General features: G+C 50.2%; 55 protein-coding genes. 1 reads left to right on the top strand and 54 read right to left on the bottom strand.

The window, feature by feature from the left end; all coding sequences use genetic code 11:
• Positions 1-222 (top strand): hypothetical protein (locus OYT88_RS19530; protein ID WP_274402042.1); only part of this gene is annotated, 222 nt, incomplete at its 5' end.
• Positions 223-276: 54 nt separating this feature from the next.
• Here OYT88_RS19530 and OYT88_RS19525 read toward each other — a convergent pair.
• From OYT88_RS19525 to OYT88_RS19260, 54 genes are all read right to left on the bottom strand, one after another.
• On the bottom strand, positions 277-585 hold the full coding sequence (locus tag OYT88_RS19525) for a hypothetical protein (RefSeq protein ID WP_274402041.1): 309 nt from the start codon (positions 583-585) through the stop codon (positions 277-279).
• A gap of 69 nt (positions 586-654) precedes the next feature.
• The gene (lysS, locus tag OYT88_RS19520; RefSeq protein WP_274402040.1) at positions 655-2,151 is read right to left on the bottom strand and encodes a lysine--tRNA ligase; all 1,497 of its coding nucleotides are present in this window, start codon (positions 2,149-2,151) and stop codon (positions 655-657) included.
• Between the two features lie 143 nt (positions 2,152-2,294).
• Entirely contained in the window at positions 2,295-3,293 is a 999-nt protein-coding gene (dusB, locus tag OYT88_RS19515; protein WP_274402039.1) for a tRNA dihydrouridine synthase DusB, read from the bottom strand.
• Positions 3,294-3,321: 28 nt separating this feature from the next.
• Entirely contained in the window at positions 3,322-3,525 is a 204-nt protein-coding gene (locus OYT88_RS19510) for a helix-turn-helix domain-containing protein (protein WP_274402038.1), read from the bottom strand.
• The gene (gene folK, locus OYT88_RS19505) at positions 3,477-4,358 is read right to left on the bottom strand and encodes a 2-amino-4-hydroxy-6-hydroxymethyldihydropteridine diphosphokinase (RefSeq protein ID WP_274402037.1); all 882 of its coding nucleotides are present in this window, start codon (positions 4,356-4,358) and stop codon (positions 3,477-3,479) included. Before folK ends, OYT88_RS19510 begins: the two co-directional genes overlap by 49 nt.
• On the bottom strand, positions 4,351-5,121 hold the full coding sequence (gene folP / locus OYT88_RS19500; RefSeq protein WP_274402045.1) for a dihydropteroate synthase: 771 nt from the start codon (positions 5,119-5,121) through the stop codon (positions 4,351-4,353). Before folP ends, folK begins: the two co-directional genes overlap by 8 nt.
• 332 nt (positions 5,122-5,453) lie before the next feature.
• The gene (cysK, locus tag OYT88_RS19495) at positions 5,454-6,374 is read right to left on the bottom strand and encodes a cysteine synthase A (RefSeq protein ID WP_274402036.1); all 921 of its coding nucleotides are present in this window, start codon (positions 6,372-6,374) and stop codon (positions 5,454-5,456) included.
• A 159-nt stretch (positions 6,375-6,533) separates the two neighbouring features.
• Positions 6,534-7,409: an Hsp33 family molecular chaperone HslO gene (gene hslO / locus OYT88_RS19490; RefSeq protein ID WP_274402035.1), complete on the bottom strand. Its 876-nt coding sequence runs from the start codon at positions 7,407-7,409 to the stop codon at positions 6,534-6,536.
• Positions 7,410-7,427: 18 nt separating this feature from the next.
• Positions 7,428-8,198 carry a type III pantothenate kinase gene (locus tag OYT88_RS19485; RefSeq protein WP_274402044.1) on the bottom strand — a complete coding sequence of 257 codons (771 nt, stop codon included), beginning with the start codon at positions 8,196-8,198 and terminating at the stop codon, positions 7,428-7,430.
• 99 nt (positions 8,199-8,297) lie between these two features.
• Positions 8,298-10,337 carry an ATP-dependent zinc metalloprotease FtsH gene (gene ftsH / locus OYT88_RS19480; RefSeq protein ID WP_274402034.1) on the bottom strand — a complete coding sequence of 680 codons (2,040 nt, stop codon included), beginning with the start codon at positions 10,335-10,337 and terminating at the stop codon, positions 8,298-8,300.
• 174 nt (positions 10,338-10,511) lie between these two features.
• Positions 10,512-11,051: a hypoxanthine phosphoribosyltransferase gene (gene hpt / locus OYT88_RS19475; RefSeq protein WP_274402033.1), complete on the bottom strand. Its 540-nt coding sequence runs from the start codon at positions 11,049-11,051 to the stop codon at positions 10,512-10,514.
• The gene (gene tilS, locus OYT88_RS19470; RefSeq protein ID WP_274402032.1) at positions 11,048-12,487 is read right to left on the bottom strand and encodes a tRNA lysidine(34) synthetase TilS; all 1,440 of its coding nucleotides are present in this window, start codon (positions 12,485-12,487) and stop codon (positions 11,048-11,050) included. Before tilS ends, hpt begins: the two co-directional genes overlap by 4 nt.
• A 76-nt stretch (positions 12,488-12,563) precedes the next feature.
• On the bottom strand, positions 12,564-13,514 hold the full coding sequence (gene prkT, locus OYT88_RS19465) for a serine/threonine protein kinase PrkT (RefSeq protein WP_274402031.1): 951 nt from the start codon (positions 13,512-13,514) through the stop codon (positions 12,564-12,566).
• A complete protein-coding gene (locus OYT88_RS19460; protein WP_274402030.1) occupies positions 13,483-14,217 on the bottom strand; it encodes a vWA domain-containing protein in 735 nt (244 codons plus the stop codon). The genes prkT and OYT88_RS19460 overlap by 32 nt, the downstream gene beginning before the upstream one ends.
• Before the next feature lie 96 nt (positions 14,218-14,313).
• The gene (gene spoIIE, locus OYT88_RS19455) at positions 14,314-16,797 is read right to left on the bottom strand and encodes a stage II sporulation protein E (RefSeq protein WP_274402029.1); all 2,484 of its coding nucleotides are present in this window, start codon (positions 16,795-16,797) and stop codon (positions 14,314-14,316) included.
• A 270-nt stretch (positions 16,798-17,067) separates the two neighbouring features.
• Complete coding sequence (locus tag OYT88_RS19450; protein ID WP_274402028.1) at positions 17,068-17,472, bottom strand: S1 domain-containing RNA-binding protein; 405 nt, start codon at positions 17,470-17,472, stop codon at positions 17,068-17,070.
• Positions 17,473-17,539: 67 nt separating this feature from the next.
• On the bottom strand, positions 17,540-17,920 hold the full coding sequence (locus tag OYT88_RS19445) for an FtsB family cell division protein (protein WP_274402027.1): 381 nt from the start codon (positions 17,918-17,920) through the stop codon (positions 17,540-17,542).
• 10 nt (positions 17,921-17,930) lie between these two features.
• Positions 17,931-18,509: a spore cortex biosynthesis protein YabQ gene (gene yabQ / locus OYT88_RS19440; RefSeq protein ID WP_274402026.1), complete on the bottom strand. Its 579-nt coding sequence runs from the start codon at positions 18,507-18,509 to the stop codon at positions 17,931-17,933.
• On the bottom strand, positions 18,506-18,811 hold the full coding sequence (yabP, locus tag OYT88_RS19435) for a sporulation protein YabP (RefSeq protein ID WP_274402025.1): 306 nt from the start codon (positions 18,809-18,811) through the stop codon (positions 18,506-18,508). Before yabP ends, yabQ begins: the two co-directional genes overlap by 4 nt.
• A 79-nt stretch (positions 18,812-18,890) precedes the next feature.
• The gene (locus tag OYT88_RS19430) at positions 18,891-19,145 is read right to left on the bottom strand and encodes an RNA-binding S4 domain-containing protein (RefSeq protein WP_274402024.1); all 255 of its coding nucleotides are present in this window, start codon (positions 19,143-19,145) and stop codon (positions 18,891-18,893) included.
• A complete protein-coding gene (gene hbs / locus OYT88_RS19425) occupies positions 19,142-19,417 on the bottom strand; it encodes a non-specific DNA-binding protein Hbs (protein WP_274402023.1) in 276 nt (91 codons plus the stop codon). The genes OYT88_RS19430 and hbs overlap by 4 nt, the downstream gene beginning before the upstream one ends.
• 137 nt (positions 19,418-19,554) lie before the next feature.
• Entirely contained in the window at positions 19,555-21,177 is a 1,623-nt protein-coding gene (locus OYT88_RS19420) for a putative polysaccharide biosynthesis protein (protein WP_274402022.1), read from the bottom strand.
• A 157-nt stretch (positions 21,178-21,334) separates the two neighbouring features.
• Positions 21,335-21,871, bottom strand: coding sequence for a stage V sporulation protein T (spoVT, locus tag OYT88_RS19415; protein WP_274402021.1), 537 nt, complete (start codon positions 21,869-21,871; stop codon positions 21,335-21,337).
• A gap of 91 nt (positions 21,872-21,962) precedes the next feature.
• On the bottom strand, positions 21,963-25,508 hold the full coding sequence (gene mfd, locus OYT88_RS19410) for a transcription-repair coupling factor (protein WP_274402020.1): 3,546 nt from the start codon (positions 25,506-25,508) through the stop codon (positions 21,963-21,965).
• Between the two features lie 121 nt (positions 25,509-25,629).
• Positions 25,630-26,199: an aminoacyl-tRNA hydrolase gene (gene pth / locus OYT88_RS19405; protein ID WP_274402019.1), complete on the bottom strand. Its 570-nt coding sequence runs from the start codon at positions 26,197-26,199 to the stop codon at positions 25,630-25,632.
• Between the two features lie 170 nt (positions 26,200-26,369).
• Positions 26,370-26,993, bottom strand: coding sequence for a 50S ribosomal protein L25 (locus OYT88_RS19400; RefSeq protein WP_274402018.1), 624 nt, complete (start codon positions 26,991-26,993; stop codon positions 26,370-26,372).
• 95 nt (positions 26,994-27,088) lie between these two features.
• The gene (locus OYT88_RS19395) at positions 27,089-28,039 is read right to left on the bottom strand and encodes a ribose-phosphate diphosphokinase (RefSeq protein WP_274402017.1); all 951 of its coding nucleotides are present in this window, start codon (positions 28,037-28,039) and stop codon (positions 27,089-27,091) included.
• 18 nt (positions 28,040-28,057) lie between these two features.
• Entirely contained in the window at positions 28,058-29,437 is a 1,380-nt protein-coding gene (gene glmU / locus OYT88_RS19390; protein WP_274402016.1) for a bifunctional UDP-N-acetylglucosamine diphosphorylase/glucosamine-1-phosphate N-acetyltransferase GlmU, read from the bottom strand.
• Between the two features lie 180 nt (positions 29,438-29,617).
• Complete coding sequence (spoVG, locus tag OYT88_RS19385) at positions 29,618-29,908, bottom strand: septation regulator SpoVG (protein WP_274402015.1); 291 nt, start codon at positions 29,906-29,908, stop codon at positions 29,618-29,620.
• Positions 29,909-30,166: 258 nt separating this feature from the next.
• On the bottom strand, positions 30,167-31,000 hold the full coding sequence (purR, locus tag OYT88_RS19380; RefSeq protein ID WP_274402014.1) for a pur operon repressor: 834 nt from the start codon (positions 30,998-31,000) through the stop codon (positions 30,167-30,169).
• 53 nt (positions 31,001-31,053) lie between these two features.
• A complete protein-coding gene (gene ispE, locus OYT88_RS19375) occupies positions 31,054-31,926 on the bottom strand; it encodes a 4-(cytidine 5'-diphospho)-2-C-methyl-D-erythritol kinase (RefSeq protein WP_274402013.1) in 873 nt (290 codons plus the stop codon).
• A gap of 115 nt (positions 31,927-32,041) precedes the next feature.
• Positions 32,042-32,221: a small, acid-soluble spore protein, alpha/beta type gene (locus OYT88_RS19370; protein ID WP_274402012.1), complete on the bottom strand. Its 180-nt coding sequence runs from the start codon at positions 32,219-32,221 to the stop codon at positions 32,042-32,044.
• 204 nt (positions 32,222-32,425) lie between these two features.
• Positions 32,426-32,680 carry a Veg family protein gene (locus tag OYT88_RS19365; RefSeq protein WP_274402011.1) on the bottom strand — a complete coding sequence of 85 codons (255 nt, stop codon included), beginning with the start codon at positions 32,678-32,680 and terminating at the stop codon, positions 32,426-32,428.
• A 220-nt stretch (positions 32,681-32,900) separates the two neighbouring features.
• On the bottom strand, positions 32,901-33,764 hold the full coding sequence (yabG, locus tag OYT88_RS19360; RefSeq protein ID WP_274402010.1) for a sporulation peptidase YabG: 864 nt from the start codon (positions 33,762-33,764) through the stop codon (positions 32,901-32,903).
• Positions 33,765-33,984: 220 nt separating this feature from the next.
• Entirely contained in the window at positions 33,985-34,860 is an 876-nt protein-coding gene (gene rsmA / locus OYT88_RS19355) for a 16S rRNA (adenine(1518)-N(6)/adenine(1519)-N(6))-dimethyltransferase RsmA (protein ID WP_274402009.1), read from the bottom strand.
• A complete protein-coding gene (rnmV, locus tag OYT88_RS19350) occupies positions 34,853-35,416 on the bottom strand; it encodes a ribonuclease M5 (protein ID WP_274402008.1) in 564 nt (187 codons plus the stop codon). Before rnmV ends, rsmA begins: the two co-directional genes overlap by 8 nt.
• A 30-nt stretch (positions 35,417-35,446) precedes the next feature.
• Complete coding sequence (locus tag OYT88_RS19345) at positions 35,447-36,232, bottom strand: TatD family hydrolase (RefSeq protein ID WP_274402007.1); 786 nt, start codon at positions 36,230-36,232, stop codon at positions 35,447-35,449.
• A 132-nt stretch (positions 36,233-36,364) separates the two neighbouring features.
• Entirely contained in the window at positions 36,365-38,356 is a 1,992-nt protein-coding gene (gene metG, locus OYT88_RS19340; protein ID WP_274402006.1) for a methionine--tRNA ligase, read from the bottom strand.
• A gap of 144 nt (positions 38,357-38,500) precedes the next feature.
• Complete coding sequence (gene rsmI, locus OYT88_RS19335) at positions 38,501-39,388, bottom strand: 16S rRNA (cytidine(1402)-2'-O)-methyltransferase (protein ID WP_274402005.1); 888 nt, start codon at positions 39,386-39,388, stop codon at positions 38,501-38,503.
• Entirely contained in the window at positions 39,354-39,641 is a 288-nt protein-coding gene (locus OYT88_RS19330) for a GIY-YIG nuclease family protein (protein ID WP_274402004.1), read from the bottom strand. Before OYT88_RS19330 ends, rsmI begins: the two co-directional genes overlap by 35 nt.
• Entirely contained in the window at positions 39,638-40,369 is a 732-nt protein-coding gene (locus OYT88_RS19325) for a tRNA1(Val) (adenine(37)-N6)-methyltransferase (RefSeq protein WP_274402043.1), read from the bottom strand. The genes OYT88_RS19330 and OYT88_RS19325 overlap by 4 nt, the downstream gene beginning before the upstream one ends.
• Positions 40,370-40,470: 101 nt before the next feature.
• On the bottom strand, positions 40,471-40,824 hold the full coding sequence (gene yabA, locus OYT88_RS19320) for a DNA replication initiation control protein YabA (protein WP_274402003.1): 354 nt from the start codon (positions 40,822-40,824) through the stop codon (positions 40,471-40,473).
• Between the two features lie 13 nt (positions 40,825-40,837).
• On the bottom strand, positions 40,838-41,668 hold the full coding sequence (locus OYT88_RS19315; RefSeq protein WP_274402002.1) for a PSP1 domain-containing protein: 831 nt from the start codon (positions 41,666-41,668) through the stop codon (positions 40,838-40,840).
• A gap of 2 nt (positions 41,669-41,670) precedes the next feature.
• The gene (gene holB, locus OYT88_RS19310) at positions 41,671-42,675 is read right to left on the bottom strand and encodes a DNA polymerase III subunit delta' (protein WP_274402001.1); all 1,005 of its coding nucleotides are present in this window, start codon (positions 42,673-42,675) and stop codon (positions 41,671-41,673) included.
• Between the two features lie 48 nt (positions 42,676-42,723).
• Positions 42,724-43,161: a YaaR family protein gene (locus OYT88_RS19305; RefSeq protein ID WP_274402000.1), complete on the bottom strand. Its 438-nt coding sequence runs from the start codon at positions 43,159-43,161 to the stop codon at positions 42,724-42,726.
• A 30-nt stretch (positions 43,162-43,191) separates the two neighbouring features.
• Positions 43,192-43,521 (bottom strand): cyclic di-AMP receptor DarA, encoded by a 330-nt coding sequence (gene darA, locus OYT88_RS19300; protein WP_274401999.1) that lies wholly within the window; start codon positions 43,519-43,521, stop codon positions 43,192-43,194.
• A 14-nt stretch (positions 43,522-43,535) separates the two neighbouring features.
• Positions 43,536-44,216 (bottom strand): dTMP kinase, encoded by a 681-nt coding sequence (gene tmk, locus OYT88_RS19295; RefSeq protein WP_274401998.1) that lies wholly within the window; start codon positions 44,214-44,216, stop codon positions 43,536-43,538.
• A gap of 4 nt (positions 44,217-44,220) precedes the next feature.
• Complete coding sequence (locus OYT88_RS19290) at positions 44,221-45,660, bottom strand: aminotransferase class I/II-fold pyridoxal phosphate-dependent enzyme (RefSeq protein ID WP_274401997.1); 1,440 nt, start codon at positions 45,658-45,660, stop codon at positions 44,221-44,223.
• Between the two features lie 356 nt (positions 45,661-46,016).
• The gene (locus OYT88_RS19285) at positions 46,017-46,232 is read right to left on the bottom strand and encodes a sigma factor G inhibitor Gin (protein ID WP_274401996.1); all 216 of its coding nucleotides are present in this window, start codon (positions 46,230-46,232) and stop codon (positions 46,017-46,019) included.
• 474 nt (positions 46,233-46,706) lie between these two features.
• On the bottom strand, positions 46,707-47,768 hold the full coding sequence (gene murG / locus OYT88_RS19280; RefSeq protein WP_274401995.1) for an undecaprenyldiphospho-muramoylpentapeptide beta-N-acetylglucosaminyltransferase: 1,062 nt from the start codon (positions 47,766-47,768) through the stop codon (positions 46,707-46,709).
• Positions 47,769-47,950: 182 nt separating this feature from the next.
• Positions 47,951-49,822 (bottom strand): ABC transporter ATP-binding protein, encoded by a 1,872-nt coding sequence (locus tag OYT88_RS19275; RefSeq protein WP_274401994.1) that lies wholly within the window; start codon positions 49,820-49,822, stop codon positions 47,951-47,953.
• Positions 49,819-51,546, bottom strand: a complete 1,728-nt coding sequence (locus OYT88_RS19270) for an ABC transporter ATP-binding protein (protein WP_274401993.1) — start codon at positions 51,544-51,546, stop codon at positions 49,819-49,821. The genes OYT88_RS19275 and OYT88_RS19270 overlap by 4 nt, the downstream gene beginning before the upstream one ends.
• Positions 51,547-52,312: 766 nt before the next feature.
• Complete coding sequence (locus OYT88_RS19265; RefSeq protein ID WP_274401992.1) at positions 52,313-52,873, bottom strand: MarR family winged helix-turn-helix transcriptional regulator; 561 nt, start codon at positions 52,871-52,873, stop codon at positions 52,313-52,315.
• Positions 52,874-53,225: 352 nt separating this feature from the next.
• Positions 53,226-53,510 carry a toxin-antitoxin system YwqK family antitoxin gene (locus OYT88_RS19260; RefSeq protein ID WP_274401991.1) on the bottom strand — a complete coding sequence of 95 codons (285 nt, stop codon included), beginning with the start codon at positions 53,508-53,510 and terminating at the stop codon, positions 53,226-53,228.
• Between the last annotated feature and the right edge of the window lie 692 nt (positions 53,511-54,202).

Below are 54,202 nucleotides of genomic sequence, written 5' to 3'. Positions count from 1 at the left end.
TTCGGATCCGCAGATCCGTTGTTTCCGTGTTTGATTCCTCAGCTGTTTGAATTGATTGAAGGGTGGGCCCCTTCTCAATTGCGCTTGGCTTTTGTTCAGTTTTCAAGGAACATTCGCTTCGTCGCTTCTATGGGCGACTTATCTATTTTATCAACAAAAATCATTGATGTCAATAAAAATTTTACTGAAACATCTCGATTGATAACGATAAAAAAGATATAACTAACTGCCGCATCAAAACGACCTTTTCAATTATAAATAGATTGTCGAAAAAAGTCAACGGCCTTTTTTATTTGAAAAGCGATTTCTCAACAATATAAAAATACTACCAACATTCCCCTTCTTTGTCAATGAAACATGAAATAACGACACTGTTAATTTAACAGACGCCGAATTCTTTGTCATAGTATGGAAAATCTGCCCCTGTTCTTTATGTTCACCAGAGCCGGCCTGCCTAAAGGGGCTTCTCCCTTTCGTCCGGCCGGCTCGACCTTTGTTAAGGCAGATCGGCGCATCGATCCGGCCCAATACATTCGTCGCTTTTTCATTGCTTTCCCGGGGAGCTGCTTGAAATAAAAAATCCACCTTTCTCCAAAAACTGCAGTTTGGGGATAGGTGAACTGCCGGTCATTCAAAAGAGGCCGGTATCGCCGGTTAATTGTCCTCTCTTGTCCGCATCTGCGGAAAAAGGAGAACATCGCGAATAGAAGCTGAATCGGTCAGAAGCATAATCAGACGATCAACGCCGATGCCCAGTCCTCCGGTCGGCGGCATGCCGTACTCCATGGCTTCCAGAAAATCTTCGTCAATCACCTGAGCCTCATCGTTTCCTGCTTCTCTTTCTTTCATTTGTTCCACAAAGCGTTCGCGCTGATCGATCGGATCATTGAGTTCACTGAATGCGTTGGCGTATTCTCTGCCGACAATGAACAGCTCGAAACGGTCGCTGAAGCGCGGATCTTTGGGATCCTTTTTTGCAAGCGGAGAGATAACAATCGGATGTCCATATACAAAAACCGGCCCAATCAGCGTCTCTTCAACCTTTTGTTCAAAAAATTCATTGACCACATGTCCATAAGTCATATCGCCCTTTACTTCTACCCCGTTTTCGGCGGCCAGCTTTCGTGCGTCTTCATCGGACATTTGCGGCCAGAAATCGACTCCCGTGGCTTCTTTAATGGCGTCAACCATGTGCACGCGTTTCCACTGCGGTTTCAGATCCACCTGAACATCGCCGTACGTGATTTTTGTCGTTCCCAGCACATGTTCGGCAACGCCGGAAATCAGATTTTCGGTCAGCTGCATGATATCGCGCAGATCATCATACGCCGCGTAGAGTTCGAGCATCGTAAATTCGGGATTATGTTTCGTGTCAATGCCCTCATTCCGGTAGACACGGCCGATTTCATAGACCTTATCGAAACCCCCGATAATCAGCCGTTTCAGGTGCAGTTCAATGGCTATTCGCATATAAAGATCCATATTCAACGCATTGTGGTGGGTAATAAACGGCCGTGCGGCCGCGCCCCCGGGAATGGAATGCATCGTCGGCGTCTCCACTTCAAGGTAATCCAGACGATCCAGATAATCGCGAATCGCCTTGATAATCCTGCTGCGCAAAACAAATGTTTTTTTGACTTCAGGGTTCATGATCAAGTCAAGATAGCGTTGCCGATAGCGCTGTTCAACATCCTTCAGCCCGTGAAACTTATCAGGAAGAGGCCGCATCGCTTTCGATAAAACAGCGAATTTCGTAACTTTTATAGAAAGTTCGCCGACATGTGTCTTAAATACCGTACCTTCCACGCCGACGAAATCACCGATATCGATGTGTTTGAAGATTTCATACTGATCATCTCCGACGCTGTCCTTGCGCACATAAAGCTGGATTCTTCCGCTGAAATCCTGCATATCGGCAAAACCTGCTTTGCCTTTTCGCCGTTTGGCCATCAGACGGCCGGCCATCGTAACGGAAACAGCCTTCGCTTCCAGTTCTTCCGCCGCCATTGAACCGTACAAGGTACGTATCTTTTTCGTATCATGCGAGCGATCAAAATGACCGCCAAACGGATTTATGCCCTTTTCAATCAAAATTCTCAGCTTCTCATGCCTTGCCTGAAGCTGATCGGTCAGATCTACTTCCTGACTCATTTTCTTCCAACCTCCAGTCATTATCGTGTCACGCCAATGCTTGTCCGCATGCGGAAGATCATCTGTAAATACAAAGAAAACTGCCAGCAATACCACCGGCAGTCTGATATCTATCCGAATTATAGAGAATTTAAGAAATACTGTCAACCATACACGACTGCATCAGCCGCTTCCTCCGCTTTGCGGGCAAACGCGTGCAGCAGCAAACGAAGTTCATCCGCAGTTTCGCAGAGATTGATTTTCTTTCTGACGTCATTCCCGCCGCGCAGCCCTTTAACGTACCAGGCCGCATGTTTTCTCATTTCCAGAACCGCAATATGTTCCCCTTTCAACTTGATCAGCTGGTCCAGATGAAGCAGGCAGACGTCGATCTTCTCTTTTGCCGTCGGCTCGTCAGGCAATTCGCCGTCTTCCAGATATTTCACCGTTCGGTACAGCATCCACGGATTCCCGAGCGCCCCGCGGCCGATCATGACCCCGTCCGCCCCCGTCGTCTCCAGCATGCGCCGCGCATCCTGGGGCGTCCGCACATCACCGTTGCCGATAACCGGGATACTGACAGATTCTTTGACCTGCCGAATGATCTCCCAATCGGCGCTGCCCTCGTACATCTGGACCCGCGTTCGGCCGTGCAGCGCTACAGCCTGTCCGCCGGCACGTTCAACGGCCTGCGCATTCCGGACTGCATAGATGTGACCGTCGTCCCATCCTTTGCGCATCTTCACGGTCACCGGTTTATTGACCGCATCGACAACGGCGGATACCATTTCATATATTTTATCCGGATCCAGCAGCCACTTGGAACCGGCATCGCATTTAGTAACTTTGGGCACAGGGCAGCCCATGTTAATGTCGATGATGTCCGCATTTGTCTGCTGATCCACATACTTTGCCGCCTGAACAAGCGTTTCTTTCGATCCTCCGAAAATCTGCAGACTAAGCGGCCTCTCCCGGTCGTCAACATAGAGCATATCCAGCGTTTTTTTATTGTGATGGATAATCCCGCGGTCGGCGACCATTTCCGCACAGACCAGTCCCGCACCGAAACGCTTGGCAATCAGCCGGAAAGCCGAATTGCAGACCCCGGCCATCGGTGCCAGAACAACCTGGTTTTTCAACGTGATCGGTCCTATTTTCAGCATCCCGTCACCTCTCCTTTTCTTGAATCTTTTATAATCTTTTCATTTCATCAACAGATATATCCAGCTGGCCGCAGACCCGCTCAATAAACTCCGCCGTCGGTTTACGGCTGTCTCTCTCAACCTCTCCCAACAGGGATAAAGATATTCCCAGTTCCTTAGCCAGTTGAACCTGTGTGTACCCCTTTAATTTACGAAAAGCCCGAATTCTCCTTCCCCATTGTTCGCTTTCCATAACCGCACGCCCCCTTTTTGATCGAGATTCTGCCACAGGTCGGTCACTGAGCGGTTGACTCCCGGCACAACCAGATGCGGAGCAATCTCAAACAGCGGTCGGAGGACAAAGGCGCGGCGCGCCATTTCCGGGTGAGGCACGGACAGCTTTTCCATGTCAATCGCGTCCTGATTATAAAGCAGAATATCAAGATCGATCGTTCTCGGTCCCCAGTGGATCTCCCGCTTCCTCTGAAGTTCCGCTTCAATCTGCTGAATCTCCATAAGCAGCGCCATGGGAGGCAACAATGTTTCAACCAGGACCGCCATATTTAAAAAATCGTCCTGCTGTACGGGGCCGTACGGATCCGTTTCATAAATGGATGAACAGCGGACCACGGTTATGTTTGCTGCTACATCCATTTTTTCCAGCGCCCGCTTTAGAAAAAGCGCCCGGTCGCCGACATTTGATCCGAGCCCGATATAAACGGAGGATCGGCGTCTTTCGATCTCGACGGACACCGAATCATAGTGCCCGGCAATCGGCGGATCCGGCTTGACAACCCTTACATGGCAAACCTCCGCTCGCGGGAAAGCGTTCAGCAAAACCTTTGCGACCTTTTCCGCCACGGCCTCAATAAGCTTAAAACTGGGCCCCTCCACAACGTCCCTGACGAGTCCGTAGATTTTCGCATAATTAATCGTCTGGCTCAGACTGTCGCTTGTTCCGGCACCGTAAAGATCAACAGACAGCCAGACGTCTACAAAAAAACGCTGGCCGATTTTCTTTTCTTCCGGCAATGCGCCGTGATAACCATAAAAGCGCATCCCGGTCACGGCGATTTTATCAACCACGATGACCCCCCCGCAGCATGGTGTCCATCATTTTCGCCATGCGCACCATGGGCAGCACGTCGTGGATACGCATAATCTGGCAGCCTTTGGCAATGCCAAGGCAAACCGTCGCTCCCGTTCCTTCCACGCGATGGTCAACCGTGACATTCAGGGTTTTGCCAATAAAGCCCTTTCTCGAAGTACCCAGTAAAATCGGATAGCCGAGTTCATGAAAATCCTCCAAGTGGTTCATAACAATCAGATTCTGTTCATAATCTTTGGCGAATCCGATTCCCGGATCGAGAATGATCTTTTCCGGTGCAACTCCCGCATCGAGCGCCAGGCGAATACTGACGCGCAGATCTTCTTTCATATCTTCTATAATATTGTCATACTGAGTATTGTGACGATTGTGCATGAGAACAATCGGAGCCCCGTATTCGGCCGCCACCTTTGCCATATCCGGATCGGCCTTGGCACCCCAGACATCATTGATAATATCCGCACCCGCGTCAAGTGCCCGGCGTGCGGTCTCCGCCTTGTAAGTATCGATTGATATCGGAATATCCGTGCGCATTCGAATGGCCCGAATCATCGGAACCACGCGTCCGGCTTCTTCTTCAACAGATATCGGCGTATAACCGGGCCGCGTTGACTCGCCGCCGACATCGACAATATCTGCTCCGTCGCGTTCCATTTCCGCGACATGCTCCACGGCTCTGCCGATCCGATTAAACCTGCCTCCGTCTGAAAATGAGTCCGGTGTAACATTTAAAATTCCCATAATGACTGTTTTTTCACGATAATCCAGAACTTTGTCTCTTACTTTAAGCAGATGGTAGGGTGAAACACGCAACGTATCAACAGACAACCCGATACCCCCCTGAAAAGATCGACTTTTGAATCTATTATTTAACATAAACATAAATAAGTATAGCACAGATGCCCCTTACCTTCTGAAACGAGCAGTCAAGACCCGGCTTAATGGCCGATCCGGATACGTTTCACAGAACGTTCAGCTCCGGCCGCATCTAAAAAAAGAGGACCCGGTTGCCCGTGATCCTCCCGCTTTTTTAATTGTGTCCTGACACCGTACGGAAAACCTTCCGTCTCCGCTCAGTCTTCGGTCTGATAAAGAGATGTGCTGAGATATCTTTCCCCGTTATCCGGAACGATAACAACGACTTTCTTTCCCTTGCCCAGCTCCTTGGCCACCTGAACGCCGGCGTAAATTGCCGCACCGCCGGATATACCGGCGAGAACGCCTTCTTTTTTGCCGGCAAGGCGGGCATATTCAAAAGCCTGTTCATTGGTGACGTCGATCACTTCATCGTAAATCTCAGTATCCAGAGTGTCGGGGATAAATCCGGTCCCGATACCCTGAATCTTATGCGGACCGCCCTTGCCGCCGTTAAGTACCGGAGAGTCCTTCGGCTCGACAGCCACAACTTTGATATTTTCGAACCGTTCTTTCAGCGCTTTTCCGCTGCCGCTCAGCGTTCCGCCCGTACCGACCCCGGCAACGAAGGCATCAAGCGAGTCAAAAGCATCAGCGATTTCCTTGCCCGTCGTCAAATAGTGAATCTGCGGATTGGCAGGATTCTTAAATTGCTGAGGAAGAAAATAGCCCTTCTCTTTGGCCAGTTCCTGGGCTTTCGCAATGGAACCCTTGATAGCCTGAGAGCCCGGAGTCAGGATCACTTCCGCACCGTAGGCTTTGAATAATTTGCGCCGTTCAATACTCATCGTTTCCGGCATGACGAGAATGGCTTTATAGCCCTTGACGGCCGCAACAAGCGCCAGCCCGATACCCGTATTTCCGCTTGTCGGTTCAATAATCGTGTCATTCGGCTTCAGCTTGCCTTCCTTTTCAGCTGTTTCGATCATCGCCAGAGCGATTCGGTCCTTCACACTGCTTCCCGGATTAAAGTATTCCAGTTTGGCGTAAAGTTCCGCATCGTCCTCCCCCGTCAGATGATTCAGCCGGACAACCGGCGTTTTTCCAATCAATTCGGTCACTGAGTTTGCAACTGTCATGACTTGTCTCCCCTTTGTTTGTAAAATCGGAGTCAGCATCTCTGTTTTTGATTCCATAGTAACAACGTTCTATTCCTACGTCAATTTTTCCGGCCGGCCGCCGACCCGCGGCGCTCTGTTTCATCTAGTGATGATTAGTAAAACGGAGGTTGCCGGCATTTATTTATCGATAAGCATCGCTTTCAATTCATCCTCAGTGAAATGGTACACCGTCTCGCAAAAGTGACAGACAGCATCCGCTCCGTGATCCTCTTCAATCATCGATCGGACCTGCGCACGGCCGAGGCCGGCAAGCGTACGGCCGAATTTCTCCTTTGAACAGGTGCAGTGAAAATGTACCGGTACTTTCTCAAGCACCCGATAATCAGCGTCCGGGAACAGATCGGCAAGCAGATCGGCCGGCGTGCGGCCGGCATCAATTAATCGCGAGATCGGCGGAATCTCCTTGATCCGCTGCTCGATTTTTTCGATGACGGCGTCTTCCGTATCCGGAAGCACCTGAATCAGGAAACCGCCCGACGCTTTGACCGTATGATCGGGATTGACCAGCACGCCGACGCCGACGGCAGAAGGAATCTGTTCGGAGCGGGCAAAGTAATACGTGAAATCATCACCGATTTCACCGGAGACCAGCGGAACACGGCCCGTAAAATTGTCTCTCAGTCCCAGATCCCTGACCACGCTCAGAAAGCCGTCCGAGCCGACGGCGCGCGCAACATCCAGTTTTCCGTATTCATTCAGGTCGAAGTGCACCTCGGGATTGGTCACATAGCCGCGAACGTTACCCTTTGTGTCCGCATCGGCGACGATCGCGCCGATCGGGCCGCCGCCCTGAATCGTGACCGTGATTTTTTCATCCTCCTTCATCTGTGCGCCCATCATCATCGTCGCCGTCATTGTCCGGCCCAGTGCCGCCGAAGCGGTCGGCCACGTCTGATGGCGACGCTGAGCCTCACGGATTGTTTCGGTGGTCACCGTCGTCATCACTCTGAGACGATCACGGCAGGCCAGCGCTTTGATTAAATAATCGCTCACCGTTATGCCCCTCCTCCTTTATTCCCGCACATTGCGACGATAAATCAGATAGAGTCCCTTCAACGTTAAAAGGGGATCGACGTGATCGATCACATCTGTTTCATTTGAAATCAGAGAACAGAGCCCTCCGGTCGCGACAACAATGGGCGTCAATGCAGACCGTTTTTTCATGCGTGTTACGATCCCTTCCACCTGACCGACATACCCGAAAAGGACGCCGGACTGCATCGCGTGAATCGTGTTGCGGCCGACGATATGGGGCGGCTTGGCAATTTCGATTCTCGGCAGTTTGGAGGCCTTTTCGTAAAGCGCTTCCGTCGAGATGTTGATGCCCGGGGCAATGGCACCGCCGATATAATCGGCTTTCTCATCAATATAAGAGTAGGTCGTCGCCGTCCCGAAATCGATAACAATGATCGGCACCTGATAATCGTGAACAGCGGCAACCGCATTGACAATGAGATCGGCCCCGATTTCTTTGGGATTATCGTACTTCAGGTTCAGTCCGGTCCGGATGCCCGGGCCGACAATCAGGGGCTTCACATGAAAATACTTCTCGCACATTCTTTCAAGTGCGAACATGATCGACGGGACAACCGACGAGATCGCCACACCGTTGAAATCCGCAAAAGACAGCCCGCTGTACTGAAATAGGTTGTTTATGAGCATGGCGAACTCATCTTCCGTCTTTTCCCGGTCCGTTGAAATCCGCCAGTGATGAACAAGCCGGCCGTCGTCAAAAGCGCCTGTTACAATGTTCGTATTCCCGACATCGCATACAAAAATCATGTTTATCATCACCAAACCATCATTTTCTAATCATTTAAAAAAAAGAGGCACCTCCCGTTGCGGAAACGCCTCCTCTATTGTGCCATGGTCACGGACCGGTCAGATTTTCCTGTCATCCGGATGATCCGCGTCGGAAATCTGCGGATTGGCTTTGTCCGCTTTAATATCCGGATGAATATCGTCCTTGGGATGTATATTCACCTTAAGATTCACCGAATCATCGCCGGAACGTCCGTCTGTCGTTTCTCCGGACGGCTGCCCATGGTTCGCATCCCTGTCATCTTCCTGATAGCCATAGCGGTTCTTGCTCGGTTCAATGTATTTACCTGTTTCATAGAGCGATTTAATCTGTTCTTTATCCAGAGTCTCGACTTTCAGCAGGGTCCGTGCAAGCAGTTCAAGTTTATCGCGCTGTTCCAGCAGAATCTGCTTGCATCGTGCGTACTGTTCTTTTACAATCCGCTGGACTTCGGAATCAATTTCAAAGGCAATTGTATCGCTGTAATTTTGATCATTCTGCAAATCGCGGCCAAGAAAAACCTGCCCGTTGTCGTTGTTGCCAAACTGCATCGGACCCAGTTTCTCGCTCATGCCGAACTCGGTGACCATGCGGCGGGCCAGATTCGTCACCCGCTGCAGATCATTGCTGGCGCCCGTCGATATCTCGCCGAATATAACTTCCTCGGCAACACGTCCGCCAAGCAGCCCGACGATTTTCTCAAGCAATTCCGGTTTTGTCATGAAATAGCGGTCTTCCTTCGGCAGAGAAACCGTATATCCCCCGGCCTGCCCGCGCGGAATGACCGTTACTTTATGCACCTCATCCGCCCCTTCAAGCGCCAGGCCGATGATCGTATGACCGGATTCATGGTAAGCAACAATTTCCTGCTCCTTTTTGGAAATCACCCGTGACTTTTTGGCTACACCGGCAATGACCCGTTCAACCGCTTCATCAATATCTTCCATGTTGATCACTTTTTTATTGGCGCGGGCGGCAACCAGAGCCGCCTCATTAAGCAGATTCTCCAAATCGGCGCCTGAAAAACCCGGCGTCAGCTTAGCGACCGTCTTCAGATCAATATCTTTTGCCAGCGGTTTATTGCGTGCGTGGACGCGCAGAACGGCTTCACGCCCCCGGAGATCAGGACGGCCGACAGGAATCTGGCGGTCGAACCGGCCGGGACGCAGAAGCGCCGGGTCCAGAATATCCGGACGGTTTGTCGCCGCAATGATGATAATCCCTTCATTTGCACCAAACCCGTCCATCTCGACAAGCAGCTGATTCAGCGTCTGTTCACGCTCATCATGGCCGCCGCCCAGTCCGGCCCCTCTCTGACGGCCGACGGCATCAATTTCATCAATAAAAATAATACATGGTGAATTTTTTTTAGCTTGATCAAACAGGTCACGAACACGAGAAGCACCGACACCGACGAACATTTCCACAAAATCCGAGCCGCTGATAGAGAAGAAGGGAACGCCCGCCTCTCCCGCAACAGCACGGGCCAGCAATGTTTTACCGGTACCGGGAGGGCCCTCCAGCAAAACGCCTTTTGGAATACGGGCACCCAGTGCGACAAATTTTCTCGGGTCTTTTAGAAAATCAACAATCTCGATCAATTCCTGCTTTTCTTCATCCGCACCGGCGACATCCTTGAACGTCACTTTCTTTTTATCCTCGGAATAAAGCCTTGCCTTGCTTTTCCCAAAGTTCATGACGCGGCCGCCGCCGCCCTGTGCCTGATTCAGCAAGAAAAAAATCAGAAAAAATATAATCGCAAACGGAATCAGCGTCGTTGCAAAATTAACCCACCCGTTTGTCGACTGAGCCGGTTTAACATCCACATTATATTTATTTGCCAAATCGGTAATCTGTCCGACCGCTTTTTCACTGGCGGGGATATAGGCCTTAAACGTCGTGTTTGCGTCATAATTTTTCAAACGCCCCGTTACGGAATAAACGCTGCCTTCGGGTTGGAGGGTCATGTCTTTAACGTTGCCGCTCACCAGATTTTGCTGAAAAGCGCTGTATGTCATCGGCCGCACACTTCGGTTCGTGTCCGTCAGCCAGCTGACGATGCCGATAATAACAAGAAAAATAAATAAATATATGATGATATTCTTAAAAAGTCGATTCATCCCTTACCTCCTCCCGCTCTAAACGAAACCTTACTTAATAGTATCATACACAGGTGAAAAGCCTCAAGCAATTTGTTACAGGGGGCAGTGAAACCAGCCGTCTCACAGACCGGCAGCGGCTTCCCGCGTCTGTACTGCCGCGCAATCCTTGTCCCCGTTATATATGTAACTCCTCTATCCATTGTATATTTCCGGCTTCAGAATCCCGATAAAGGGAAGATTGCGGTATTTTTCCGCGTAATCCAGCCCGTAGCCGACAAGAAAAGCATCCGGTACTGTGAATCCGCATAAATCCGGTTTGATCGCCGTTTTTCTTCCCGACGGCTTGTTCAGCAGCGTCACAATTTTGATTGATTTCGCTTTTCGGGTTTTGAACAAATCCACTAAATAGCTCAACGTCAAACCGCTGTCAATGATATCTTCAACAATCAGGATCTCGCGGTTCTCAACGGAAGTATCCAGATCCTTGAGAATCTTCACTTCCCCTGAAGAAACCGTCGAATTTCCATAGCTGGAAACATCCATGAAATCAATTTCAACGGGAACGGTGATCTGCTTAATCAGATCGGCCATAAACGGAAGGGCTCCCTTCAGCACGCCGATGACGAGCGGAAAGCGTCCGCGATACTCTTCAGAAAGTATTTTCCCGAATTCACGGACCTTTCCCTGAATGGCCGCCTCCGTTATTAATATTTCCCTGAGGTCTTCCTTCATGCCTTTATCCTCCCAAAATCAGCAATCGGTGTAAATGTCAGTTTCAGATAGCTTGCTTCCTTTTTCTGTACGTCCGGTGAAGACCTCCATCCTTTCCTAAGAAGCGGCAGCCAGAGAACGGAATTTTCTCCGTCAACGACAAGCGGCCAGACGATACGTTTCTCCCGATCAATCTTCTCATTAATAAAAATACGCTGTATCTTTTGCGTACCTGTCATACCTTTCGGCATCATCCGGTCCCCCCGGCGCCATGTTCTCACTCTGAGGGGCCCGATTACTTGACGGTAATCAGTAATCAGGCAATCCGGACCTGAAACCGCTGTTCCGAGGCAAAATCCGTTCGGCAAAAATTCCGCATCGATGGTGCCGGCAGAGAAGGAAGTCCTGCCCGGCACTTGAAGGACAAGATCATAACTCTTGTCCTTCACCCGGGATGGGAAGCCAATCAGACAGGCCCTGTATGATTTTCTCGCCAAAAGCCCCTCCGGGAAAACAACACGACCGGAAGGCCGGTTTGAACGCAGCAGCTGCAGTAAATTTTCGATATGTATAGATTGATGCATTGGCTGTATCTTTCGGTTAGTGTAAAGATAATTTAATATTAGATGAATTATTCTCCTTTGTAAAGAATATGGAATGACTAATAAGTCCGGAATCGATATCTTTATCCAATCCGCGTTTTTCTCCAAAATAACGGTCTCCAGCCGCTGCCTGGCCAGCTCGATCAGAAACGTTTCATCTTCGGCAATCGTCTCGCTTTCATATTGAAATTTTAAATGAACGGACGGATTCTCCTTTTTCAGAAACGGGAGCACTTGTTTTCTGAACCGGTTGCGGGTATGCCTGTCCGATTCATTGCTTGCGTCGTGCCGCGGCGTAATGCCCTGCGCTGTGCAGTATGCCGCGAGTGCGGCTTTCGTCTGAGAAAGAAAAGGACGAATCAGTTCTTTGCCGGCAAAGGGACGCTTTACAGGGATCCCCGCCCTCGCAATCCCGATGCGCCCCCTGACTTCGCGCATCAGCATCGTTTCGATCTGGTCATCTCCGTGATGCGCAAGAACCAGTGCATCGGCTCTGAACTCATGAAGCGCCTCCTCATACGCCTGATAGCGCAATGCGCGGGCCGCAGCCTCAATACCCAGATTTTGTTCCTTACAGTAAGCCTGTACATCGACAGTTTTTCCTAGAAAAGCAACATGCTCTTTTCGACAAAAAGAAGCTACAAAAGCCAGGTCTTCTTCTCCTGCCGTGTCTCTCAGCCCGTGATCGACGGAGCACACGGCCAGTTCCAGCTCCCACCTTTTCCTTTTGGTCAGAAGATACAGCAGCAGTGCCATCGAATCGGCCCCGCCGCTCACGCCTGCAACGAGCCGCATGCGCGGCTGAATCAGCCCGTGCTTCCTGATAAATTGTGTCACACTTTCCTCAAAAGTCATTCTATCTTTCTCCCGCCCGGCTGTTTCGTTATTTTACTCAGTTCCTGCACCATTTATGTCTACCATACAACAAAGATTACATGACGTAAACGATAACAAAGAGAACATAGGCAGTCAAGATAAAAGAAGCCGCAAGCCAGGCCCTGTACCATCCTCCTCCGGATCCGGCACCCGCACGCCTTTTATTCCGCCGTTTTCCGGCAGCAGGAGCCTTTTGTTTCTCCATCATTCGATACAAAAGATCGCGGCGCATCTGATCGGCTGAATCATACTGTCCCTTCAGCGCCCTGGCAAGAACCGGCCGATAGGGAACAAGGAGGGGCTCTGTACGAATAATCTGAAATAGCCGTCCTTCTCCCTGCCCCTTTTTTTCAAGGCGGTGTCCGAGGGCCGCATAGATCAGGATCATCCCGCATGCAAATAAATCGTACCCCGGTTCTGCTTTACGGGTGCCGAGCCCCCAATAACCGCGATCAAAAAACGCCGTGTACTCCCTGATCGACCGCCCGATCTTCGTCGCTCCGCCAAAGTCAAGAAAACGGACAGAATACCCCGGATTCATAAGCATTAAATTTTCAGGCTTCAGGTCCCCGAATACGCAGCCGGCCTCGTGCAGTCTCTGAAGATGTTTCAGAAGCTGCACGAGATACACGGTCGCCCAGTCAAAAGATTTTTGCTTCAGCGCCTCTTGCAGCGGCATGCCTTTCAAATATTCCATGGCACAAAAGCTGATCGGGCGGCCGTTGACGATCCAGTCATCGCTGTCAAATAAAGAAGGCCCCAAAGGTTCCCCCCGGAGCGTTTCAAGTTTTTTAAGAACATTCACTTCCGAAATAAGCGAAGCACGGTCTTTCGCCATTTTAACGGCTATTTCCCGGCCGCCCGAGTATGCCAGATAGACTACTCCCTGGGCCCCGCTGCCGAGCCGCCTGACAATTTGATAGCGATGTCCGTGCCATTTCCCGGTCAGCACGGTTCCCGGGGCTAACCTTAAATCACCGCGGTCTGTCATCATAGGCTTCGTCATGGGAAAGCAGGTTTCTTTTAGCCAGCTGGGAAAAACTCTTCACTGCTTCCTTTAACGCGGGCCCCGTCGGCGTGACACCATGAGTGCCGATTTTATCAAACGCCCGTTCGATGTTTTCCATGTCGGCCGTCCAGGCAGTAATCTTCTGGATTGCTTTTCTTTTCCCGGGAAATAATAAAAGGCAGAACTGATTGCTCCCCATTCGCGCCGTCAGACTCATCGACAGATCCTGCAAAGCTTCCCGTACGGTCGGCAGCTTGGATTTCATGCTGGCACTTGTATCAACAAGGATGCAGACATCCAGATTCATCGTTTCGCCCAGCTCGTCGACAACTTCCATAATTTTGCCCTGTTTTTCGGGAGAAAGATTCTCAACCGTTTCCGATTCTCCGAGAATGTCCTGAAGTTCCCGATTGATCACACCTTTAATCGTTTGTGTCATCGCCTGCTTGGTTACCATCTGGACCGTCTGCGAAAGCTGCCGGGTCTCGACGATCTGACTGATACCGCCTCCCGCAGCGGCAATCCCTTCCACCTCCTGAAGCCCGCGGCCGTCTTCGGAGTCAAATCGATCCAAAACGCCGATAACATTCACCGTGATGCCCTGTTCTCTGGCAAGTGCCGCCACCGCAACCGGATCTTCGCCCTGATTGGAGCAGCCGTCAGTGATTAATAGAATTTGTTTCAAAGTGCCTTCATGCATTGCTCCTCACACCTTCCTGAATCTAGTATCATCTTAGACAGGAAAGATTTTTTTTATACGAAGAATATAAAATCTATGAGGAGCTGCTCCGGACGGTTACTCTGCCCGGCGAAGTTCTTTTTCTTTTATACCCGCCGATATGGATGACCATTTCGGCATATGATGCTGGATGCGCGCGGCAATCACCGTCATGTCGTCTTCAATGCGTCCGTCGCCCATCCGGATCACTTCCTCAAGTATCAGATCGGCAATGGCCTGCGGATCATCCGTTTGCATTTCCCTGATTTTTCTTCTGACCCACGCCTCCTTGTTTTCAATCTGTCTGGGGGCGTCAAAGATACCGTCACTCATCATAATCAGCAGGTCGCCGGATTTCAGCTGTTCCGTCTTCACCTCCACTTCAAAATTTTCGATCATCCCCATCGGCAGATTGGCTGCATCGAGCATGATAACCCCGTTTCCCCGCTTGATAAAACTTGGATTGGAACCGATTTTCAAAAATGTCGACTTCGCATCCTGCAAATCAATCAGCGCCAGATCCAGCGTTGCAAAGATTTCTTCCGTGGAACGCAGCGACAAAATGGAATTGATCGATTTTATAGCCAGTTTTTCATGAATGCCTGAATTCAGTACTTTGGTAAGCAGCTGCAGCGTATCTCTGCTTTCCATGCCCGCCCGTTCTCCATTGCCCATTCCGTCGCTGATCGCCAGTGCGTACTTCCCAGAAGCGATTTCAAACAGCGAATAATTATCGCCCGAAACAAATCCCCCTCCGCGTGCGGCCGTGGCGACACCGGCCTCAATTTCATATGCACGCGCCGAGGCGAAGACAGCGCGGCTCGGCCCGCCCGGCAAATCGGCCGTCTGCTTTTTCTCAACACAAATATTTTCTCTCAAAATATCGGAAAGCAGAGGCGCAATCACTTTTTCGCATGCTTCATAGTGATCGCTCGGCAGAACCACCTCAATGTCGACCGCTCCGGCTTCAAGACTGTAGATTTCCACGCTTTCCACATGAATGCCGGCCCCGTTCAGATTCATCAGGATCATTTCTTCCTGCCATTCATGCAGGCCCCGCTCACGTTTCATCTCGATAGCAAAATCGCCCATGACCTGTGACACCCCGCTCAGCTGATCGGCCACAAGCCGGCGGCTTTCTTTGACAGTCCGTTTCATTCTGGCCTGCTCTTCTGCAAAAATCTGCTCGATCGAAATGGCCTCAATGGTTTTTTCAGATTTGACGCAGTGTTCCCGCCAGGCACGGCGGAGCTTGGGATTATTCGGTTTCCTTCCTCCGCGCGAAGCTTCTCTGAACTGAAGCATGAGCCTTCGGGTTTCATCATAATTTTTTACCCAGCAATGCTCTTTTTTAAAACAGTTCTGGCATGTTCTTGCGGCTACTTTGCTGAGAAAGAGATCCTCCTCCCGGCTTTCCTGTTCGGCCGGAGGATAGAAGCTCCTGGCCAGTGTCTGGAACAGGCTGGAGAACTGCTCCACTCTGCTCACCGTGGCATCCCTCAGTTTTCGAATATACTGCTGCTGTTCTTTCTGGTATTCCCGTGTACCCGGTATAAATGAAGCCAGCCGCTCCGTCACAAAGCCCGGCGTGAGGAAAAAAAGAGCAATGGCCGCAAGCGAATCAAGAACGGCGCCGCTCAGCCCCGCATACCCGTCCCCGTAAAGCCCGATCAGCAGCGTGGCAATCAGCAGCCCGGCCGATACGCCGGCCCGGCCGGCCTCCTTCAGCAATCCGCCCAGCACTCCGGAAAAGGCGAGCAGACTCATTTGATAGAGACTGGAAACGTTGCCCATACCGAGAATCAGACCGATAACCACTCCGACCGTTGATCCGATCGCCGCTCCGCCCGCATAAGAAAAAAGCAGCACAGCATACCTGGCAAAAACATAGTTGACGGAGATGCCCATCACCGTCCAGCCGATCATTCCGGAAAGAATGGAAGACAAAAGGATCACAAAGCAGATAATCTCCTCATTTTTTAATAATTTTCGGTTTATTTTTGTTGATAAAAACGGGACGCTCTGCATAAAGATAAGGGTAACCAGAAAGGCAAGAAACGCTTCGGCGGCGGCTGTCATCACATCCGTCCAGACAAGATTGAGCGAAAAAGCAGCTTTACAAATCAAACGGACGGAAAATCCGGAAGTGAGGACAAGGACGGGCAGCCATTTTTCTTCCGCTTTCCTGCTTAACGATAGAATCATCCGCCTGAGCCCGAGAAAAACGAGCAGCGCCATCAGCGCATAAAAAGCCTGTCCCACTGAAACAGTCAGTGAACCCGCCAAAGCGGCAAAAGAAACGAGCCACCTTTTTTCCCGCTTCAGCCAGAATACCATAGCAAAGAACGGGAGAACAAACGGGGTCAGGCTGGAAAGAATGACGGCCCGTCCAAGCAGAAAACCCGTCACCAGGTAAACAAAATCGATCCGAGACAGCGCTTTTACGATAAATGCGCGCACCGCTTTTATCACGCCGCCCCCTTTTTGCCTGCGGGACGGCCGTCCTTCCCTTCCATAAGCGCCAATTGTTCCTGCGGCAGAACTGCCGATTCTTTGAGCCATACGCTTCGCCACCTTCAACAAAGTATTGTATGGTTCATTTAATCATAGTCTGCCTTCATAATTTGTCAGAATTGCGAAGCATGTATTAAAAAAACTTCGACGCCGTTCATTCTTGTCGGTCAATTTAAGCGCCCGACGCCGCTTATGTCGATTCCGAATGTCTTTGCTCCGCCGCCGCTCTCTTCATTTGTTTAATAAAAAAATCAGGCAGCCTGTGCCTGATTTTTCCGTCAATCATCTATCATTAACCGCAGGAGTCCGGACTTCCTGTCATCCCCGCCGGGCACCGCGTCCGCCGCGTTTGGATTCCGTCTGACGCCTGATCGTCGAAAGCCTGTCTTCGCTTTCCTTTAAATAGTGAGAGATTTTGTCTTCAAAACTCGTTTCCTTCGTAAAACGCTTTCCTCCGCCGCGAGAATTTCTCGGTGCGTTCCTCGGTTTATCGACAGCTTTGCGGATCGAGAGCCCGATTTTTCCGTCAGGCGCGACCTGAAGCACTTTTACTGTGACTTCATCACCGATCGACAGGACATCATGAATATCCTTTACGTAACGATCCGCCACCTCACTGATGTGAACCAGCCCGGTTTTCCCGTCAGGCAAATCAACGAAGGCTCCGAAGTTTGTGATACCCGAAACTTTACCCTTCAGCTTGCTGCCAGCTTCAATTGACATAAAAAAATGCTTCCTCCTAAAATAATATCTCTAATCATTTTATTATACATAGCTAAAAAAGAGCCTGTCAATGCCCGTCAATACTGGATTTTGAAAAAATAACCTCGCCGTTTTTCGATAAAAGATAATCCCGCCTTGCCACTTCACCGATATAATTTTTATCATTCAGCAAACGAATCCGCTGCTTCAGCTGGCTGTCATACACATTCTGAGCGTTCAGGCTCTTCTCCAGCTTTGCTTTCTGAGCCAGTGCGCCGTTCAGTCTGTGCGTCTGCGCGACAAGCGAGGATACCATGAAAATGCAGACAGCAACGAAAACCACGGCAAAAGCGATCAGGCGCCGAATCAGACCCTTGCGGCGCTTCTTCTGCCTTTTTTCAATGATTTCCAAAGACTGCGCATAATCCGTGTGAAGGTGCGCCACTCGCTGAGTGCCTGCATTTTCCATTGTGATCCTCCTATCTTCGTCCCGTCAAAAAAGACACCCATTTCATCAGTTGCCGCTGTATTTGAACTGTCCGTTTCTTTACGCCGATCCGCCACTTTTCCGGCAGAAGCAGCCGAAGTACTCCGCGCAGAACCTTCATCGGAAAGATCAGCAAAAAAAACAAGATCTTGAGAACTATTCTTACTGTCATTTTACACAATAAATAGGCGAGCTTCAATAGGAAATAAAGAGGATACAGGAACAAATGATAGACCGTTTTGGCAACAAATCGCCATATTCGGACAATTGCCGAGATAATCCCTTCAAGAATATACAGGAAAAACTTTTCCAGAAAGGATTTATAAAAGGAAAAGCCGAGCGCAACCCCCAGGATGAGATACAGGCGCAGCCGTCCCTGGTTTACCGGGAGAAGCAGTGAAAAAAGCAGCACGGCCTGAATCGTCCAAAAGAGGGGATCTGTAATCAACAGGATCCAGTGCCGTTTTTTTCGCGGACGGACAAAACGCTGGTAAACCGAAAATGAAGCGCCAAGCCAGACGCCCATCAGCATCATTAGAATCAGCGATGCAAACTGTTCGTTCAGCGTCATTTAAACAGTTTGCTGAAGAACCCTTTGGACGGTTCTCCATCCTGATCGTCCAGATAACTGATCTCGAAAATTTTGCCCTCAATGGCGACCGAACCTTGCTCTACATTCAGGTTCTGCATCTTCAGCTGAGCGCCCTTAATGGCAAGATAACCCATCACGGTTTCCAGCAAAAATTCTTCATGATCGAAACTTTCGACATGCTTGACCCCGGTTATCTCTATTGTCCGGCGATTCTTAATCACAATGTCATGGTTTTGTGCGGGCTTGTCTTTGTTCGGCACCGACGTGTAGTATTGACTCATTGGACTCCCTCCTCTTTTTCTTACACTATGAGGAAGCTGTCCAATTTAGAACATCGTGCGCTGCCGGGATTCCGTGCCGTCAGTCTTCGGATTCTCCGATGATTTCGTAGAGAGAAGACGCTTCTTCTTTCTTCACCGTTTCTTTTAAAAGAGCCACGCGCACATTCATCGGCTTCTGGCCGAAGTGCAGCGTCAGCACATCGCCCGTGTTTACGGCCGAACTGGCTTTGGCAGGCTGCCCGTTGATGTCGACGCGGCCCTGATCGGCAAGTTCTTTCGCCACGGTGCGTCTCTTAATAAGGCGTGAAATCTTCAAAAATTTATCAAGCCTCATTTTTTTACGGCATCCTTCAATTTATTGCCTGCCCGGAACCCGGGTACTTTGGTAGCCGGGATTGTAATCGCTTCTCCGGTCTGCGGATTGCGTCCCGTTCGGCTTGCCCTTTCCCGGACTTCGAACGTCCCGAACCCGACAAACTGTACCTTTTCATTTTTATTCAAAGCGGAGATGATTTCACCCAGTGTTTCATTGACTACCGCTTCTGTGTCCTTCTTGGCAATTCCTGTCTTCTCGGCTACTTTCTGAATCAACTCGTTTTTGTTCATTTTACTCAAACCTCCGAATTTAAATTATCATTTCTATAAAATAGCCACAGAGATGCGTTCCGGTTTTTCTTCATTCTATCATATCTTTATTCGTGATCCTAGCTAAATTGCCCGTCTTAAGCGGCAGGGAGGACTCTTCACTCCGAAATCTTGCTTTTCTCGCTCAAATCCTTTTTATGCAGCCGGCGGCCGATCAGGGGAAGCCGTTCAAAATCACCCGAATCAAAATAACGTAAAATCAAAATCAAGATCAGAAAAACGCAGGCCCCGACCAAAGCTCCGGACAATGCGACTCCTGTTGCAAACAAGCGCGAATCGGCCAGCCTGCTTTCCCAGATGGCAATCAGCCGTTTCCAGAACAGCACGGCGACAACCATTCCGGAGGCGGCGGCGCACAGCTTAAGAATGAGACGGAACCGCAGAGCTTCAGCCAGAGACCTGCGGCGCAGACATCGGATATTCAGCCAGGCAGTCAGTGCCGTCGCGAGACAGGTAGCGGCTGCTGCTCCATTGATTGAAAAGAGCGGAATCAGCAGATAGTTGCCCGCAAGCTTGGCCGCCCCTCCGGCCGCCAGATAGAGAAACGGAAGCCACGGCCTGCCGGTTGCTTCCAGAATTCCCGAAGAAGCGAGGATCAGCGACAGGGTAAGCATGGTAAAAGCCCCCAGAGAAAAGGAAACGGTCCCGGCCGCGTTCTTGAAAAGCATGATGTTTACCTCTCTGCCGATTACGGCCAGACCGGCGGCCGCAGCCAGACCGAAAGCCAGGCTGATCTTAAGAGCAAGCGATGCCTGACGCTGAACTTCCCGTTTCTGTCTCAGGGCAGAAAGTTTGGCCAGGCCGGGGACAATCGTCGCCGTCAATGAGGCCGCGGCAATGATTCCGAACTGTGTCAGCGCATAGGCACGATCATAGATGCCGTTTTCCGTTCTCGGATCCGGAACATGCGCATGGTTTAACAACGGGATGACCGTCAACGAATCAATCAGCTGGAAAGAAACAAGCGGAAGCGCCAGCAAGGAAAAAAGGCAGCCGCTGATCAGCAGATCCTTAACCAAATGCCAGTCGATCCGCCCGGGTGCTCCCTTCGCCGTGCGGACAAACGGCGATTTTTCTTTCCGGAAGTAAAAGGAGAGAATGATCAGCGATGCTGCCGGTGCTGCCACGGAACCGATTGTAGCGGCCCGGCCGAATTGATAGGGATTCCCGTGGTGCAGAAACAAATACCACGAGGAACCGATAATCAACAGCACTCGGAGCGCCTGTTCACCGATTTGCGAAAGCGCGGTCGGCATCATGTTTTCATTTTCTCCCTGAAAATTGCCGCGTAAAACCGCAATCAGCGGAACAAATAAATAGATAAAAGCCGCAATCCTGACTAAGGAAGACAAGCGGACATCGCCCATCACTTTTGTCAGCGGAACCGCAAACAGAAACAGCAAACAGAAAAACAGGCCGCACAGAATAAACAGGGCAATGAGCGCATGTCTGCGGATCTGCGCCTCCTGCCTGTAGCCGCCGCCGTTTTTTGCTTCCGCGATAAACTTCGAGATGACAATCGGAAACCCTGTTCCGCCCAACGTGACAGCAATGGCGTAAAATGGATAGACCTGCTGATACGCATAAAAGCCGACATCCCCGGCAAGGTTCTGATAAGGAAGCCGGTAGGCCGCGCTCATGATTTTAACAAGAAATGCCGACACGGTTAAAATCAACGCTCCCCGCCAGATCGCGTGGCCCTCTTTATTTGTATCCCGCACGGCCCATTCCACCTTTATTCAAATTCTAAAGTGGATTATAACACAAGTTCTCCGTTTCGACGGCAAAATGTATTGTTTTAGATAGAATCGGTTCTGAAGACACAGTAAAAGAGAGACAGACGCCCGCCTCTCTTTCTGCATGTTTTCAGCCTGTTCCTTAATGTTCCATCTGGCGCCCGAGAAAACCGGCAGCCGTTTCAGCGAGTTTCACTTCTACATTGCCTAAAGACGTTTTTTCTTTGGCAATCAGCATCACCGTGCCGATGGGATCGCCGCCAGCGATAATCGGCGCAACAACGTAAGGGCCCGTCGGATCCTCACGCCCTTCCATCAGCGGCTCCCCTTTGTTCTGTTCCAGAATTGTCTGGCGAAGTTCCATAGCTCTCTCAGGCACGGACAGGATTCTTTTATCAAGATAATCCCTCTTTGCACCGCCTGCAACTGCAATCACGGCATCACGATCGCTGATTATCGTCAGCTTGCCCGAGTTTTCGGCAAGAGATTCTGCATACTCCTTGGCAAAATCACCCAGTTCACTCATCGGCGAATATTTCTTTAGGATCACTTCGCCGTCATGATCCACAAAAATTTCTAAAGGATCCCCTTCTCGAATGCGCAGCGTGCGGCGGATTTCTTTGGGAATAACCACTCGCCCCAGGTCATCGATTCGGCGGACAATGCCGGTTGCTTTCATACAAGGATGTCCTCACTTTCCGTTAAAAATCATCTATTCCTTGTGTGTTATTATCTGCGCCCTCGCCTAAACTATGCATATTCCGTCCAATTTAACCTGCTTTTTCCGATGCCGCCCGCAGTTGATAAACGCCCTTCAGTAAATCGGTGGCTTCGCCGATCATCGGTCCGGTCGTTCTTCGGTCACGTTTGACTGTGACTTTCATTTTCTTGCCCGCAGATCCCAGACCGACGCCCGGGCCCATGCGGCTGATTGCTTTAAAAAGTGCTTCACGGTTCAGCGTCTTCCAGCCTCTTTCTGAAAAAATAATGGTCAGATCGGCATCTTTCTGCTTAATTTCCTCAACCATCAATTTATCCGCCATCACGCGCAGTTCGGCTATTCTGAACAGATCGGCCACTTCACGCGGATATTGTCCGAAGCGATCGATCATTTCTTCTTCGAGTTCTTCAATGTCCCGCATGGTTTCCGCCGTCTTAAATCGTTTATACATATCGATTTTCTGTAGCGAATCCTGAATATAAGTATCGGGAATATAGGCGTCGATGTCCATTTCAATCGACACTCTGGGCGGCGCCTCCGGTTCCCTTGCTTCGCTCCTGCGCTCGGCAACGGCATCCTGCAGCATCCGCGAATAAAGATCGAACCCGACCGAGTCGATGAAACCGTGCTGCTGAGCGCCCAGCAGATTCCCGGCGCCCCGGATCGACAGATCGCGCATGGCAATCTTGAATCCCGATCCGAGCTCTGTGAATTCTTTAATGGCCTGAAGCCGTTTCTCTGCGACCTCATTCATAATTTTGTCGCGCTGGTAAGTAAAATAAGCATAGGCGACCCGGTTGGAACGGCCGACACGCCCGCGCAGCTGGTAAAGCTGGGCAAGGCCCATTTTATCGGCGTCATAAACGATCAGGGTGTTGACATTCGGAATATCCACCCCCGTCTCAATGATCGTTGTACTGACCAGTACGTCGTCGGTCCCGTCGAGAAAATCAATCATGGAAGACTCCAGCTCGGATTCCTTCATCTGTCCGTGGGCATAGGTCACCGCCGCATCCGGAACAAGACGAGAAATCATTTCGGCCATCCTCTGAATTGTATCGACACGGTTATAAAGAAAATAGACCTGTCCGCCGCGCGCCATCTCGCGTTCAATCGCCTCGCGGATCAGGGTGTAGTTGTACTCCGTCACATAGGTCTGTACAGGGAAGCGATTTTCCGGCGGTGTTTCTATAATCGACAGATCGCGTACGCCGAGCATCGACATGTGCAGCGTCCGCGGAATCGGCGTCGCTGTCAGGGTCAGCACGTCGATATTCGCCTTCAGACGTTTGATCTTCTCCTTATGCGAAACCCCGAAGCGCTGCTCCTCATCGACAATCAGAAGGCCGAGATCTTTAAATTGCACGTCTTTCGATAATAATCGATGTGTGCCGATGACAAAATCAACCGTCCCGGCTTTCAGCCCTTTCAGCGTCTCCGACTGCTCCTTGTGCGAACGGAAGCGGCTGAGCAGCCCGATCGTAACGGGAAATTCTTCAAACCGCTCCCGTGTGGTTTCAAAATGCTGCTGAGCCAGAATCGTGGTGGGTACAAGAAACGCAACCTGCTTCCCGTCCGCGATCGCTTTAAAAGCCGCACGCAGCGCAACCTCGGTCTTCCCGTAACCGACATCTCCGCAAAGCAGCCGGTCCATCGGTTTTTCACTTTCCATGTCCTTTTTGATTTCCTCAATCGCCTGAAGCTGATCGGCCGTTTCCTGATACGGGAAGGCCGACTCAAATTCCCGCTGTGCAGCCCCGTCTTTGGCAAAGGCATGACCTTTGCTGGCCTCCCGCTGTGCATACAGTTTAATCAAATCATCGGCGATATCCTGAATCGAAGATCGGGCTTTGCTTTTAACTTTTTTCCACTCGCTGCCTCCCAGCGAATAAATCTTCGGTTCTTTGCCTTCCGAACCGACGTACTTCTGTACTTGATCGATGTGCTCAACCGGTACATAAAGTTTGTCGTTTCCTTTATAGATAATTTGTAAATAGTCTTTATGAATACCGTTGACATCAAGTGTTTCGATGCCAGCATAGCGGCCGATGCCGTGATCGACGTGGACGACATAATCGCCGATTTTCAATTCATTATAATTTTTCAGACGCTCCGCATTGGACAGCTTCCGGCCCTTTCTGGGCGTTTTGGCCGTTTTTTTCGTGAATACCTCTTTCTCCGTGATGACGGCCAGTTTCTTTAGCGGCATCTCAAATCCGTTATCCATCCGGCCCACCGTGATCTGGATCGTCCGGGCCGCCGGCATCGTTTTCTGATCCACCGTTTCCGCATGAATGCCGTAATCCGAAAGCACCTGATCAAGGCGCCCCGCCCTTTCTTTATCCGACGCTAGAAAAACAATGGCATAATCGCTCTTCCTCCACCGATCGATTTCCGATTTCAGCAAATGGATCTGGCCGTGGAAATTCTGCATCGACCGGCACGTCATATTGATCACATTCTGCGGTTGAAACTGGCCGTGATAACGCAAAAACAGTGAAAGGAGAAGAATCGGCTGGCGAATGTGCTCCACAAGTTCCGGCCACTCCACCGTCAGCGGCACATCCCTGACCATTTCGCCTCTTTGCAGCATAGACACCTGCCATTCGGCCTCTTCCCTGTCCAGCTGCTCCGTCATTTCCTGAACCCTGCTGATTTCATCCAGCACGATTAACGCTTTCTGCGGAAGATAGTCGACGATTGTCGTCCGCTGCTCATAAAAAAGAGCCGTATACTTCGCTATATCCTGAAAGATGCCGTGCTGCTGCAGGGCTTCAATGTCCGATTCGATCCGGTCGCCGAGCAGTTCTTTAACCTGTTCATTTTTCGTTTTTTCCAGCGTCGTCCTCAGTGCTTTTTCCAGTTTTTCCGCGGCGCGGTCAAACGCCTCGTCATAAAGCAGCAGTTCGCGTGCAGGTCCGATCACCAGGCCGTTCGTTACTTTGTCCAGAGATCGCTGCGTTTCACTGTCGAAAAAGCGGATGGAATCCACTTCATCGTCAAAGAGCTCAACCCGAAGCGGATGCTCTTCTGTCAGCGGAAAAATATCGATAATACCGCCGCGCAGACTGAACTGCCCGGGGCCGTTCACCATCGATTCGCGTTCATAGCCGATCGCCGTCAGTTTCTTAACAAACGCCTCAAGATCAAGCCGTCTTCCGTTTTCAAGATGAATGAGGCTCGCCTTCCACAGGTAAAGAGGCGGGAGCAGACGCTTCAGTCCGGCAACAGGGACGATGATCAGGCATTTTTTATCCCGCGCCAAACGGTTGAGAGCATCGATACGCTGACTAAGCAGTTCGGGGCTCGCAACGGCAAGATCCGAGGCGATCAGATCATTGGTCGGATAAAGATAGAGCTCCTCGGAATCTATCAATTCTTCCAAATCATTGAAAAGCTTCTGTCCCTGATACAGATTATGAGTCACGACAACCGCCGTTTCCGATCTTTCCCGATAAAGCGCGGCGATCCAAAGAGATTTGGCGCCGCCAGAAAGACCAGAAACAAGCTGCTGGGTCATGCCGCTTTCATATCCGGTCAGAACGGTCCGAAGCTCATCAATTCTTTGCTTATAAAACGTACTTAAGCCATACATTGGCAACCCTCACTTTCATCAACCCGAAAAACGCTTTGGCAGTCTGCCAAAGCTCTTATCGATTCTTTCAGCTGAACGCTTTCATGAAAACAGCTCAAAAACATCATTCCCGCCCATACCGTCACTTATTCGCATTATACTTATTCATGACCTGCGGAAAGGGTACCGTGACCCACTCGGCGGCTGCTCTGGAAGCCTGGTCGATCGCGGTGCCGATCAACACGGCTTCTTCGCCCGAAAAGCCGTTCAAAACATAATGAATGACCGCCTGATGCGATCCCTGGGGATGGCCGATGCCCACTTTTATCCTGTCGAATTCCTGAGTATTGAGATGGTGGATCAGCGACTTCAGTCCGTTATGTCCTCCCGCGCTTCCTTTCTGCCTCAGGCGGATTTTACCGACCGGAAGATCCAGATCATCATGAATCACAAGCAGATCGCCGGTCGACAGCTTATAATAACGGAGCAGCGGTCCGACCGCCTCTCCGGATGCATTCATAAACGTAAGCGGCTTCATAAGCAGAACTTCTTCACCGCCGATGACTCCTTTGCCGAATAAAGCTTTGAACCGGTTTCTTGATAAAACAATATGGTAGCGCTCCGCAAGGACATCGATGACTTCAAAACCTATGTTATGCCTTGTATGCACATATTCAGAACCGGGATTGCCCAGTCCGACGATGATCTTCACAAACGCTTCCTCACTTTCCCGTCCCCGCAGACGGCTTGTGCCTGTACCGCTGGACGGTATTAAAGAAAAACCCGAACGCCGTTTTCTATACGATAACGCTTTTTCCTCATGATAGAAAAAAAGGCGTAACGCAGTCGTTACGCCCGGCTTGATGCTGCACCAAAACTGACTTATTCTCCCGGTTGCTCCGGGGTCTGAGCGCCTTCAGCTGCAGACGGTTCTTCCGTTTCTTCTGCCTCTTCATTCTTTCCGCCGTAAGAAACCGAAACAATCACTTCTTCAGGATCGCCGAGAATCGTATAGCCGTTCTCTGTCTTAATATCGCTGATCCGGATACTTTCTCCGACGGCAAGTTCAGAAACATCGATTTCAATCGAACTTGGCAAATCTTTCGGCAGGGCACGCACCGTCAGTTCACTCAGCTGATGGTTAACGACCGCCCTGAGCTCCTCAACCTTTTCGGTCCCTTGGAGAACAACAGGAACAACAGCATCCAGTTCCTCGTTCACATTGATTTCAAGAAAATCAATGTGCTGGATTGTACCCTTCAGATTATTAAACTGCAGTTCATGAGCCATCACCGTGTATTTTTTCTTGTTGTCGATGTTCAGTGTAATAATCGCATTTCTGCCTTCATTGTGGAAAAGTTTATCTACTTCTCCGGCGTTCACTGTTATCGATTCATTGCCTACCGTTTGTCCATAAACAACAGACGGTATCTTTCCTTCTTTTCTGAGCGTTTTAGCAATCGATTTTTTCGAATCATCGCGGACTACCGCATTGAGTGTTGCCATGTTCAGCACTTCCTTCTAAAAATGATCTTTTTCTTTTTTCATCCTGCTATTTTTATTCGAACAAATTTATCGGCTCTGACAGCCTGTCCGCCGTTTTAATTAAACAGGCTGCTTACGGACAGCTTTTCATGAATGCGAATGATCGCTTCGCCCACAAGCGGAGCGACGGACAGCTGGACAACTTTATCGATTTTTTTGTGTTCAGGCAGCGGAATGGTATTGGTGACGACAAGCTCGCTGATTGCCGAAGCCTGGATCCGGTCTATGGCCGGTCCCGATAAAACAGGATGCGTACAGCAAGCATACACCTTTTTTGCGCCGCGCTCAACCAGTGCGTTGGCCGCCAGCGTAATCGTCCCCGCCGTGTCAATAATGTCATCAATAATGATGGCCGTTTTCCCTTCGATATCGCCGATGATGTTCATGACTTCCGAAACATTCGGACGCGGCCGCCGCTTATCAATGATCGCGATCGGCGCCTTCAGGCGATCGGCCATTTTCCTGGCCCGTGTCACACCTCCGTGATCCGGAGAAACAACAACGACATCCTTCAGTTTCTTACTTAAAAAATACTCGGAGAGAATCGGCACACTCAGCAGCTGGTCTACAGGGATATCAAAAAATCCCTGAATCTGAGGCGCGTGAAGATCCATCGTCAGAATTCTCGACGCACCGGCAGTTTCAAGCAGATTGGCGACCAGTTTAGCCGTAATCGGTTCTCTTGACCGCGCCTTTCTGTCCTGCCGCGCATAACCGTAATAAGGAATGACAACATTGATCGTCTTGGCTGAAGCCCTTTTCAGGGCGTCGATCATAATCAGCAGTTCCATCAAATGCTTGTTGACCGGATAGCTTGTCGACTGGATAACATAGACTTCGCTGCCGCGGATGCTTTCTTCAATGCTGATCTGAATCTCGCCGTCGCTGAATGATGAGACCAAGCATTTACCAAGCTGGATACCGATATGTTCGGCGATCTGTTTCGACAGCTCGGGGTTGGAATTGAGGCTGAATACTTTTAGATTCGGATCAAGATAGCTGACCATTCTAATGGTTCCCTCCAGTTATTTATTCGCCCTGTAATTTAACTTTAAGGCATAATTTTCTTTGTTTATCTGCCGCGATCGCGCGATAGCGAGTGCGTCCCCGTTTACCGATTCGGTAATTGTCGATCCGGCAGCCACAAAGGCCCCATCGCCGATCGTCACCGGCGCCACCAGATTGGCGTTGCATCCGATAAAAGCTCCGTCCCCGATATGTGTCGTAAATTTATTTTTCCCATCGTAATTCACTGTGATTGTCCCGCAGCCCATATTGACATCCTTACCAAGGACAGCGTCCCCAACGTAGGTTAGATGGGAGGCTTTGCTGCCCTCCCCGATCTCCGATTTTTTTACCTCGACAAAATTGCCGACTTTCACCTGATTATGGATCTTCGAGAGCGGCCGGATATGGGCAAACGGCCCGATCTGTACATGGCTGCCGACCCAGCTGTCTTCAAGGACCGACTGTTCGACGACCGTCTCCTCTCCAATCTCGCAGTTACTGATCCGGGTATGGGGACCGATCACGCAGCCGCCGCCAATATGTGTCTCTCCTGAAATGACGGTCCCGGGATAAATGATCGTGTCGGCACCGATCGTGCAGTCCGCCGACAAATACGTATTCTCCGGATCGACCAGCGTCACGCCTTCTTTCATATGATGGCGGTTAATGCGCTCACGCATGTATTTTTCGGCAGAGGCCAGCTGCAGCCGGTCGTTGACGCCGACCGTTTCTTCAAAGTGTTCCGTCTGATAGGCGAGCACCTTCTCAGATGCCTGAACGAGAAGCCCGATCACGTCGGGAAGATAATACTCGCCTTGTGCATTATGGTTTTCGACCTTATCAAGCAAAGAAAACAATTTACGATTATCAAAACTATAAATTCCGGTATTAATTTCCAGTATCTTCTTTTCTTCGGGGGTCGCATCCTTATCCTCGACAATCCGGGCAAGGTTCCCTGAGCCGTTCCGGATAATTCGCCCGTACCCGGACGGATCCCCGGTTCTGGCCGTTAAAACAGCTGCCGCCGCCTGATTCTGTTCCTGAAAATCGATCAGTTTTTTAATGGTTTCATGGGTAATCAGCGGTGTATCTCCATAAAGCACTACCGTCGTTCCGTCAAGCCCGGCAAGCCGGTCCGCAGCCTGGCGGACCGCATGCGCCGTCCCCAGCTGCCGCTGTTGAAGAAGGCATTCGGCATCCGTTCCGATACAGGTCCGGACGGCGTCGGCTCCGTGGCCGACAATCACGTATATTTTCGAAAACTGCGCCTGGCCGGCTTCATCGACAACATGCCTGATCATCGGTTTTCCGCATACCTGATGTAAAACCTTGTAAAGTTTCGATTTCATTCTCGTACCCTGGCCGGCAGCTAAAATGATCGCATAGCGATTTGACATGATAAACCCCCATACCTCTCCATTGAACCTTTTCATCCCGTTTAGACTATAGCTTAAAAACAGCCCTTTTTCAAGAGTGCCCGGCCGAAACTTAAGGCGCGCCGCCGCACGGTTCCCCTGTCGGCGGAAATAAAAAAGGAACCGCTTGCCGAAGGTTCCTTTGAATCTCTGTTCTTACTTTCATGAAGCGCCGGCTTGCTCAAAAGAAGGATCCTCCGCACAGGCATGCTGATATTCGTTCAGAACGGCGGTCTGGATTTTTTCACGTGTGCCTGATGTAATCGGGTGAGCAATATCGCGAAACTCTCCGTCCGGTGTTCTTTTGCTCGGCATGGCGACGAACATGCCGTTGTTTCCGTCAATCACACGAATGTCATGTACGACAAATTCTTTGTCTAACGTGATTGAAGCAATGGCTTTCATACGCCCGTCCGTATTGACAAGCCGCAATCTGACATCTGTAATTTCCATTGTTCAGACACCACCCTTTTTCCATGAATGCGAAACTCTTAATACATGTTTCAACACAAAAGAGTGAAATCCTGCAAAAGTCAGAAAAGAATCAAGCATTTTAAACTTTTGTCGGACAAATTACGAAAATTAAAGGAGCCGGCTTTTTCGAAATATGCTTTGCCTATGCGGTCAGTCCTGTTTTTCAGTTCCGTCTGCTTTTCCGTTCAGAAGGTTTTTAAGACAGCCCCCGACGTTTTTTCAAAGAGATGCAACTTTTCAATCGGAGCAGGATGCAAGCTGCTCCATGACATTGCCGTCTTCGATCTTCAGATTGTTCTCTGTTTCGGTAATGGAGAGCTTTAATAACGATGTATAATGGCTCACCAATTTATGCCGCTCATCTTTCCTCTCGACAAACACAGCCATTCCTACGACGACTGCACCAAATTCCCGGGAAAGGTTCATCATCCCCTTCATCGTTCCGCCCGCTTTCATAAAATCATCGACAATCAGCACGCGCGCGTTTTCTTTTAAACTGCGCCGCGGCAGCACCATTGTCTGAATTCTTTTAGACGAACCCGAAATGTAATTGATGCTGACCGTCGACCCCTCGGTGACCTTGCTCGTCCGGCGTACGACGACAACCGGAACGCTGCGCTGGGAGGCGACGGCATAGGCCAGCGGAATGCCTTTTGTCTCCATCGTCATGATCGCATCGATTTTTTCGTCTATGTAAACAGAAGCAATCAACCGTCCGATCGCATTGACATATTCCGGTCTGCCGAGAATATCCGTCATATACAGATAGCCTCCTGGGAGCAGGCGATCCGTCTGTGCCATTTGTCCTTTCAGCCTTTCGAGCAATTGTTCCGCTTCCGGGCGGCCCATACAGGGCATATAACTGACGCCGCCCGTCGCACCGGCAAGCGTCTGCAGCCGGCCGGCCCCTAAAGATTCAAAATTATCTTTTATAATGGCCAGATCTTCACTGATTGAGGATTTCGCAGATTCATACCGATCTGAAAAATACGACAGCGGAATAATCTGGTGGGGATGCTGCAGCAGAAACGCCGTGATATCCACCAGCCTGCTGCTTCTCTTCAGTTTCATAACAGTCCTCCAAATACGAATAATTCAAAGCAATTTTACACCATTATTCGTATTTAGACAAGTTCGGCCGACCGGCACAGCCGCACGGCATAAACCTGCGGACAATAACCCTTCATTCCGTTCAACAGCCGCTGCATTTTCGACTCACGCTGCGTCAGGCCGAACACGGTCGGACCGCTCCCGCTCATCAGGATGCCCTCCGCACCGATCCGATTCATATGGGCTTTGATTCGGGCGATTTCGGCGACTTTGTTCATCGTTACGGCTTCGAGAGTGTTTCCCAGCAGACGGCAGATCGCCAGAAAGTCTCTGCGCGCAATGGCGGCAATCATGGCATCGACATCCGGATGCAGTGCAGGTGCAGGCTGATCGTCCCATTCACGATAAATCTGGGCGGTCGATACGGAAACATCCGGCTTTACAAGAATAATCCAGCACGGCGGCAGCGGCGGCAGCGGACTGATCTTCTCGCCTCTTCCGGTAGCCAGTGCGGTTCCGCCCTTGATACAGAAGGCAACATCCGATCCGACTTTCCCGGCAATATCAAGCATCGACTTATAAGTCATGCCGATCTTCCAGAGCCTGTTCAAGGCGCGAATCGTTGCCGCCGCGTCGCTGCTCCCGCCCGCAAGCCCGGCAGCGACGGGGATCCGCTTATCTATGGAGACCCTTACTCCGGCGCGGATGGAATATTTCTCTTTAATCAGTTTAGCGGCCTGATACGCAAAGTTTCGATCGTCCTCGGGTACATACGGAGCGGACGCCCGGATAATGATTTCATCTTCCGCCAGGCTTTCGCATTCAACCCGATCGGCCAGGTCAATGGTTGCCATCACCATTCTGACTTCGTGATATCCGTCCTCGCGCCTGCCGAGCACATCCAGGGACAAATTGATTTTTGCCGGCGCTTTTTCAAGTACTCTCAATCGTTTCCCTCGTTTCTTATTATATCTTTCATCATATCGGAAACCGGCCGTAAGAAAAAGGGGTTCTGCCTTTTATTCGGCAAAAACCCCTTTTTTCATGCTCAATCATCGTGCCTTAATCAGCATGATCCGTCATTTGCTGTTCGGCTTTCTCAATGGCGCGCCGTACCATATTTCCCGCATCGCGGGCACGGATGCCGCCCCATCCTTCTTTTTTCACCGTATCATAAAACCCCAGCTCTTTGGCAAGTTCTATTTTAAACGCTTCAGACATGATGCCCTTTCGTCTGGCCATGACCGGTACAGCTCCTTTCCAATGGTCGAGCAAGAATAGGATGTGCCGGCCGTCCTTTTTCTATGCGCCCAGGCAGCCTGGATGAAAAAGGGACGCGTCTGTTTGAAATACGTACGCCCGTTTGCCTCCATCAACCGGGAAACAAAAAAAGCGGGTGCACGCATCCGTTGATCATCGATTGCTTTTCGAAGACAAAGAAGGGCTTTACTGCCCGCTTGCCATTTCCTCTAAAAAAGTGAGCTCTACCGAGTCCGTCAGCACGTCCGTATAACTGTAGGATACACGGTCGTAGTTGTTCGAATCTTTATCCAAGCGTACGATAAAGACAGACGGATAAGTCCCTTCCAAAACGCCGATGCGTTGAATGGTTTTACGCCTGCCTCCGCTTGCCTTAAGCGTTAAGCGCTTGCCCACGCGTTCATCCAAAGCGCCTTTGATATCATTAATGGTTTTTCCCATCTCGACAATCCACCTCGCTCAATTATAAGTGTACCACAATGGATGCCAAAAAGTCAAAATATTTTTGATTATATCAAGAAATCGTTATGACTGTCAATGTTTTTGATGATTTCTTTAATACCCTTTTTGTTTCCTTTACTAATATGCGCTTTAATGAGCAATAAAATTCAACTGTCGCTTTTTTTAGAAAAAATCGGCAACGGCGAGGCAGCAGGATCGGCTATTCCGGCGGATAAGGCAGGCCCGTCCGCAGCATGCCGCGGCTTTCCACCCCGCCGAGTCCGCCCGGTCCGGTCAGCGTATTCCGAAGCACTTCCCACACATTGACGCTGTCCATGAATGAGGTAAAACTGATCTTGGCAGCAAGATAAACCGGGTCGAGCGCATGAATGTTGACACGGTCCGGAGAACTTGCAAAATTGGCGCCCGAACGGATCAGCGATTCAAAATGCGACTGGCAGGCACCGGCAAAAATAATCAACTGATCAAGGCCCGGAGAGTGATAGCGGACCTCCTTCACCGTCCGGACAAAATGCCCGGAATGGCGATAAGCCTTGATCTCTTCCGGGTTTCCCTTATTTTTCATAAAAGCGTCATGACCCGTCAGAACGAGAATATCCGGGCGAATCTGAGCAACCAGTTTGGGAACGCGTTCAGGCATTTCCTCCTCAAGCATGTATTTCCCGATGACGGGCACATTCAGCTTTTCGTAAACATTCAGACACTTTCGTAAATAATACGGATCACCGTCAAGATGCAGGACCCGTCCGGGCATTTCGAAGTAGGAATTCCCCGACCGGTAGCCGCTGGTTGCCGTATACTCTCTTTTTAATTTCATCTGCTGATAATCCTGGCGGAACAGCCGGTAAGATTCCGCTTCCTTGGAACGGGTCTTTTGTTCATACCTCTCCTGATCGCGGTCGGTGACCACCTTCAAATCATCCAGCGGCGCATCTGCATAGAGCCGCAAGTCATGTCCCGTCAGTTCGGCCGTTTCTGTCTCAGAGTGAATCATCACCACACGAAAGGGCAGATCAAACTGATAGGACGCCCTGGCCACGATATCCCCCACCTGAATCGCCATGTTCGTCTCCCTTCTCCCCATCCACAGACCGTGCGTCCGAAATCAAGGTCATCCCTATCATCTTATGTTATGAAAACAGCCGATATGCGCCTTCAAAAAAGCGGCCGTACAGCCCCCGCCGGAATTCCGGAAACGCGGAATGTGCGGCGGCAATGATTCAATAAAAAAACAGGAAGCGATTCCGTTTCCTGCAAAAAATATTTTGATGAAAAAAACCACTTTAAGTTATATCCCTTTGCAAAGCATCGCTGAGCCGGGCAAATTCGGCAATCGACAACGTTTCTCCGCGGCGTTCCGGATCAATGCCGAGGGCATGAAGAAGGGAAAGAAGCTCCGCCTTTCTGTCTTTGGAATAGAGATTGTTTATCAGATTATTGATCAGGGTCTTCCGGCGCTGTGCAAAACTGGCGCGGACAAGTCTGAAGAAAAAGGCCTCGTCCTGCACGTTTACTTTTTTTGCGGAACGTACGTCAAGCCTGATGACGGCCGAATCGACATTGGGCTGCGGAACAAATACAGTTTTCGGCACCGTCATGACGATCTTCGGATCGGCTGTATACTGCACGGCAATCGACAGGGATCCGTAGCTTTTCTGGCCGGGTCCGGCTTCCAGCCGGCTGGCGACCTCTTTTTGAATCATGACAACAATTGTCCGGACAGGCAGTCCGCCGGTCAGCAGTTTCATCAGAATCGGCGTTGTCACATAATAAGGCAGATTCGCAACAACGGTCAGCGGAGCCCCTTCAGGACACTCCTCAGCGATTATTCCTCCGAGATCGATTTTCAGCACATCGCCGAAATGTACGGAGACATTTTCATAGCCCTGCAAAGTTTCCCTCAGTATCGGCTCCAGCCGGCGATCGATTTCGATTGCGATCACTTTTTTTGCTTTTTCGGCCAGGAACCGGGTCAGCGACCCCGCACCCGGTCCGATTTCCAGTACATAGCTGTTTTCTGTCAGCTCTGCCGCTTCGACAATATGTCTCAAAATGTTCTCGTCGACAAGAAAATTCTGGCCCAGGCTTTTTTTCAAGGCGAATTGATGCCGGCGAATGGCATCCAGTATGACTCTCGGCGAAGAGATGCGTTTATTCACCGGCGGATCCTCCTCTATTGACGGCAGCCATGGCCCGATCCAGTTCCTCCGGAGTGATCCGGAACATGCGCAGCCTTTTATATAACTGTTTACCGTTTGTATAGCCGATTTTAAGCAGATCGCCCAGCTGCTCGCGGAGCCGGCGGGATTCGGCGCCGCCAAGCAGCCCGTAATCTCTCAGCATCTGCATCGAAATCTGTTCATCCGGACTTTCAAACTGCGTGTAGACTTTGGAAAGGGCTTCGCGGATAACCGCAGGCGACGCATGTTCAATGCCCAGGCTTTCATTTAACGCTCCCCTGCCCTGACTGCGGGTAATAAACGCATGCTTGCATCCGGGTACCTGCCGGCTGATGATTTTGCGGATCCGCTCCCCGGGGAAGTCCGGATCGGTAAAGACAATCACCCCGCGCCGCTCACACGCCCGGCGAATGGCCTCAATAGTCTGCCGGCTGACCCGTGACCCGTTGGTTTCAATCGTATCGGCCTCGAGCGCCCGGCGGATGGCTTCTGTATCGCTTTTCCCTTCCACCACAATAATTTCTTTGACAATCATATCCTGACTCCCCCGCTTTATACCTTACCCTCAGTTTATTTGAGAAAACCGGCCGATATGAAAACAGCGCTCGGCATTTTCCGAGGTAATTTCCGCGATCTCAGCCAGCGATACGCCTTTAATCCCGGCCAATTTTTCCGCCACCAGGCGGACTCTTGCCGGCTCATTGCGCTTCCCGCGAAACGGCTGCGGGCTGAGATAGGGGCAGTCCGTTTCAATCAGCAGGCGGTCGAGCGGCACCCTGGCCGCTGTTTCCCGCTGAAGGCCGGCATTTTTGAAGGTCAGCGGGCCGCCGAAACTGATATAAAAGTTCAGTTCGATAAATTTTCGGGCCCACGGCCAGTCATCACTGTAACAATGCATGACGCCGCCGACCGTATCGGCACGCTCCTCACGCAGTATCTGCTCTGTATCTTCCGTCGCCTCTCGGTTGTGGATGATCAGCGGCAGCCCCTTTTGAACCGCCAGACGGATCTGTCGCCGAAAGACGGCGTGCTGCACCGTTTTCGGCGACTTGTCCCAATGATAATCGAGTCCTATCTCGCCCAGCGCTACAATCTTCGGATGGTCTAAATTTCTCGTAATCAGGCTGAAGTCTTCCTCGGTCATATCGACGGCGTCTTCCGGATTCCATCCGATTGCTCCATACAGGCCGTCATAGTGATCGAGAATCGGAAAGACTTTCCCGATCAGCGGCCGGTCGCAGCCGACAACGACCATCCTGTCGACTCCCGCTTCCCGCGCCCGCTGCAGAACGTCCGAAAAATCCCCGTCAAAAACATCGTCGTTGATGTGCGTGTGCGTATCAAATAACATGAGGCACCTCTCCTGTTCTATGAAAAAGTCATGCCGAACAGCACCGGAAACGTGTCCGTACAAAAAGCGGGAAGCCATGCATGTAGACATCTGCACATTTCTTCCCGCCGGCTTTCTTTGTGTATTTCAGGATTAACGGATCTTTGTCCCGTTCGGCAGCTGCCCGGCAACGGTCGCTACTTTCAGCCGGCCGTTTGCTTCTCCGGCCAGCAGCATTCCCTGCGATATTTCACCGCGCAATTTTACCGATTTCAGATTGGCAATCACAATGATTTTCTGCCCGATCAGTTCTTCGGGTTTATAATAAGCAGCGATTCCTGAAACGACCTGACGCTTTTCGTAGCCAAGATCAAGCTGCAGTTTCAGCAATTTGTCGGATCCTTTGACCTTCTCGACTTCGAGCACTTCGGCGACCCGCAAATCGATTTTTTCAAAAGTGTCCAATCCGATTTCTTCCGCAGCCTTTGATTTTTTTTCTTTATTCCCGTTCAGCTTCGTTTCCGCCGCTCCGCGCATCCGCGATTTAATGTAGTCGACTTCTTTCTCAATGTCAAGGCGGGGGAAAAGCGGATCTTCCTTGTGAACCGTCCAGCCGCCATTATTGACGGTATAATCATAGAGTGAATCCCAGGTTCGGTCGGCCGGATCTGTCACGCCGAGCTGACGGAAAATTTTTTCCGGCGTCGATGTGAAAAACGGCTGGATCAGAATGGAAACCGAGCGGATCGCATTGACCAGATGCGCCAGGACAGACGCCAGTTCTTTCTTTTTCCCTTCATCCTTTACCAGGACCCACGGCTGTGTATCGTCAACATACTTATTCGCCTGTCCGATCAGTTTCCAGATGGCGGACAGCGCAACAGAAAACTGGAGATTCTCCATCTGTGCCTCGACGACGGAAACAGTTTTCGTGAGCGCCTCTTCAAACGGCCGGTCAAAAGCCGTTATCCGGCCGGGATAAGCGGGAACGCGGCCGTCGCAGTATTGCTCAACCATGGCGACGGTGCGGTTCAGCAGGTTGCCCAGATCATTGGCCAGATCGAAATTGATCCGCTCAATGAACGATTCCGGTGTCCACACGCCGTCGGCGCCGAACGGCACTTCGCGCAGCAAGTAGTAGCGCAGCGCGTCCAGTCCGTAGCGGTCGATCAGCGGTTCGGGATCGACAACGTTGCCCTTCGACTTGGACATTTTGCCGTCTTTCATCAGCAGCCAGCCGTGTCCGAACACTTTTTTCGGCAGCGGCAAACCGAGTGCCATTAAGATGATCGGCCAGTAAATCGTATGGAAACGAACGATTTCCTTACCGACCAGATGAACGTCGGCCGGCCAATATTTTTTAAATTTACTGTCATCTTCCGATCCGTAGCCGAGCGCCGTGATGTAGTTGGTCAGCGCATCCAGCCAGACATAGACGACGTGTTTCGGATTGCTCGGCACCTTGATGCCCCAGGAAAACGAAGTCCGCGAAACAGCCAGGTCTTCCAGACCGGGCTTGATAAAGTTATTAATCATCTCGTTCTTGCGCGATTCCGGCTGAATAAAATCGGGGTGCTCGTCATAATATTTCAGCAGCCGGTCGACGTATTTGCTCATCTTAAAGAAATAGCATTCTTCTTTGACCTTCTCGACCTTGTGTCCGCTGTCCGGACTTTTGCCGCTGATCACCTCGCCTTTGTCGTTACGCTCGATGTCGACGAGCTGCGACTCGGTATAGTAGGTTTCATCAGGTATGCTGTACCAGCCTTCGTATTCGCCGAGATAAATATCTCCCTGGTCGAGCAGCTTCTGAAAGATTTTCTGCACGACCTTGGTATGACGTTCCTGTGTCGTGCGGATAAAATCGTCATAGGAAATATCGAGTTTCTTCCACAGTTGTTTGATTTGGGCAACGACTTCATCGACATAGGCGATCGGCGTTGTCCCTTTTTCTTCCGCCTTTTGTTCAATTTTCTGACCGTGTTCGTCGGTACCGGCCAGAAACATGACGTCATAGCCGCGCAGTCTCTTGTAGCGACACATGGCGTCTCCGGCCACCGTTGTATACGCGTGGCCGATATGTAATCTTCCGCTCGGATAGTAAATTGGCGTCGTTAAATAAAATGATTTCTTTTCTCCAGCCATAAAGTCCCTGCAACCTCCTTAAATAGCGATTCCAAATGATTCCTTTCTTAAATGAACTATACTTTTCACCCAGATGAATGTCAAGAAAGCGGCAGATTTATCAGACAGATTTCTCTGCAGCGGAAAAGGCCGGCCCTTCAAGCATTATTCTTCAATATGATGATAAATTCGATAAACCTCGCGCTTCGGCAGCGAACGATCGACGGCCGTCTGCTTGATTGCCTCTTTGACCGTCAAGTGCCGCGTGTTCACGTAATAGTCGACATGAGCGTTCAGATCCATTGCCGCCCACCAAAGGGCTTCCGAAGCTTCCTGTTTCGCGGAGCTTCCCTCTACAACGAGGCAGACCTCGCCTTTCAGTGTTTCGCCCCGGTCGAGAAAATCGGCCGCCTCCCCGATGTCCCCCCTGACAAACGTTTCATAGCGCTTCGTCAGCTCGCGGGAAAGCGAAATACGGCGCTTGCCGAAGGCCGCATTTAAATCCTTGATTGTCTCACGGACACGAAACGGCGATTCATAAAAAATCAATGTGAACGGCAGAACGCTCAGGTCCTCCAGCGCCTGCTCTCTCTCCTTCTTAGTCCGGGGCAGAAAACCGTAAAACAAAAAATGATCTGTCGGCAGGCCGGAAGCGATCAGGCCGGTAACTGCCGCATTGGCGCCCGGGAGCGGGACAACCGGGACACGGCGCCCGATGCACTCGGCGGCGAGATCGCTGCCCGGATCCGAAATGCCCGGCGTTCCGGCGTCGGTCACAAGGGCCACATTTTTGCCGGCCTCAAGCTCGCCAATGAGTTTTTTCCCGCTCGTTTTTTTGTTGTGCTCGTGATAGCTGACAAGCGGCACATGGATATCGAAATGCGTACACAGCTTCATGGTCTGGCGCGTATCCTCAGCCGCCAGTATATCCGCTTTTTTTAAAACATCCAGTGCCCGGAAAGTCATATCGTTCAGGTTGCCGATCGGCGTCGGAACAAGATAAAGCGTGCCCGTGCCGTTATTTTCCGTCTGGAAACTCTTTTGCTCCCACATCAGCGCCGCTCCTTTGTATCAATGTTTCTTTTTCCCGTTTTGTCAGATGCTTGATTGTCCATTCCCGCCGCAGCGCCGATGACTTATCCGGCAACTGCTCTTCATAAACAATACGGAGCGGTTTATGGCTGCGCGTATATTTCGCGCCCTTTCCGCTGCAATGAAGAGCAAACCGCTTCCGGACATCCGCCGCATAGCCTGTATAAAGGCTTCCGTCCGTACATTCCAGTATATAGACACTGTAACTTTTCATGTATTCGGCCACACATCCTCCGTGTAGCGCCCCTTCGAATCGTACACGGTAATCGGCGGCAGAACGGCAAGCCCGGATTTCCCGCCCTTTGTTGCTTCGACAAGGACCATATTAGCCGCTTTTTCTTTTCTCGGATGAACAAAGCGCAGGCGTTTCGGTTCCATCCCCGCGAGGCGCATTCCGGCCAGAATATCGGCCAGCCGCTCCGGCCGGTGCACCAGTGCGAACTTCCCGCCGTATTTCAGCAATCTGCCCGCCGTCACAATGACATCTTTAAGTGTAATCAGTATCTCATGGCGGGCAATGGCCAGATGAGGGTTTAGCTTGCGATCGCGTGCCGCCTCTTTGCTGAAATAAGGAGGATTGCACGTCACCACGTCGCAGTTTCCGTTTCCAAGATAATCGGGAAGCCTTTTCGCATCGCCGGAAATAAAATCAATCCGATCCTGCAGATGATTGAGTGCCGCTCCGCGCGCCGCCAGCTCACAGACTTCCGGTTGAATCTCAATGCCGGTAATCCGCCCTTTTGTCCGGCGGGACAGGAGAAAGGGAATCACTCCGTTTCCCGTGCACAGATCGGCGAGCCTGCCGTGCTGAATCGGTACATAGACAAAACGCGCCAGCAGTATGGAGTCCAGTGAGAAAGCAAACCGTTCACTCGACTGAATAATCTGCAGATCCGTATTAAAAAGATAATCGATTCGTTCACTCCGGCCGTCTATTGTCATCTGCGTGCCCATTCCCTTGTAACTGAATTTTTGATTTTTACATAAAAACCCGCCGAATAAGGCGAGCCCTGGGAATAACCATGAATAACGGTGCCGCTCCGTCATTTTTTGTTCAGAAAGGACAGGCAAAACAGACAGTCCCCGTCTTTACGTACGCTTCCGTAATGCAGGTTGCAGATATGAAAGCCTTCTTTGTACAGCCGGGCCAGATTATCATATCCTTCGCCGATATCCGGTTCTGAAATTTTATCGCCCGTCTGCCCCTTATTCTCGGTGGCCCGCTCACTATCGGCGTTTTCAATCCGTCTTCTCAGGTTGTGATTTTCAAGGGTGAGATTTTGATTTTCTTCAAGCACTTCGGCCAGCCGGGATTTCAAATGACCGAACTCTACGTAAACTTGTCCCAGCTGCTCTTCCAAATGACTGACTTGCGAGAAAATGTCCTTTTTCTCCAAGTTCATCCACCTCTTATTTAGTGGCTTGCGAAGAAATAGCCCCTTCTTCAATAAGCTCATCCAATGTATATTCTATCACTTTATTTTCATCCTTCAGTTCGATCTGAACAAGACGTTCCAAAATATTAAGTCCGACCACCCGGCCTTTTCCGTGGTGCACATTAATTGTCTCACCCAGATCGGGGAGTGCCCGTTTTGCCGATTCGTACTGATCATTCTCATACTTCAGACAGCACATCAGCCGGCCGCAGACACCGGAAATCTTGGCCGGATTTAAAGAAAGGTTCTGATCTTTCGCCATCTTGATCGATACGGGTTCAAAATCGCCGAGAAAAGTGGAGCAGCAGAGCATCCGGCCGCACGGGCCGATGCCTCCGAGCATTTTGGCCTCATCGCGGACGCCGATCTGCCGCAATTCAATCCGCGTCTTGAAAACCGATGCCAGGTCTTTGACCAGTTCCCGAAAATCGACACGGCCGTCGGCAGTAAAATAGAAAATAATCTTATTGCGATCAAATGTATATTCAACATCCACCAGTTTCATTTCCAAATGGTGGTCGTCTATTTTATGGAGGCAAATATCCATTGCGGCTTCCGCATCCTCTTGATTCTTGCGGACCTGAAGGCCGTCCGCGTCCGTAGCAAGCCGGACGACTCTTTTCAGCGGAAGCACGACATCTTCCTCATCCACCGTTTTTTTGCCGATGACTACTGTCCCGCATTCGATCCCCCTTGTGGTTTCGACAACAACACGGGAATCCTCCGGAATCGCTAACTGATCCGGGTCAAAATAATATATCTTTCCGGCTTTCTTGAAACGAACGCCGACAATATCGTATTTCATAATTAAAGAATACCTCCTAGCCTGATAACGAGCCACTCCATGACACTTAAACTGTTTACATGGGCATCCAGCTGCCTGCGGGCCTCAAGAATCAGGGACATGGCACCTACGGCCTGTTTTTCGGAAAGGCGAAGCAGCTGTTCTTTCAGCCCTTCAGCCTGATCTTCAAAAATCACCGTTTCCGACCGGTTCAAATGCAGCGATAAAATATCCCTGTACCAAAACAGCAACAAATCCAAACCCATGACCATTCGCTGAGCACTATCGAAGGTGGGGGAAAATTTTTCGTAAATGAAAGAAAGGGCAGCTTCGGAAGACAATTGCAGCCTTTGCGCTAATTGTATCACTTGGGTGCGCGCTTCCGCAAACCATTCATCCTTGCATAGAGCGGCGGCGCCCTCATAGTCGTGAGTCAGAGCAGCAGCGGATTTTGCAAGAGCACGCGGCTGATGTTCCTGAAACAGCCGTTCCTCGATCGCTTGATCGGACAACGGAATAAAAGTCAGCACCTGGCATCTTGAAATGATCGTATCCAGCAGCTGATGCATATGAGCCGTAATCAGAAGAGCCAGTGTTCCCGAATGGGGCTCCTCTATAAATTTAAGCAGACTGTTCTCAGCCTGAACCGTCATTTTTTCCGCATCTTCAAGAATGAATATTTTTTTTGAAGACTCCACACTTCGGTAGGAAAATTCTTTCAGCAAAAAGGCAATCTGTTCCTTTTTGATCGTTGCTGCGTCCTGCTCCAGCCGGATGCGTATCACATCGGGATGATTGCCCGAGGCAATTCTCCGGCAATTGCGGCAGTTCCGGCACGGCTCCCCATCCTGCGGTGACTCGCAGAACAGCGTCTGCGCAAGCAACAGGGCAGCCTCCTTCTTTCCCGTTCCTTCGGGGCCTTCCAGTAAATATGCATGCGCCAGTTCATGCCTCTGCACGGCATGCCGCAGCACTCTCACTACTGTTTTCTGCTGACTGTCCAATGTTTTCCAGCTGATCATAGCCATACGCCCACTCACTTACAAAGGATTCGGACTTCATCGTTCCGGCACGCTTCAGACATAAAGATTAATCAGCAGCCCGCGAATTTCGCCGAGACGATCCAGCAGATCGATTCCTTCTTTATTTTTATCCAAAAGATCATTGGTCAGCGCGATCAGTTTCTTATCCACGATCCCGACGAGCTGCTGCTTTGTCCCTCCCTGTTGCCAGGATCGCGACTGCTGCGTCCCGAGTCCCGTCCGCACGGCTTCCTGCATGAATGAACGGACGTATTGTTTATACAGCTGCACATCGTGAATCGTTCGCGATGACGACACCCTTTGCGCCTGTCCGTCGATTTTATCAAGCAGTGCTTTAAGCGCATCCGCATCCAGCGATTGTTTCTTTTCAGAGAGTGTGCTCTCAAACGATGCGGACGATTTTAAAGCAGCCGTACCGCGGCCGGTCTGCGACTCATTGATTTTCGTTTCTCCGCTTATCTTGATTGGCATCTCTTCAGCCCCTTCGAAACAGTAAATGCTTCAAAATTGTTTGAACTGATCGACTTCAAGCACGAAGACGGTTGCTCCCCCGACCTCGACTTCAACAGGATGCATCATATAGCCGTCCGCATTGCTGTCGATCGAAGAGATCGGCGACATCACTTGTTTTCTGCTTTCACAATGTTCTTTAATCAGCCGAAGCAGCTCGTCGACTCTCGTGTCTTTTGTTCCGATCATAAACGTTGTATTGCCCGAACGCAGAAATCCGCCCGTTGTCGCCAGTTTTGTCGCATGAAAGTCCGCACCGATCAAAGCCTCCTGCAGGCGGGGAGCGTCTTTATCCTGGACTACCGTCAAGATCAGCTTCAATAGAAATCATCCTCTCACCTTTTTTGCATATAGCCGGCCAAAAAATGATGAAAATCTTTCAGAATATGATCAAACACCGTATCTGCGCTGTCCTCGCCGTTAATCAGGCAAATACGCTGTTTATTTTCTCTGCAAAGTGTTAAAAACCCTTCCCTGACACGCCGGTGATAGTCCAGTTCCCGCTGCTCGATCCGATCCAAATCACCCGCCGCTTCCGTTACCCCTTTTTCCGGGCTCCCGCTTCGTTCTCTTAAACGGCTGCGTCCTGCTTCCGGCGCAATGTCGATCATATACGTGCGGTCCGGAGTCAGACCTTCCGACACAAAACGGTTAATCGACCGAATCATTTCGATCGGCTGCCCGAGGCCGTATCCTTGATAAGCAATCGACGCATCAATGAAACGGTCGCACAGAACAATCTTGCCCTGAACCAGTGCCGGCCTGATTTTTTCTTCGACATGCTGGCTTCGCGATGCCGCGTAAAGCAAAATCTCAGCCTTCTGAGTAAGCCGATAATATTCGGGATTAAGGATGATTTTGCGTATTTGATCACCGATATCGGTTCCTCCGGGCTCGTGAGTCAGGATATACGGTATATGCCGATTTTCAAGTTCGGCCGCCAGCCTGCCGATTTGAGTGGTCTTCCCTGCACCGTCAGGGCCTTCGAATGTAATAAAAAGTCCTTTGCGATCCATCTTTTCATCGTGCTCCCGTCCGGTAGATAATGATTTTCCCGTGATTGGTACTGTCATTTTGAAACACCGCTCCCGACCGCCGCCAGCCGTTAATGGCGGCAATCTGCTGCTCCGTGATCCGCTCGCCCTCAATAACCGCCGGAATCCCGGGCGGATAAGGGATCACAGGCTCCGCCGCAATCCGGCCGGCTGCGTCCGTCAGATCCGCTTCCTCCGTACCCATCTCCGACCGCGTCCGCCAGGCAAGAGCGGGCGTTGAACAGCGCGGAAAAGGAAATGGCGGCACGCGGCAGGCGGGCGGCTTTTTTTCTAAACCGCCGAGACTGCCGGCGATCCGTTTCAGCGCCGGACCGTAATCGATACGGTCCGTCAGGCCGAGCACAAATAACACGTGGCGCGGATCGGCAAGCTCCGGAAAAATGCCGGCAGCTATCAGCCGTTTCTGCCAGCCAAACCCGGATTCTCCGGTTTCCGTTTCTACCGTTATTTTGAACGGATCGAACCGAAAACGGCCCGCCCCTGCCTCCAGTACTTTAACTTTATCGATAGTCTTCAAAGCCGCAACAAAAGCATCGCGTTCCGAAAATATGTGCTCACGTCTGCTCTGACTGAGATTGGCAAGATAATAGCGTGCCAGATCAAGCGATGCCATAATCGCGTAAGACGGACTGGAAGTCTGCAGCATCGCCCGCGCCTTTTCCACCTTCTCGGCGGGCACGCGCGGGCTGTTAACATGCAGAAACGCACCCATCGTCATGGCCGGCAGCATTTTGTGCGCCGAGTGTACGACAATGTCCGCCCCCATCTCAAGCGTACTCGGAGGAACAGGCGGCCCCATCCTGAAATGCGGTCCGTGCGCTTCGTCTACCAACACGCTTAATCCGTGATCGTGGGCTTCGCGGACCAGGGCGCCGATATCCGCCGCCATTCCGTAGTAATTCGGATAGGTCAGAATGAGTGCCTTCGCCTGCGGGAAGCGATTGACCGCCGTCTTCCAGGCCTCCGGATCGATACCCGCCGCAAGGCCGGATCCGGGATCGACGGAGGGGGCAAGAAAAACCGGGCGGACATCCGCCAGTTTCAACGCGTTGAAAATCGATTTATGACAGTCCCGCTGGACAAAGACGACATCCCCCGGTGAGCAGGCGGCCATGACCATCGCCATATTGCCGCCCGTTGAACCGTTCACAAGAAAATAACTGGAGCGTGTACCGTAGTAATCGCTGAGCAGTGCCTCCCCTTCGCGAAGGATGCCTGTCGGATGGTACAGATCGTCCAGATCGGCAACTTCCGTAGCGTCAAGTGCCAACAACCGCTTATAGAAAGAAGCCGCTCTTTCCGGAAAGATAAGCCCGTCTTTATGGCCTGGAACATGAAACGAGTAGGCCTGCTTTTTTCTGTATTTGAGCAATCCGTCAAAAACCGGTGTCCGGTTCTGATCCATGATGCAAATCCCTTACTTCAACTGATATGCTTATATTTTAACATAATCGAAGAACGATCAGCCAACCCGACTTTTATCCCCCGCCGATTTCCGACAGCCGCGTATCGCGCCCTATTTCAGCCTGCATATTCCTATTTTATTTTTATGCTAAAAAATTCTTATATAAAGAGACTTTTAGACAACGGCAATCTGCATCGTCCCGAAAGCAAAGGTGCATTAAGCCGAAAAACCTTCATCCTGTTTCCTCATTTTGCAGGCATCCGCGTTTTATCTGCCGCGGCTTTTTTTATCACCCGCTGTTCTGAAAAAAATTGAGAAGCCGCTCTTTCTGAGGACTTCTCCTTCCCGATAAACGATTATTTTGTCTGTTCAGTCTGCTTCATTGTTTTCAGCCGGAGCTGAGAAAGTTTATTCACATAATGTTTGTATTTCCAATCGGTCACATCTGTCTTTACGATTTTTTCCTGACAAGAATCACAGATTAATTGATTGCAAATATGAATGCCCGTCTGTTTTACCTGTCCGCAAATCAGGCACGTTTCACCCGTTTGCGAATGCATCTGCATGGCCATTTTCACCACCCCCGTCACAGGATAGCCATTGCCCGATGAATCTATTCATCTGACTTCTTTCAAATATCTTAACCTCTTTTTCATGGCTACAAACATGTATACGAAAAAGTCGTTTGTCCCGTGCTTTTCATATTTTCCAAATGTAGGAACATATTTTTCGGAAAAAGGGAAACGGCTACAGGCAAATAACCAAAAAGAAGTGTCCCGGCTTGCCGCATCAAACGGCTTGTTTTACATGAACAGCCGTGAACGGTTGCGGAAGACATGCCGTCCGGACAAAGTCTCAGCCGATGCGCACGACCGATTAATCGGCAATTTGAAGATCGGGCGCCGTCCGGCTGTTTCCTCCGGACGGATGTCTGGCCCTGCGCACCGTTTCTTCCCCGGATGATAATCCCGGAAAACATATGCATCCGCCCTCCGCCGGTGCAGGCAATCTCAAAAGCATCCGGAAATCGGCGCGGGTCCTTTTCATCAATACTTTGTCAGCCAGTTCAGGATGTTGTTGATTCCGTCGGTCGCGTTCCGTGCCGCAGCCATTCGATCGATATAATCGTAACGGTTGCGGCGGACCCGCTCAAGTGTGTCCAGCAGCTTATCGGCCGTCAGTGTATCGTCATCAAGTACCTCACAGAATCCCTTCTCGCGGAAAGACTTGGCATTCAATATCTGGTCCCCCCTGCTTGATCGAAGCGGAAGCGGGATTAAAATCATCGGTTTTTTCAAGGCAAGAAATTCAAATATCGCATTGGAACCGGCACGGGAAACAATCAATGACGACGCGGCCAGAATATCGGGCAGTTCCTGATCGACATATTCAAACTGACGGTATCCGCTTCTTTTCTCTAAATCGGCGTCAATATTCCCTTTCCCGCACAGGTGGACGATCCGATAAGTTTTAAGTAAATTCGGAAGTGCTGCCCGGATCGCTTCGTTTATTTTTCTGGCGCCAAGGCTTCCTCCCATGACTAAAAGCACTGGTTTGTCGTCCCGAAAGCCGAGAAATTGCAGTCCCTTCTGTTTATTTCCCTGCAGCAGAACGTCCCGGATCGGTGCTCCGCTATACACGACTTTCTCCTTCGGAAAATTAGCCGCGGCTTCTTCGAAAGTGACAAACAGCTTGGTCGCAAAATTGACCGCAATCCGGTTGGCAAGACCCGGAGTAATATCGGATTCGTGAATATAGACGGGAATTCGGTTTAACCAGGCGCCGATCACAACAGGAACGGAGACAAAGCCGCCCTTTGAAAAAATAACAGCGGGCTTAATTTTTCTTAAGATAAAAAAAGACTGCATCACTCCGGCGAGCACTTTAAAAGGATCTTTAAAATTTTTCATATCAAAATAACGGCGCAGTTTTCCGCTTGAAATGGCATAATAGTCTATTCCGTGGTTCTGAACCAAGGTTTTTTCAATCCCATTTTTTGAACCGATATAGGCTATTTCCCAGTCATCCTTTAATTTATCGATAAGCGCCAGATTCGGCGTCACATGACCTGCCGATCCTCCGCCGGTGAATACAATTTTTTTTACCATTGATTTTCCTCATTTCATATCTTTCGTCTGCTGACAACACTATAAAGTTTAATACTGCTTCGGCAGAGAGTAAATACGTTTAGCGGGCAGCGGCTTAAATAAGGTCTTCATTATAAACCGCTATAAGTAAAAATCGGGCGATCGGCCCGACTTTTTTTCTCTTTAATAGACTTGTACACGGTTCAGACGGCTCCTTTTTCTTCGGCCTCCGTCGCAAACTGACTGTTATAGAGCTCCGAATAGAACCCTCCCGCCTGCAGCAAGGATTGATGTGTGCCCTGTTCGATCACCTGACCGTGATTCATTACAAGAATCAGATCCGCATCCTGAATCGTCGAAAGACGGTGAGCGATAACAAAACTCGTCCGATTCTGCATCAGCTTCTGCATGGCTTTCTGAATATGCACTTCTGTACGCGTATCGACACTGCTTGTTGCTTCATCAAGAATCAGAATGACCGGATCGGCCAGCAGAGCCCGTGCAATTGTCAGGAGCTGTTTCTGACCCTGGGAAATATTGGTTCCCTCTTCATTCAGCACCGTGTCGTATCCGTCCGGAAGCGTGCGGATAAAATGATCCGCATGAGCGGCTCTGGCCGCCCGGATCACCTCTTCTTTCGTCGCATCCTGACGCCCGTAGGCAATATTCTCGCGAATGGTACCCTTGAACAGCCATGTATCCTGCAGAACCATGCCGAAGAGGTGGTGGAGCTGTTCCCTTTTCAGTTTTGTAATATCAACGCCGTCAACGGATATTTTCCCTGAGCGGCACTCATAAAAACGCATCAGCAGATTGACGAGCGTCGTTTTTCCGGCACCGGTCGGCCCGACAATCGCGACGGACCGCCCGGCCTTGACATCAATATTCATATGTTCAATCAAGGGACTGTCTTCTTTATAGCGAAAACCGACATCTTCGAAGCGGACATGTCCTTGCGGATGTTCAAGCACCGTCACATTCGGAAGATCGGCAACGTCCTCTTTTTCATCCAGAATCTCAAAAATCCGCTCGGCCGATGCGACCGTCGACTGAATAATATTGGAGATATTGGCAATCTGGTTCAGGGGCTGGCTGAACTGGCGGGCATATTGAATGAACGCCTGAATATCGCCGATTTCGATCGAACGCTTGATAACCAGAATACCGCCGACAACCGAAATCAGGACAAATCCTATATTGCCGACAAACATCATTAACGGCATCATAATTCCGGACAGGAATTGGGCCTTCCACGCGGAATCATAGAGCCGTCCGTTTATTTTTTTAAAATTTTGAATGGACTGCCGTTCCCGGCTGTAGGATTTAATAATCTGATGGCCGGTAAACATTTCCTCTACATGGCCGTTCAAATGGCCGATCTGTTCCTGCTGCTGTTTAAAATAACCTTGCGACCGGCGCGTAATGAAGGTAATACCGACAAAACTGAGCGGAAGAGTCAGCAGCAGAACGAGTGTCAGAAGAGGGCTGATCGTCAGCATCATCACCACGACGCCGAGCAGCGTGACAATTGAAGTAATGGATGCCGTCAGACTCTGCTGGAGCGTATTGCTGATATTCTCGGAATCATTCACCGCCCGGCTGAGCACTTCCCCATAAGTACGCGAATCAAAGTAGCTGATCGGAAGCCTGGCCAGTTTTTCGTTCACTTGCTTTCGCAGCACATAGACCATTTTCTGCGAAACACCGCTCATCAAATACTGCATCACGTAAGTGAACAGCGAACTGAGCACATATAAAACAAATAAAACGACAACGATGTTCCAGATATAGCCGAAATCAATCCGGGCATCGGGAACGCCCTTCAACTTCAACATCATTCCCTGAAAAAGTTTTGTCGTCGCGTCCCCCATCAGCTTAGGCGCAATGATCGAAAAAATTGTACTGAGAATCGCCGCCGCAAACACGACGATCAGGGTCCATACATGAGGTTTCAGATAGGTCATCAGCCTTTTGAACGTTCCCTTGAAATTTTTGGCTTTTTGCGCCGGCACACGCATGTGCGCGCGGCCCCAGCCGCCGCTTCTGCCGCGCCGGCTGTCCTCTTCTTTGCTCATGCAAGCTCCTCCTTTTCCAGCTGTGATGCGACAATTTCCTGATAAACCCGGCATGAAGCCATTAATTCTTCATGCGTGCCGATACCCGCGATTTTCCCTTCATCAAGAACAATAATCTTGTCGGCGTGAATGACAGTGCTGACCCGCTGGGCGACAATGATCAGAGTCGACGATCCGATCGTTCTTCTCAATCCGGCACGGAGCCTGGCGTCAGTCCGATAGTCGAGTGCCGAAGAACAGTCATCCAGTAAATAAATGGCGGGTTTTCTGACCATGGCCCGGGCAATGGCCAGCCGCTGTTTCTGTCCGCCTGACACATTCTTCCCGCCTTGCGCGATCACTGAGGCGTACCCGTTTTCCATTTCGCGGATGAATTCGTCCGCCTGCGCAATACGGGCGGCTTCCCTGATTTCCTCTTCCGTCGCCGTGTCGTTGCCGTAGCGGATGTTATCCGCAACCGTTCCGGTGAACAGCACCGCCTTCTGCGGAACATAGCCGATCATCCCCCGCAGTTCTTCAAGAGGCATCTCCCGAATGTCCGTCCCGTTCACAAGAACGCGGCCGCCCGCGGTATCATAAAACCTTGGAATCAGATTCAGCAGCGTCGATTTTCCGGAACCTGTCCCTCCGATAATCGCCGTCATCTCACCGGGACGGGCGCTAAAGGAAATGTGGGAAAGAGCCGGTGTCTCGGCACCGGGAAAGCTGTAGGTGACATCGTCGAATATGACGCCGGCACCGTTTCCCGGGTGGTGCTCTTTCTCTTCCGGATCAATGATATCGGGACGGATATCCAGAACTTCGTTAATTCTGCCGGCGGAAACCTGAGCACGCGGGATCATGATAAACATCATCGCACCCATCAGGATCGAGAACATAATCTGCATCGCATACTGGATAAATGCCATCAGATCACCGACCTGCATATTTCCGCTGCTGATCCGCAGTCCGCCGAACCATACGATGGCAACCGTCGAAAGATTCATGATCAGCATCATCAGCGGCATGGCGGCAGCCATGATCTGATTCACTCGAACGGCTGTCTGCGTCATATCCCGATTGGCCGCGTCAAACCGGCCGATTTCATAATGCGTCCGGTTGAAAGAACGAATGACGCGGATGCCCGTTAGTCCCTCACGAAGCACAAGATTCAGCCGATCCATTTTTTTCTGTATTTCTTTGAAGAGCGGAATGCCCTTTTTCGCGAGGAAAAAAACCGAGATCAATATAGCGGGCAATGCAACAACGAGAACAAGCGACAGTTTTGCATCTTTATAGACCGCCATAATGATCCCGCCGATGAACATCAGCGGCGCCATCGTCATCATTTTGAGCATCATTATATAGACCTGTTCGATCTGTGCAATATCGTTCGTCGTTCGTGTAATCAGAGAACTCGTGCCGACCCGGTCAAATTCTTTTAAGGAAAAGGTCTCGACATGGGAAAACATCCCGTTTCGCAGATCCCGCCCAAAACCTGTTGCAGCCTTTGACGCAAGATAATTGGAAACAATCGTGAAGCCCCCGGCTACAAGGGTCACTACAAGCATTAAAATGCCTGTCTTAAAAATATAAGGCATATCTCCTTTGACTATGCCTGTATCGACTATATCCGACATCAGCGTCGGCAAGAACAGATTAGCCAGCGACTGCAGGAAAACAAAAATAATCGAAAAGACTACCGGGGACAGGTAGGGGCGCAGATATCTTGACAGACGAATCAAATGCTTCCATCTCCAATCAAAATAAATCTCATTGAACAAAAAACATATAAAGTCCCGGGCTACATGCATTTTCGACAGCAGCGGACCCGATATTGGATAATAAACCCATGATTTTTCCGGCCTCCACAATATGTTCCGTTCGATTGAACAACCGGAAATTCGTTCATTTAAACATTATGGGACTTTTGTAAACAGAGGATAACCTTTTTATAATATTAAATAACTTTTTCTGCTATTTATGAACATGAAATTATCGTATCGACATTTATCTGCAAAAAAGATATTTACCGAAAGTACCGATATAAAAGAGGATACGCACGGTGCATAAAGTCGACAGGAATGAAGCAAAGGCCCGCCAAAATATGAAACGGCCGGACTTTTTGTCATGCTGGCTCAACCGGCTCCAATTCAAATTTCGGAGCGGCTTTTGAGTGATCCGTCGCAACTTTTTAAGATTTAGATGCAACTTTTTTGCGTTTCGGCGCACCTGCTCATTTTCGTTTCAACTTTCGCTGACCTGTTTCAGCTTCCTGAATCCGATCTGGACTGTTGCACAGTATCCCCTCGACTGCAAAATAGTCCATTTTTTAACTCCTGAATTTTACAGGGCACCGGAGGACAGCACAAAATGCACCGTCCGCAGCAAAACCGAAATGTGCACATTTAACAACATCACGGTTTTACTTTACAGGTTAGCAGATGGAATCCTTTTACTCGCATTCCCCGCTACCATTTTCATGCCCGGCTCCGCAGGCAGATTAACACCTTACCTTCCTCCGTGGAAACCCGGGAAACCGCCCATTCCGAAATGATGACGGGCATGTTCCATTAAGCGTTTATACATGAAATGCTCCATCATTCGCTTATGTAAATCATCGCCGTCATCTGCAAATTGTTCTTCAAGGGTTTTAGTGATGCGTCTAAGATAATCGCTGAGATTATTCACTTCCTGATCGTTCAGGCAGTCAAACAGTTCCTGCATTTCAGGTACTGTATCATCCATTTTGTCTGCGACCTCAGCACCTTCTTTGGTCAGTTTGACATTGGAGATACGGCGGTCTTTCGTGGACGTTTCACGTACGATATATCCGTTACTCTCCAATTTCCCGAGGAGCTCCGCTAAAGACTGTTTACTCATATCCAATAGGTAGCAGAGATCTTTCTGGCTGATTTCAGGCTTTAACTTCAAGATGGAAAGTATACGTCCCTGTCCCCTGAGCGGGTTGTTAAAAGGGCCGAAGTTCTTGAAATTTCTCATTTGGTAGCGGTGTAACAGCATCTGCAAATGAATGAGTTGTTCTACAGCTTCCTCCCTTGTACTATTCATCCGAATTGCCTCCCTTTATTGGTTCTGAAACATGAAAAGACTATTGTCAAGTACCTGACTATAGTATAGAAACAGCAGCTTATATTGTCAAGTACCTGACCAATATTTGACAGCTATTTGACAGCAAATTGCGGATCGCCATTCAGGCAGCGGACAGCAAGGAACTCCCCGACCTGCCGCTTTGGTCGATGTAATAAGCACTGCCTGATATTTTGCGGCTTTGACTGACATCGGATAGAGTTTTTTCGCTCTCGATTCCGACCCTCAGCCCAAAATCGACCGCCACAATGCCTCACTTTCTTAAAAGAGGCGGAAAAAAAGATCGCCGAAACGATCTTCCTTAATTGATATTCTATTTGTTCTTCCCCCGGTTCGTCACCTTGTATTTTTTGCCTTCTCTGTCGTATGTGATCCATTCGCCGACGGGCTGATCCATATCAAAATGTCCCGATCGTTTTACCGTCCCATCCATCCGGTACCATTCCCAATAACCGTCGGCTTTTCCGTCAACAATCTTTCCCTTGGACCATATGGCCTTGCCGTTCGCATGGTACTTGATGGTGTACCCGTTCACGACCTCCTGTTTCTTTCCCTTAACACGATTTGCACGAACTTTGTCACAGTTTTCATTTTTCAATCCGGACGGGCCCCCATCCTATTTCCTGGACATTATTCCTTTATTTTTATCGAGGCAATACGAATTATAAACAGTTTATCATATCATTATAAAACTATGAACCAGTTATTATTTATAAAAAACGGGACCGGATTAGCCAGCCGCATGTTGATTTTTGCGATTTGCGATGATCTTAGTCCTGTTATTGTTCAGGATCAATTCCGGCGGTCCTGAACATCGCTTTACAGGGAGCATCCGGCAAATGAACGTCCCCCCGTTCTTCGAGAAAACAAAATGTGTGACGTCTTCGGCTTCCGCCGCCGGCTACTCCCCGCCGCCAGGATGGTCATTCAACGCGCGCGGTTTGCTGTTCTGCTGAATTCTCTTCGAGTGAAGCAAGCAGTACCGGTGTCAAGACCAGTCAAGCAGACATTATCAAGGAAGCTTTCACGCTCACGCCTCATGCGTTTTTCTTTCGTTTCCCAGTTACGTTTCTTTCGCGGCCGCAGCTGCGCGCAATGTGCATTCACAGCGCAAAACCGCAGATAGAAAAACGTGCTGCGGAGGACGCCTTCTTTATCGCCGTCCGCAGCACTCAATGCTTTGTACGCTAACAAAAAGAGAGGTGCTTCTCACTAACCGAGAAGTGCCTCTCTCTTTCTGCTTGTTCCATATTGCCTGGCAGCGACCTACTCTCACGGGGGGACAGCCCC

Origin of the sequence: Sporolactobacillus sp. CQH2019 (genome assembly GCF_028765345.1) — a bacterium.
Classification (GTDB): domain Bacteria; phylum Bacillota; class Bacilli; order Bacillales; family Sporolactobacillaceae; genus Sporolactobacillus.
Note: the sequence above shows the minus strand (reverse complement) of the source record. Positions and strands in the feature narration are given on the sequence as shown.

What these genes read in the sequence shown, in the direction of transcription:
- OYT88_RS19275 (WP_274401994.1), bottom strand. Translation starts at nt 49,822, where the DNA reads ATGAGCAAAGAAGAGGACAGCCGGCGCGGCAGAAGCGGCGGCTGGGGC.
- OYT88_RS19315 (WP_274402002.1), bottom strand. Translation starts at nt 41,668, where the DNA reads ATGAAATACGATATTGTCGGCGTTCGTTTCAAGAAAGCCGGAAAGATA.
- yabG (WP_274402010.1), bottom strand. Translation starts at nt 33,764, where the DNA reads ATGGCGATTCAGGTGGGGGATATCGTGGCCAGGGCGTCCTATCAGTTT.
- folP (WP_274402045.1), bottom strand. Translation starts at nt 5,121, where the DNA reads ATGGGAATTTTAAATGTTACACCGGACTCATTTTCAGACGGAGGCAGG.
- OYT88_RS19430 (WP_274402024.1), bottom strand. Translation starts at nt 19,145, where the DNA reads ATGAGGCTTGATAAATTTTTGAAGATTTCACGCCTTATTAAGAGACGC.
- OYT88_RS19395 (WP_274402017.1), bottom strand. Translation starts at nt 28,039, where the DNA reads ATGGTCAGCTATCTTGATCCGAATCTAAAAGTATTCAGCCTCAATTCC.
- purR (WP_274402014.1), bottom strand. Translation starts at nt 31,000, where the DNA reads ATGAAACTGAAGAGAAGCAGCAGGCTGGTGGATATCACGGCGTTTCTG.
- OYT88_RS19445 (WP_274402027.1), bottom strand. Translation starts at nt 17,920, where the DNA reads ATGGAAAATGCAGGCACTCAGCGAGTGGCGCACCTTCACACGGATTAT.
- spoIIE (WP_274402029.1), bottom strand. Translation starts at nt 16,797, where the DNA reads ATGGCTCAAAGAATCGGCAGTTCTGCCGCAGGAACAATTGGCGCTTAT.
- murG (WP_274401995.1), bottom strand. Translation starts at nt 47,768, where the DNA reads ATGGTAAAAAAAATTGTATTCACCGGCGGAGGATCGGCAGGTCATGTG.
- spoVT (WP_274402021.1), bottom strand. Translation starts at nt 21,871, where the DNA reads ATGAAAGCAACCGGCATTGTCCGCCGAATCGATGACCTGGGGCGAGTG.
- OYT88_RS19450 (WP_274402028.1), bottom strand. Translation starts at nt 17,472, where the DNA reads ATGTCAATTGAAGCTGGCAGCAAGCTGAAGGGTAAAGTTTCGGGTATC.
- OYT88_RS19400 (WP_274402018.1), bottom strand. Translation starts at nt 26,993, where the DNA reads ATGGCAACACTCAATGCGGTAGTCCGCGATGATTCGAAAAAATCGATT.
- hpt (WP_274402033.1), bottom strand. Translation starts at nt 11,051, where the DNA reads ATGAAGGAAGACCTCAGGGAAATATTAATAACGGAGGCGGCCATTCAG.
- OYT88_RS19370 (WP_274402012.1), bottom strand. Translation starts at nt 32,221, where the DNA reads ATGGCCAGACGAAAGGGCATCATGTCTGAAGCGTTTAAAATAGAACTT.
- rsmI (WP_274402005.1), bottom strand. Translation starts at nt 39,388, where the DNA reads ATGTGGGAGCAAAAGAGTTTCCAGACGGAAAATAACGGCACGGGCACG.
- OYT88_RS19485 (WP_274402044.1), bottom strand. Translation starts at nt 8,198, where the DNA reads ATGATTTTTGTATGCGATGTCGGGAATACGAACATTGTAACAGGCGCT.
- OYT88_RS19265 (WP_274401992.1), bottom strand. Translation starts at nt 52,873, where the DNA reads ATGAATAGTACAAGGGAGGAAGCTGTAGAACAACTCATTCATTTGCAG.
- tmk (WP_274401998.1), bottom strand. Translation starts at nt 44,216, where the DNA reads ATGGATCGCAAAGGACTTTTTATTACATTCGAAGGCCCTGACGGTGCA.
- ftsH (WP_274402034.1), bottom strand. Translation starts at nt 10,337, where the DNA reads ATGAATCGACTTTTTAAGAATATCATCATATATTTATTTATTTTTCTT.
- lysS (WP_274402040.1), bottom strand. Translation starts at nt 2,151, where the DNA reads ATGAGTCAGGAAGTAGATCTGACCGATCAGCTTCAGGCAAGGCATGAG.
- cysK (WP_274402036.1), bottom strand. Translation starts at nt 6,374, where the DNA reads ATGACAGTTGCAAACTCAGTGACCGAATTGATTGGAAAAACGCCGGTT.
- mfd (WP_274402020.1), bottom strand. Translation starts at nt 25,508, where the DNA reads ATGTATGGCTTAAGTACGTTTTATAAGCAAAGAATTGATGAGCTTCGG.
- OYT88_RS19345 (WP_274402007.1), bottom strand. Translation starts at nt 36,232, where the DNA reads ATGTTATTTGATACGCACACGCACATCAACGACGATGTTTTTGACGGG.
- metG (WP_274402006.1), bottom strand. Translation starts at nt 38,356, where the DNA reads ATGGCTGGAGAAAAGAAATCATTTTATTTAACGACGCCAATTTACTAT.
- glmU (WP_274402016.1), bottom strand. Translation starts at nt 29,437, where the DNA reads ATGTCAAATCGCTATGCGATCATTTTAGCTGCCGGCCAGGGTACGAGA.
- OYT88_RS19365 (WP_274402011.1), bottom strand. Translation starts at nt 32,680, where the DNA reads ATGGGAAAAACCATTAATGATATCAAAGGCGCTTTGGATGAACGCGTG.
- hbs (WP_274402023.1), bottom strand. Translation starts at nt 19,417, where the DNA reads ATGAACAAAAACGAGTTGATTCAGAAAGTAGCCGAGAAGACAGGAATT.
- OYT88_RS19285 (WP_274401996.1), bottom strand. Translation starts at nt 46,232, where the DNA reads ATGGCCATGCAGATGCATTCGCAAACGGGTGAAACGTGCCTGATTTGC.
- OYT88_RS19460 (WP_274402030.1), bottom strand. Translation starts at nt 14,217, where the DNA reads ATGCATGAAGGCACTTTGAAACAAATTCTATTAATCACTGACGGCTGC.
- tilS (WP_274402032.1), bottom strand. Translation starts at nt 12,487, where the DNA reads ATGACTTTTGAGGAAAGTGTGACACAATTTATCAGGAAGCACGGGCTG.
- rnmV (WP_274402008.1), bottom strand. Translation starts at nt 35,416, where the DNA reads ATGATTGTCAAAGAAATTATTGTGGTGGAAGGGAAAAGCGATACAGAA.
- OYT88_RS19290 (WP_274401997.1), bottom strand. Translation starts at nt 45,660, where the DNA reads ATGGATCAGAACCGGACACCGGTTTTTGACGGATTGCTCAAATACAGA.
- yabP (WP_274402025.1), bottom strand. Translation starts at nt 18,811, where the DNA reads ATGAGTCAATACTACACGTCGGTGCCGAACAAAGACAAGCCCGCACAA.
- OYT88_RS19510 (WP_274402038.1), bottom strand. Translation starts at nt 3,525, where the DNA reads ATGGAAAGCGAACAATGGGGAAGGAGAATTCGGGCTTTTCGTAAATTA.
- dusB (WP_274402039.1), bottom strand. Translation starts at nt 3,293, where the DNA reads ATGCTGAAAATAGGACCGATCACGTTGAAAAACCAGGTTGTTCTGGCA.
- OYT88_RS19325 (WP_274402043.1), bottom strand. Translation starts at nt 40,369, where the DNA reads ATGACAATAGACGGCCGGAGTGAACGAATCGATTATCTTTTTAATACG.
- holB (WP_274402001.1), bottom strand. Translation starts at nt 42,675, where the DNA reads ATGGCTATGATCAGCTGGAAAACATTGGACAGTCAGCAGAAAACAGTA.
- prkT (WP_274402031.1), bottom strand. Translation starts at nt 13,514, where the DNA reads ATGACGAAGCCTATGATGACAGACCGCGGTGATTTAAGGTTAGCCCCG.
- OYT88_RS19305 (WP_274402000.1), bottom strand. Translation starts at nt 43,161, where the DNA reads ATGCCAATCAAGATAAGCGGAGAAACGAAAATCAATGAGTCGCAGACC.
- yabQ (WP_274402026.1), bottom strand. Translation starts at nt 18,509, where the DNA reads ATGACGCTGAACGAACAGTTTGCATCGCTGATTCTAATGATGCTGATG.
- OYT88_RS19330 (WP_274402004.1), bottom strand. Translation starts at nt 39,641, where the DNA reads ATGAAAAGTTACAGTGTCTATATACTGGAATGTACGGACGGAAGCCTT.
- spoVG (WP_274402015.1), bottom strand. Translation starts at nt 29,908, where the DNA reads ATGGAAATTACAGATGTCAGATTGCGGCTTGTCAATACGGACGGGCGT.